Here is a 57,671-nt window from a genome sequence, read left to right on the forward strand (position 1 = left end):
CTTCTTGGCCTGGCGCCGCGAGCTGTAGACCAGCTGCTTCGGCTTGCCGAGCGCGGCCTCGTCGGCGGCGCGCATCTCGTTCCATTGTCCAAGTATTTCCTTGGGGGCGAGCCTCCATCCGCCGATCCGCTCGAAGTGCCTGTCCACCCATGGGGCTGGGAACTCCAGGGGAGCTTCGACGTAGCGCTTCTCCTTGAGCTCTTCGAAGCTGCAGCGCGCATACTTCATCAGCTGCGCGAGCATGAAGTCGTCGGCGCCCGGCTCGCGGTCGTCGTCAGGGACATGGTCGGGAACCGGCAAGCCTGCCCGCTTCATGAACTGCGAAAGCACCCACCAGGCCGAGCGTCGCTCGCCGATCGGCTCGACCAGTGGCGGGCTGTACTGCAGCGACACATTCCAGGCGAGCGTGTCCCACCGGGTGAATTCCGCCCGCTCGAGGACACTCTTGGTCGGCAGGATGTGCGTGGAAAGTGGTGTGAGTTCGTTCTCGACGATCTCGGTGTTCACGTGAAGGTCGAGTTTCAGCAGTGCGGCTCTGAGTGCATTGGCGTCCGGGAAGGAACGCAGCATGCTGCCGCCGAAGTTGAAGAACGCGCGGATGTTGCCGGCCTCGATTTCGAGCGGCAGCACGGCACACGGCCAGTCGCCGACGATACCCTTCACGTCGGGCCGGACATTTGACCCGGGCGTGAAGGCGTTTTCCATCACCGGCAGGTCGAAATTCTCGAGCGGCGTGAGGAAGCTGGGATGAAACCAGGTGCCGCCCTTCTGGTTCATCGCGCCAGTTAGGATCATGATGAGCCAGGCGAACCACTGCGTCAGGTTGCAGCCCGACGACATGGTGATGCCCGTGCCGGTCTCCACCACCGCGCGGCCTTTCCGGCGAATGGCGGCGAGCAGGTCCGCAAGCTCCTGTTCGGTGACACCGGCTATTTCCGCGGCCTTGGCCCGGTCATAGCCTTCAAGCGCCGCCCGCAACTCCTCCAGGCCGTTGACCGGCTGCTTGGGGTCGAACGGGCCGCCGTCAATAATCTCGCGGGTCAGCCAGGCGAGGATTGCGTAGTCCTTACCCGGATAGGACGCGATGTGGCGGGTGGACAACTTCGCCGTCCGGGTTAAGACCGGGTCGATCGTCCAGACCTCGCCGCGTCTGGCAACGGACTTGATCCAGCGGCCGGGGTTGAACATGCCCGTATTGTGCGCGTGGCTGACCATTGGATTCGTGCCGACGTAGACAAGCATCTCGACGTTGTCGTAGTCGGTCTTGGGGTTGAGGCCCATGAAGGCCCCCATCGCGCCCGCCATCATGACCTTGGAGGTGCCGTCGTTGGTCAGCGGCGAGAACTTGGGTGGCGTGCCCAGCGCGTTGTAGAACGCCTCTTCCATGGAGTAGCCCGACGAATCCAGGCCAAGACCGCTGCCGAAATACATGCCGACCGCGTTGGGACCATAGGTATCGATCACGGTTCGGAGCTTCGCGGCAATATCGTCGAGGGCCTCGTCCCAGCTGACCGCGACAAGCTCGCCGTCCTTGCGCATCATCGGACGCGTGATCGCGGGCTCAAGGTGGTGCACCTGACCTGTTGCGCGGCCCTTCGGACAGCTATAGCCCTTGGTAAGCGGATGCTCGCTGTCCGCGCGAACCTTTACGACCTGGTTACCATCAACCTCGACGACAAGTCCACACATGACCATGCACACCTTGCAGTAGGTGCGCTTGGATTCGACAGCCTGACTGACCACGAGATCCTCCTCCACGATAACCGCGTCGTCTTCATCCTCGTACGGGATCACGCACAGCACCGACCCGGAGATCCCCTCCTGGGCGATCCTCAACGCGTCGTCGACGTCGATGAACAGTGTTGGCTGGCTTGAGTACCACCGTGTTACCCGTCGCGAGAGCCTGACCCAGCTTGTTCAGTGCGACCTCGAACGGCACGTTCCACGGCACGATGGCCCCGACCACCCCGACCGGCTCCTTCACGACGCGCCGGGAGGTCGCGACACCCCGGAAGTCGACCACGTCGGGCAGGTCCGTCTCCCACCCGAACGTGTCCATCAGCTCCATCGGGTAACGCAACCCGCGCCCGACCGGGACCGCCGGGTTGATGTTGTCGAGTCTCTTGCCCGGGTCCGCCTCGACAAGTTTGCCGTCGATCAGCGTCCTCGATCCGGCGTGAACCGTCGCCGTCCTCGCCACCGCTCACCCACCTTTTGGGCCCTGGCGCCGCGCCGGCCCGAAGTCGACAGGTGCTCCCGCTCCGTTGGCGCATCCCTCGAGACCGCCGTTGGCCTGGGCCTCGTTCGCCGTCGTCCCTCGCCTGGATGCCTCCTGGTTTGTGGCCGCGGTCACTCGCCCCGCGGATGTGCGGAACTCTACACCCGCCGCGACACCAAGTTCCACCATAGAAACCGTATTGCAGTTGCGACCCTGGGTATAGCCCCGCCGCGACGACTGAGGCGTCTGGCGCGCTCCGCGAGAGGCGTCCGGCGCACCGGCTGACCGGCTGACCGGCTCGAAGAGATACTCCTCGACGCCGGCGGGGCAATCTAGCGCCTCAGTAGCGACCGTCCCGCGGCGCGGGCAGGGCGGCCTGGTAGTACGTGCCGTCGAACGGCCCGTTGTGCCGCGGGTCCCACATCTGCAGGCAGATCCGTAGCGTCTCCTCCAGCCGCCCGAACCGCTCGGCCGTCGGTGGGAACGGGACGCCGAGCCCCCGGTGTTCGCGCTCGTACCAGGCTGCGCCGATGCCGAGGGTGGCCCGCCCGCCGGAGAGGTTGTCGAGCGTGGTAACGATCTTGGCCAGCAGGCCGGGGTGGCGGTAGGTCACCCCGGTGACCAGCGCGTCGAGCTGCACCGTGGACGTATGCGCGGCAAGATCGAAACGACCGCTGCCGCAGGCACGCGGTGTGCTACGTGCCGTGCCCCGAGGTATTCACCCTGACGACGACGGCCGCCGCGGCGCCGGTGCGAGTGCGGCGAAGGCTTCGTCGAGGAGGTCGACGAGGTCGAGCCGGCCGTCGGAAGCCGTCCAGTGGTCGAGGGCGATGTTCAGACAGTCCAAGGCGGCGGCGGCCCGTACTGACAGGGCCAGGGTCGCGGGCCGCGGGGCGTCGCCGCGCTCGGCGAGAGCCTGGGCCAGGGCGGGGCGCCAGCTGTGCTGCTTCTCCAGCTTCCGGGCACAGAGGGCGGGGGTCTCCTGGACAAGACGGGTCGTTGCGAGGGCGTTGGCCGGGTCCTGGCGGTAGGGCTCGATAACGGTGTCCAGCCCGCGCCGTAGTGCCGTCCAGTCGTCCTCGTCTGCGGGTCGGGCGCGCAGGGCATTGGCGACTTGATCGCCTTGTGCGTCGATGGCGCCGAGGACGGCGTCCTCCTTGCTGCCGAAGTAGCGCAGGAAGGTGCTACGGGACACCCCGGCAGCCGTCGCCAGGTCGTTGATGGTGACATTTTCGAAGCCTTCGCGGACGAACAGGTCGAACGCGACCTGGGCCAGCTCGGCCCGGACGGCGGTCCTCGCGATGTCTCTCGTGTTCGTACGCGCGAGCTCGGTCACGCCTTGATCCTACCTCGGACTCGATCCCGACTTGCAGGATCGAGCCCCGGTCGTTAGCGTGAAACCAGGTGTCATAAGGTACATGGGAAGTCTGCTTCGAACCTCCAATCCAGGCGATGGGAACGAGGACAGCGTGCACCATGACTGGCACCAGGGAGGCTGACATGCGACTAGGTGTCCACATCGTCGCGTTCGATCAGGCGAACGGCCACGGCGGCCTGGGACCGCGGCTGGCTTCGGCCGGGGCCGCCGCCGAGGCGGCGGGGGTGGGCTGGCTGTCGGTGATGGACCACTACTTCCAGATGGAGGAGTTGGGCGGTGCCCAAGACGCCATGCTGGAGTGCTACACAACCCTCGGCTATCTTGCCGCGCATACGTCCACGGTGCAGCTCGGCGCGCTGGTCACCGGGGTGACCTACCGCCACCCCGGCCTGCTGGCCAAGATCGTTACCACGCTCGACAACCTCTCCGGCGGGCGGGCCACCCTCGGCATCGGCGCAGCCTGGTACGAGCGCGAACACCGGGGGCTCGGCGTCCCGTTCCCACCGACGGCCGAGCGGTTCGGGCGGCTGGAGGAGACGCTACGGATCTGCCTGCAGATGTGGGACCCGCGACACAACGGGCCGTTCGACGGCACGTACTACCAGCTGACCGAGACCCGGTGCGTGCCGCCGCCCGTGAGCGTGCCACGCCCGGAGATCATGATCGGCGGAGGCGGTGAGAAGAAAACGCTGAGGCTGGTGGCCCAGTACGCGGACGCCTGCAACCTCACGGCCTTCTCAATCGCCGAGGTCGCGCACAAGCTCGATGTGCTACACCGGCACTGCGATGAGGCGGGCCGCGACTACGGCCAGATCCGCAAGACTGCTATCTATGCCGGGGACACGATCCGAAACGGCGACCTCGACGCCTTCGCCAAGGAGATGACCGACTATTCCAAGCTCGGTATCGAGACCATGATCGTGACTCCGGCTGTAGCCTCGCCGGCCCAGTGGATCGAGGACCGCGGCGCGCCCGCGGCGCGGCGGCTGGCCGAGCTTGGTTGACGGGAACCGCGGCCAGCATGAGGCCCGCATGGGCTGAGGCCCGCACGGGCCGGACGGCTCCCCGCGGCTGGTCCAGGCGCTCGCGACAGTTTCTGCAGCCGCTTCACTCGCGCCCGCCCGCCCTTCGAAAATAGCGTTTCCACACCGAAGATCGAGGTGTTGCTGGATGACAAAAGACAATCCCGACAGACCACGCGAGCTGGATGACCGGAAGATGGCCTTGACCCTCTCCCGAAACTGTCTGATAGGCAAAGCTCCCGCGGCGTCGGCGGCGCGCGGTGAAACCGAGACGGCGGGTTCGTTGGTCGACGGTGCGGGCAAGCCCGCGCAGGTCGCCGTCGGTGTCGACTTATTCCAGCATCGGTCGTGGGTGGTTTCGTGACCCTCCATGTCAGCACCGAAGGGCGCGCGGACGCCATACCAAATTACCGCGTGGTCCAGTGGGCCACCGGAAACATCGGAACCTATGCACTACGATCCGTCATCGAGCATCCGAATTTGTCTCTTGCTGGCGTGTACGTCTATGCGCCAGCGAAGGTCGGAAGTGACGCCGGCAAATTGTGCGGGCTCGACACCACCGATGTCTTGGCAACTAATGACATCGACGAGATTCTGGCGCTCGGCGCGGACTGCATCCTGTACATGCCGGCTGCCTGCGATTTCGACGAGGTGTGCCGGCTGCTGGCATCCGGCGCGAACGTCGTCACGACCCGGGGCGAGTTCCATCGCGCAGACAGTCTCGACCCCGCAGTTCGCAAGCAGATCGAGGCCGCCTGCGAGCGCGGTGGTACCTCGATCCACAGCACCGGAAGCAGCCCCGGGTTCATCACAGAGGCCGTCCCGCTGGTTCTGTCATCGATCCAGCGGCGGCTCGACAACCTGACGATCAACGAGTTCGCCGACCTCTCGGAACGCGACTCGCCAGAACTGCTCTTCGACCTGATGGGCTTCGGCAAGCCCCCCGCCGAGTTCGACGAACACCGGCTGTCCTACATGACGGGCAGCTTCGGCCCGTCGCTGCAGCTCGTCGCCGACGCGCTGGCGACGCCGCTTGACTCGGTGGAGGTGAGTGGGGAGATCGCGACAGCGCGTCGCCCGGTCCGCATCGCTGCCGGCATCCTCGCCGCCGGCACCGTGGGAGCGCAGCGGATAACGGTGTCGGGGATGCGAGGCGGCCGCTCGTTGCTGCGCTTCCGCTGCCACTGGTACTGCACCACCGACCTCGATCCCGCTTGGGACCTGCGCGCCACCGGCTGGCACATCTCGGTCGACGGTGACGCGCCTCTCGACATCGACATCCGCTTTCCAGTTCCTACCGAGCGGATGGGGGCAGTATTCCCTGCGTACACGGCGAACCGCGCGGTCAACGCCGTGCCGTTCGTCTGCGCAGCCCGCCCGGGGATCCGTTCGACCGTCGATCTTCCCCAGATCGTCGCCACGCTCAGGTAAGTGGCCGCGGTCGCCTGCGCCAGGAGACTGCTGAAAAAGTAGCTCCGGCGGCACGACTCGCCCCGAGTCCGTCCACATATGTCGATCGGGGCAAACTAGGGCGAGTCCGGCGCAGTGGGCGTACCGCAGTACCAGGCTTGTAGGTGCTGAAGATCAGCATCTGGACCGAGGTGCGGTCAAGACTCACCAAGGCCCGAACGTGCCCGTCCCAGCTACCGATGGAGGCGATCTCATGGATGACATCGAAGTGATCAGGCAACAGGACGTCGACGCTCACCCGGCTCCGCATGGAGATGACCGAGCCCACCGATCGATGACGTTCGTCCGTTTCGAGGTCGGGTTTGTCAGTGCCGACCGTGGCCTCGTGGACTTCCTCACCGCGGTGTTCGAGCTCGACGAACTTCCGGCAGAGGAGCATGGACCGGGGACGTTATACCGGCTGCAGTCACCGGGCGCCTTGCTCAAGGTGCTGGTTCCGTCCAGCCCTCCGAAGCCCGCCGATCGGGCGGAGTCCCTCCTCTCCGTCGCTGGCCTTAGCTACCTGAGCGTGTGGGTCACCGGCCTTGACGGCGTCATCGCTCGCGCCGTCGCCAGAGGAGGCCGCGTCCTCTACGGACCGGTGGAGCACGGTGCTGATACCCACCTGGCCGTGATCGAGGATCCCGACGGGAACTCCATCGAGGTGATCGAGTACCACCCTTGACGCCTTCGCCGCCGCGGCCGCTGTACTCCGCGCCAAACTTGCCTGCTGCGCCGCCACTGCTTTCGCGATAGTGAGCGGAGTGTGGCTCAGGCGGCCGCCCTGACAGAGCCCACCTCGATGGTGGCGATCGGTCGATGGGCCGCGATCAGGGTCACCACGTCGCCCTGGCTCGCGGCGAGCTCGGGATATCCGTCCACCCAGTGGGCCTCGACGGCGCATGTCTCCTTTCCGGGCTCGAGGCCCTCGACCAGGATCGCGCTCTCGGTTTGAAGGTCGGACCCGACGTAGGCGAAAGCGCAAATACGCTTGTACAGGAAGGGCGCCGTCGGCCCGTGGGCCTCCATCGGGATCCAGTGCAACGTGCCAGCGATCGAGGTCATGGCCCGATGGTATCGAGGTCATGCCCGATGGTACAGTCTGACTGAGTCAGCTAATTTGCGGGCGACTGACGATCCCGAGAGGGGCGTTCACTCATGGCCTGGCCCATCATCACGACCGATTCACACGTGGGGTTCCCGTACGAGCTCGCGGACGAGCTTCCCGCAAAGTACCGCCCGTACCTCCCCAAGTTCGAGGAGCGCGCGGACGGCACGTACTTCGTGCGGCCCCGAACCATGGGCAATCGCGAGCGGAACAAGGCCGACTCGGCCGACATGATGTCGATCGGCGGCGAGTTCAAGGTCGACCGGACGGACGAGCGTGCGATGCGTCAGATGGTCACCGGCAACGCGACCCCCACGTCGTTCCCGGGCTTCACGCCGGAGGAGCGGCTGGCCGAAATGGCTCTGGAGAACGTCGTCGGCGAGGTCCTGCTGGGGATGACAGCGGTCGGTGTGAGCCTCGCGGACAACGACGCCCACACCGCATACTGCCGGCTGGTCAACGACTGGCAAGCCGACACGTACAGGGACCACATGCGCCAGTTCGCGCCCAGTATCAACTTCCCCCTTCACGACCTCGAGGTCGGGGCCGAGGAGATCGTTCGGGCCTCCTCCATGGGCCTGCGTCCCATCGCCTTGCCCGACGTCGTCCCCGGCATGCCGTATTCCAACCCGATGTGGGAGCCGGTCTGGGAAGCTGCCGAGGCCTGTGACGTCCCGGTCTTCTTGCACCTCAGCGGCGCGTTCGGGGCGATCATGAAGGGTGTCGGCGCCGAGCGTGGAACCCCCGGTCTCGGGGAGACGGGCTTCGCGATCACGACGGCGGGAGCCATGGTGTCGCTCGGCTGGTTCGTCAACGGCGGCATCCTCGAACGGCATCCGAAGCTCACCGTGGCCATGATCGAGTGCAACGCCGGCTGGCTCCCCTACGCGATGCAGCAGTGGGACCACGTCATGCACAGCCGCTTCATCGACAACTCAAGAGTCCAGTACGGGGGAAGGGGCATGGACCTGGAGGCGCCCCCCAGCTACTACGTCCGGCGCCAGGTGAAGTGCCAGTTCATGTGGGACCCTGCCGCGGTCGATCTCCGCCACGAGATCGGCATGGACGTCCTCATGTGGGGCAACGACTACCCGCACTTCGAGGGGGCGTTTCCGAACTCACAAGCCTGGATCGACAAGCAGTTCGCCGGCGTACCCGAGGACGAGGTCATGCAGATCGTCCACGACAACGCCGCGAAGCTGCTGAAGATAACGGCCTGACGAACTACCCGCCGCTGACCTCGCCGGCGTGAGAATCCCCCGAGGCTGGGTCGGCGGCGGCGACCTCGGGTTCTCTCGCTCCAGGCGGCGGAGTCGAGCTCGCTCGCGCCCGGGGCAGGGTTCAGGATCGTGTCGTGGATGCGACGGCCGGCGTCCATGGCGAATGGTCTTGCCCTCTTGGCACGGACACCTCACCAAATGACCCGCACCCTGCTCGACGAGATCAAGGTCCACCAGCAGGACGGCTGCCTGGTGCCGCGGTCCCGGACCCCGGGGCGGGTCGAGCAGGAAGTCTGAGGCGTCCTGCTGCGGCACCGGGCGTTACGCAAACTCGTCCACGACACCGCGCTGGTCGAAGGAATGGTATTGGGGCCGGCCTCGGTGGCCTAATCTCTCTCCCGCACGTTGACGCAAGGCTTTGACGTCCAGTTCCGGCCTCTCCGCATTCTGCAAGGTGAGGGCTTCACCCGGCCGGTAGCTGGTCATAGTGTGAGGGCCGCGAAGGCTTCGTCCAGGAGGTCGGCGAGGTTGAGCGTGCCGTCGGATTTCGCCCAGTGCGCGATGGCGATGTTGAGGCAGTCCAGGGCGGCGGCGGCTCGTACGGAGAGCGTGACGGCCCCTGGCCGTGGGGACGCGCCGCGTTCGGCAAGTGCCTGGGTCAGGGCAGGGCGCCAGCTGTGTTGCTTCTCCCACTGGCGGGTGTGCAGCGCGGGGGTGGCCAGGACGAGTCGGGTCGTCGCGAGGGCGGCCGCGGGGTCCTGGCGGTAGATCTCGACGACGATGTCCAGCGCGTGGCGCAGCGCGGTCCAGTCGTTCTCGTCGGGCGGGCGGGCGCGCAGGGCGACCGCGACCTGCTCGCCGTGCGCGTCGAGGGCACCCAGGACGACGTCCTCCTTGGTGCCGAAGTAGCGCAGGACGGTGCTGCGGGACACGCCGGCCGCCGCGGCCAGGTGGTTGATAGTGACGTTGTCGAAGCCGTCGCGGCGGAACAGGTCCAGGGCCACTTCTGCCAGCATCGCCCGCACCGCGTCCCGGGCGACCTCCCGCGCGGTCGTCCGCGCCGCACCGTTCACCGAACGAGCCTACCTCTGGCCTGAACCCGGCTTGCACCAGAGCACCCCGGTCGCTACGGTGACACCGAGTATCACCTCCCCAGGCCGGCCGTCAGCCGCCCGTCGAGCGTAGGGACCCCACCATGACGGAAGAACTCCTCGTTTCTGTGGACGGGCACATCGTCGAGCCGCCCGATCTCTTCCTGACCCGACTCCCGAAGCACCTGCGGGATCGCGCCGTCTGGGAGGAGGACCTCACGATCGCGCCGCTCGGTGAGGACGGGCGCACCCACTTCCGGAAGCTGCACACGCCGGGGTTCGAGGGCTGGACGAACTCCGCCTACCCGCATTTCGACGGCTCGCCCAACACCGGCCGCCCCGAACGGATCCTCGACGACATGGACAGCGAGGGCGTCCGCGCGCAGGTGATGCACCCGAACCTGTCGTTCTTCGGCCTGTATTCAGATGATCATGAACTGTCGATGGCGCATGCCCGCGTGTACAACGACTACGTCGCCGAGACGTTCGCCGGCTACCGCGCGCGGATCGCGCCCACCGCCCCCATTCCGATGACCAATGTCGACGACGCGGTCGCCGAGATCGAGCGTGCCGCCGGACTCGGCCTGCGGGCGATTCTCCTGCCGGCGGTGTCCCCGGTGCCATACCACGCGAGAGAGCTCGACCGGGTGTGGGCGGCCGCCCAGGCAAACGGCCTGGTCGTGACGTTCCATGTGGCGACGGGCGGGGTGAAGGTGAGCCGGAAGGCGTCGCCGACGCTCCGGGGTCTCATGCAGACGGTCCAGACACAGAGCCAGCCGCTGGACGACAGCGCCGTCGTCGACCGCATCGTCTTCGCCGCGACCCAGCAGTCGTTGGCACCCCAGCACATCCTCGCCTCACTCGTGGGCGGCGGCGTGACCGACCGGTTCCCCGATCTGCATTTCGTCCTGGTCGAGTTCAACGCGAACTGGCTCGTGTCGTTCATGGCCGCGATGGACAAGGCCTGGACGCTGGGCATCGGCCAGGACCGCGACTTCTGGGTCGGCCTCTGGGACAACGACCGCGCCCAGGACGACCAGCCCGGCATGGCGCAGGTGTTCAAGCTCAACGAGCGGTGGCCCTACCCGCTGCGGCCCAGCGAGTACGTCCGGCGCCAGATCCACGTGTCGTTCCAGGAGGACCCGATCGCCCTCGCCTGCCGCCACATCACCGGCCTGTCCACCCTCGTGTGGGGCGTCGACTACCCCCACCCCGAAGGCACCTTCCGACGCACCCGGGAAGCCATCGCCGAGCAGTTCCGCGACGTCGGTCCCGCGGACCGGGCGGCGATCCTCGGCGGGACCACCGCGAAGCTCTTCGGACTCGAAGTCCCGGTCTCCGTATGAGCTCCTCCGACGACGGTGTCGGGGACGATCGCCGGGCGCTGCGACGGCTGCTCGACAAGGACGCCATCGTCGATCTCGTCCACCGCTATTCCTACTGCGTCGACCACAAGCTGAACGACGAGCTGGCCGCGCTGTTCACCGACGACTGCGTCATCGACTACGGTCCCGGCTCCGCGCCCGTCATCCACGGGCGGGCCGCGTACCGGAAACTGCTCGACAGCGCGATCCGCGACGGCGTCGACTACGGATTCGCCGCCACGAGCCACCACAACGCCAACGTGCTGATCGTGTTCGACACCGACGACCGCGCCACCGTCCGGACCTCGATGTACGCCTGGCACCGCACGCAGGCCGGAAAGACGCCACAGGTCTGGGGCTACTACCACGACGTCGCCGTACGGACAGCCGACGGCTGGCGGCTGCGCGAACGAAAGCTGCACCTGCTCGGGACCGACGGCTGGCACGACGACTACCACCGCGCCGAGCACACCTGCCCGGCGATCGCCGCCCCCAACGGCCAACCGTAGGGCAGCCAGACAGCGGCGCTCCCTACGCAGCTACGACAGTTCGATGCTGACCCCTGAAAGGCCGGGTCGGTCGGCTCGGTGACCTAGCGGAGCGCCTCTGCCGGTCGATCAAGAACGAAGGGGACCACGTAATGGCACGCATCGAGCCGCTTCCGCCCAGGCAGTGGCCCACGGAGATGCGGCAGGTTCTGGCCGCTCTGGAGCCTCCGGGCACGCCCAAAAAGCTTTCGTCGGAAGGCCGTTCGAAGGCCCTGAACACCCTGGGGACGTTCGCTCACCACCCGACGTTGTCGCGGGCGTTCTACACGTTCAACGGCCATCTCATGTCGACCAGCACGCTGTCCGGCCGGCAGCGCGAGTTGATCGTGCTGCGGGTCGCCGCGCTGCGCAACACGGGATATGAATGGTTGCAGCACACGTTCATGGCGCGTGACGAGGGCCTGTCCGACGAGGAGATCCAACGGATCGCCCTCGGCCCCGACGCCCCGCTGTGGGACCCGCTGGAAGCAGCGCTCCTGCGCTCCTGCGACGAACTGATCAGCGACGGCAAGATCAGCGACGACACCTGGAAGGTGCTCGCCGACAAGCTCGAGGTCAAGCAGCTCCTCGACGTGATCTTCACAGTCGGCGCCTACGAGACGCTCGCCTACATGTTCGGTTCCTGCGGCATCGACATCGACGACGACCTGCGCGAAGCCATCGCCCGGCGCTCGCCGACTCCCTAAGCGTGGCGCAGCCACCCAATTCGACCAGATCCGACCCCATCCGACGGGAGTCACCGATGTCCGTCACCGTCAGCCCGATCAGCTCCGAGGTCGGCGTCCAGATCACGGGACTCGCCGGCCATCAACTGGCGGACCCGACGGTCGCCGCCGACACCCGCAAGTACCTCGACGAGCACGGCGTCGTCATCTACCGCGAGACACACATCGGCGACGCCGACCTCGTCGCGCTCAGCCGCATGCTCGGCGAGGTCGTCGTCGCCCCGATGGGCGGCCAGCAGGACTTCCCCGAGATCTCCGCGATCTCCCTCGACCCGGCGCAGAGCACCCTGGCCGCCTACCGGACCGGGACCTTCTACTGGCACATCGACGGCGCCAACGACCCGGTACCCCAGAAGGCGACCCTGCTGACCGCACTGGAGGTCGCGACCGAGGGCGGCGACACCGAGTTCGCCAACCTCTACGCCGCCTACGACGGGCTCTCCGACGAGGACAAGGCCCAGTTCGCCGAACTCCGAGTGGTGCACAGCTTCGCGGCCACGCAGCGGCTCATCAACCCGGACGCGTCGGACAAGGTCCGCGCCAGCTGGGACAAGGTGCCCTCCCGGGAACACCCGCTGGTCTGGACCCGGCGCAACGGCCGCAAGTCGCTGCTCGTCGGCACGACGGCCGACCACATCGCCGGCCTGCCGGACGACGAAAGCCGCGCGCTGCTCGACCGGCTGCTCGACTGGGCCACCCAGCCCCGGTTCTCACTGCGCCACCAGTGGTCACGCGGCGACCTCGTCATCTGGGACAACACCGGCATCCTGCACCGCGCCCAGCCCTACACCGCCACCTCCCGCCGACTGATGCACCGCACCACCCTCATGGGCGAGGAAACCGTCGCCTGAACGCCCCGGCCGGAGCCTGCCAACCTGCGCGAGGCGCCCAGCACTCCCCGCTGGAGCAGGACCGTGTGCGCATCTCCTCACGACGGCGCGGACGGGCTCTGGCCCTCGAGCCGGATCAGGGTCAGCTGGAGCCAGGTGACGTAGGCGCGGACGGATGTGTAACCCCATTCGTGGGCAAGGAGATGGATCTCCCGGACGAATGTGGGATCGATCTCGGGTATTTGGGCGTCGAGGTGGTCCGGGTACTGGTGCATCCGGCCGTCCGGGCTGACGTTCGCGAGGCGGTACTCCAGTTCGGTACGGACCACGTCGATCGCGATCTGGCGGTCGATCTGACCCCCGAACACGAAGCGGAGAATGAAATCGGGGTCCATGGGCCGCGTCGCGGGCTGGTAGGGCGAGCGGGCCCAGGCCACCAGCTCCTGGCGTCCGGACTCGGTCAGCGTGTACACCTTCGCATCGGGCCGGCCGTCGCGCGGGTCGACCTCGAACTCGACGAAACCCTGCTCCGTGAGCCGGCCGAGACGGCGGTAGATCTGCGGTAGCTGAACTCCGTAGCCGATGAAACGCAGCTGCCCCTCCATCCCACGACGCAGGTCATATCCCGAGAGGCGACGGGTCGCCAGCATCCCGAGGATCACGAAATCGAGGTGCACGGCCCTCCTGCCGTCGAGAACCGCTGGTGGCGATCAGTTGTCAGAGGTCTCCTCCGAGGCGGCGGACTGATCGGAGAGGTTGCCGTGGGTCCGCGCCAAGGAGGTTGGTCAACGCTACGGTTTCGTCCCGGAAATGTGGGACGGCGCGGCCGGCGCCGGCCTGCGGGCCTGCGGGCCTGTCCGAGCGCCGCCGCGCGTCTCGGGTGGATCCGCGTCTGGCAGCCGTCCTGGGCCGGCCTCGCTCCTCCAAAGCTCCAGCCATCTGTGTTCCCGGGAACATAACTCTCGGGGTCAGGCGGTGGATCGGTCGAGATCCCGAGCGCAGCGGAACCCCGCGTGGCCGCTGGAGCTGTCGATGCTGTTCGCGGTGCGCGCGGCGACCCGGTAGCGGTTGCAGTAGGAGTCGTGGCACAGGTGCGACCCGCCGCGGATCACCTTGTCCCGCCCCGTCGGCGGCCCCGTCGGGTCGACCGCCACCGACCCCGGGTCGCCGTGGTCGGTCGTCCACCAGTCAGCGCACCATTCCCAGACGTTTCCCGACATGTTGTACAGGCCGAATCCGTTGGGCTGGTACGCGTCGACCGGGGCCGTGCCACGGTAGCCGTCGGCGGCGGTGTTCTTGGTGGGGAACGTCCCGCGCCAGATGTTGCATCGATACTCGCCCGCCGGGTCGAGCTCGTCCCCCCACGGGTAGCGGCGCCGCTCCAGGCCCCCGCGGGCCGCGTACTCCCATTCCGCCTCCGAGGGCAGGCGGGTGCCCGACCAGCGGCAGTACGCCGTGGCATCGTTCCACGACACGTGAACCACAGGATGGTCCTGCCGGTCGACCACCGAGCTGCCCGGTCCCTCCGGACGGTGCCAGCTCGCCCCGGTCACCCCGCACCACCAGAGCGTGCGTGCCGGGCGGGGGGCACCGCGGCGCAGCGCCGCGGGCAGGAAGCCCGCGAACACATACGACCAGCCGATCCGCTCCGCCTCCGTGACATAGCCGGTGGCGTCCACGAAGGCGGCGAACCGCGAGTTCGTGACCGCGTAAGGGTCGACGAGGAAGGACTCGACGCGGACCCGGCGCACCGGCCCCTCGCCGTCCGACGGAAACCCGTCCCTGTCCTCGCTGCCCATGAGGAACTCGCCACCCGCGACCACCACCATCCCTTCGGACGACGCGGGGCGGGCACGGCGCGCGGCGACGACCGCCGGCAGTCCGATGATCGGCGGCGCGACGACGGCACCACGCGACGGTGCGCAGCAGCTCGGCGGCCCCACGGCCGGCTCCGTCAAGGCGGCACCCCCTTGTCCATAACCTGTCGCAACTATATGTTCTCACACACATATCAGGCATAGCAGTACGTCACGGCGACGACGCCGGGAGGGACTCGCATGAAGGCGATCATGGTGATGTTCGACACGCTCAACCGACGGTTCCTGCCGCCGTACGGCGGACCGGACTGGGTCCACGCGCCGAACTTCACCCGGCTCGCGCAGCGGTCGGTCACGTTCGACACCTGCTACGCGGGCAGCATGCCGTGCATGCCGGCCCGTCGAGAGCTGCACACCGGCCGCTACAACTTCCTGCACCGCGGATGGGGTCCGCTGGAGCCCTTCGACGACTCCTGCCCCGAGCTGCTCGGCGACCACGGCGTGTACACCCATCTGGTCACCGATCACCCGTACTACTGGGCGGACGGCGGCGCCACGTACCACAACCGCTTCCGGACCTTCGAGCTGCTGCGCGGCCAGGAGGGCGACCCGTGGAAGGGACACGTCGCCGAGCCCGAGATCCCCGAGAGCCTCCGGACGCGGCGCGGAGAGGCGTGGCGGCAGGACTGGGTCAACCGCGGTTACCTCACCACCGAGGCCGACCAGCCCCAGACCCTCACCTTCGACGCCGGGCTGGAGTTCATCCAGACCAACCACGGCGAGGACAACTGGTTCCTGCAGGTCGAGACGTTCGATCCACACGAGCCGTTCTTCACCCAGGACCACTACAAGCAGCTGTACCCGCACGACTACGACGGGCCCCATTTCGACTGGCCCGACTACCAGACGGTCCGCGAGACCCCCGAACAGGTCGAGCACGTCCGCTACGAGTACGCCGCGCTGCTGTCCATGTGCGACCGCAATCTCGGCCGCGTCCTGGACGCGATGGACGAGCACGGCCTGTGGGACGACACGATGCTCATCGTCTGCACCGACCACGGCTTCCTGCTCGGCGAGCACGGCTGGTGGGGCAAGAACGTGCAGCCGTGGTACGACGAGACCATCCACACCCCGCTGTTCATCTGGGACCCGCGCAGCGGCCGTACCGACGAACACCGGCAGTCCCTCGTCCAGACCATCGACTTCGCCCCAACCCTCCTGGAGTTCTTCGGCGTCCAGGCCCCCACCGACATGATGGGCACCTCGCTACGCCAGACGGCCGCCGACGACACGCCGGTGCGCGAGGCGGCACTCTTCGGGCTGTTCGGTGGCCACGTCAACGTCACCGACGGCCGTTACGTCTACATGCGGGCCGCGGCTACACCGATGAACCAACCGCTCTACGAGCACACCCTCATGCCGACCCACATGCAGGCCCGGTTCTCACCGAAGGAACTCCGCGACGCCGAACTACTGCCATCCGGCACGTTCGCGTTCACCAAAGAGGCCCCCGTCCTCAGGTCACCCGGCCTGGCCCTCCCCAACACGAACACGTTCGGCAGCCTGCTGTTCGACCTGCACACAGACCCGGCCCAGGAACACCCCCTCGACGACGACGCGCTGGAACTGCGCATGACCCGCCTGCTCGTCGAACTCCTGCACGCCGCCGACGCCCCGCCCTCGCAGTTTGTCCGCCTGGGCCTGCCGTCCTCCGGCCCGGTGACCGCCGATCACCTCCTGGTACGGGCCCACAAACAGCGCATCGCCGCCGCGGCCGCCCAGCCGCCGCTACGCGCCGCGGACTTCCCCACCGGGCGCATCAGCGTGCACACCCCCATCGGCCAGCTCGCGGGCGACCCGAAAGCCGACCAGGTCATCCGCAACCACGGCCTCGGAATCCTGTTCGACGGGCCCCTGCTCCGCATGGCCGCCGGCGCCTCGCTGTTCATGCTCGCCACCGCCGCCTCGGGAGCTGTCCCCCGCGACCTGCTGCCCGCGATCGCCGAAGACCTCGCCGCGGTCGACGGGTAGGGGCCACCCACGAGGCTGCCGCGGATCAGGGTCGGCCAGTCGGGGTGGCCCGCGGCGCCCGCGGCGAAGACCTGCGCGATCCCGCGTCCGGTGCCGCTGCCGGCGCCGGCGGCGGCGGCGGCGGCCACTGCCGGCGCCGGTCACGATCGCGCAGCGTCCGGTCAGGTCGGTCAGGTCGGTCAGGGCCGCGGGCCGGGCTGGTCGGTCATGACGACTGTCCGGTGGTGTCGAGGTAGTCCGTCTCGGAGAACTGTCTGGACTCGGCAGCGCTGAATCCCCACAGCGAGTGGATGCTGGCGCCGCCGTCGACGATCAGTGTCTGCCCGGTGATGCGTTCGGCCAGGGTGGAGGACAGGAACAGCACCGCGTTGGCGATGTCGTGCGCTCGGGGTGCGGCGAGCGGGTTGATCCCGTTCACCGCGTACTCCCCCGGCGGCTGGTCCTCGTTGCCGCTGCCCACGTTGCCCGGGGCGACGGCGTTGACCCGGATGCCGTACCGGCCCAGCTCGTCGGCGAAGGTCTTCGCCAGCGAGATCACCCCGGCCTTCGCCGCGCCGTAGGGCGCGTGGTACCCGGCAGCCACGATGCCGTCGACCGAGGTGAGCGCGACGATCGAGCCGCCCGTGCCCTGCTCGATCATCTGCCGGCCGACGGCCTGGAACAGATAGAACACCTGCGACAGGTTCTCCCGGATCGTGGCGTCCCAGACCTGCGCCGTGAACCGCTCCGCGCCGTTCCAGGTGGCCCGGCCGATGATGTCGACGCAGACGTCCACCCCGCCGCCGAGCCCGCGCACGGCCTCCCCCACCGCGCGCTCGACCTCGGCGGGCACCGTCATGTCCGCGACGACCGGAAACGCCTTCCCACCCGCCTTCTCGATCTCCTCGACGATCCCGATCGCCCGGCCCTCGTCGATGTCGACGCAGGCGATGGTCGCCCCGGCCTCGGCTAACCTCAGCGCGGTGAAGCGGCCGTGCCCGGCGCGTTCGGGGATGTAGCCGGCGCCGGACACGATGGCGCGCTTCCCGGCCAGACCCAGATCGATCATTCTTGTGTCCCTCCGCGTGTGTCAGCTCGCCCCGTCGGGTAAGCGTCTCTCGTCCGGTCGCAGGCCGGCCCAGGGATACTGGCACCGCGCGGCGCGCCTCCACGGCGCCCCCTGGTGCCAGTCGGTGTCAGCCGGTGGTCACCGAGGTCGAGACCTGCACGTTGTGACGCTCGAGCTCAGGTATGACATATTTGCCGAGCAGCTCGATGGTGCGCATCACGGACTCGTGGGGCAGCCGCCCGAACTGGACGTAGCAGAGCAGCTGGTCGACGCCCAGATCGGCATAGCGGAGCATCTTGCGCAGGCACTCGTCGGGATCCCCGACGATAATCATGTCAGCCTCGCTGAACGTCCTCGGATCCGGCGGCGAGTTCCGCCGTTGTTCGAGGAGGGGGAACATCTTCTCCCGCGCTTCGGCGGGAGCGTGCGGGAATTCCCACTCCAGCGTGAACTCGGCCAGGTTCTTGTACCACCACCAGGTGGCGTCCCAGATCCCGTTCGCTTCGGCCTGCGCCATCGTGTCGGCGCAGTGGACCAACGTGTACACCGCGACGCGGTTGTTGACCAGGCGGGTGATCGGCTGCGCGTTGGCCGCGGCCTGTCGATAGCGTTGGATGGTCGCCGCCATCTGCTCCAGTGGCCGCATGATGGACAGCGAGAGAACACCCAGGCCCAACGCTCCGGCGGCCTCGGCGCTGCCGTCGCTCGACGCCGCCATCCAGCAGGGCGGATGCGGGTCCTGCACCGGCTTGGGCGTGATCATACGAACCGGAACCTCACCCGTCGCGGGGAACTTCCAGTACTTCCCTTCGAACGAGAAGTACTCCGACTCCCAGGCCGCGACGATGGCCTGGATCGCTTCTCGCACCTGTTCCTTGCTCTGTGGGATGTCCACGCCGAACGCGGTCTGCTCCATGGGCGTGGAGCGGCCGGTTCCCCATTCGACCCGCCCATTGCTCAGCACGTCGGCCGTGGCGACCTTCTCGGCCACCCGGACGGGTGACGTGAAGGCGTGCGGCAGAAGCGTGACGCCGAACCCCAGCCGGATCCGCTCGGTGACCTGGGAGAGCGCTCCGATGAGAACCTCGGGCGCCGGGCAGTGCGACCGTCCTTCGCGAAAGTGATGCTCCACGTGCCAGGTCGTGTGGAAACCCATCTCGTCGGCGAGGCGGATCTGGGCGATGGCCTCGCGGTAGGCGGCCTGCTCCGCCTCGCGTTGGCCGTGGGGATGGGGCCCCGCCCATGGCTTAGGGACGTCCACCTCGTAAAGCAAATCCAGTTTCATCGCGACCTCGTTTGTTATAGCAAACGATCCGGTTGATACTGCAATAACAGTAGACGTCGCTTCGGCGATGTCAACGGCCTCGACGCGGCCGGTCCGGGCCCGTTGACACCGGCGACCAGGCGCCGCTACGTTCCCTGGGCGAGGTCGCCGTTCCATATACGAAACGCCGTTGCCTCGGCGTGCGGTGCGCGCTGAACCGCGGCCAGCGTCCGCGGCCACGCCAAGTGGATCAACGCCACCGTCAGCCGGAAAATAATCAAGCCGAGGACGGGCGCATGGGACGACAGGTACCCGCGGTCAAGCGAGCCATCGACTGGAAGGAGCTGACACATGGCCGACGAGGCCAAGGACCACCGCGGGCAGGACAGGCCCCGACAGTTCTTTTTCGACGTCAACGAGCTGGAGGGCCGCACGAATGTCGAGAAGCTCGGCGAGTCCGCCGAGGCTGAGAGGTTTCTCGAGTTATTAGGCCGGGACCTCGTTACGAGGACCATCCTTCAGTCAGCCAGCCTGTCGGTCTACCACGAGACCGCGAAACCAGGTGAGCGGGTCAAGTCGCATCGCCACGGGACACACCAGTTGAACTACATCCTCCGCGGCGAGCTGATCTTCGGCAGGCGGACAGTAGGCCCCGGCATGGGCTTCTACACCCCGGACATGCTCTATTCGTGGCGGGCCGGGGACGAAGGTGCCGAGTGGATCGAGATCCACTCCGGCGAGCCCGGCATCTTTACTCAGCAACGACCATCCTGACGACCGCGGTTCGCCGTGACATTCGAGCCCTTCGAGATAAGGATCGCCGAAGATCGGCTGAGGCTGCTTGGCGATCGGTTACGCACCGCGGTGTGGGCGGATGAGGCAGCCGGAACGGATGACTGGCACTACGGCGTCTCCGGGCGCTACCTACGGGACCTGATCGAACACTGGAGGAATGAGTACGACTGGCGTGGCCACGAAGCGGCGATGAACCGGTGGCCCCACGTCCGGGGCGAGATCGACGGAGTAGTCGTTCACGCGCTGTACGAGCGCGGCAGCGGGCCGGCGCCGCTCCCCCTGGTGCTCACCCACGGCTGGCCATGGACCTTCTGGGAATTCGCGAAGGTGATCGAGCCACTCGCCCACCCCGAGAACTTCGGCGGTGACCCCGCGGACGCCTTCGATGTCGTCGTGCCGTCGCTTCCCGGTTCGGTCTTCTCAGCTCCGTCGCGGGCTGGCATCGGCTGGCGGCAGACCGCGCGACTATGGGTCACTCTCATGGCCGAACTCGGCTACCACCGGTTCGGCGCGCACGGCGGCGATTCCGGCGCGTTCGTGACCGCCCAGCTCGCCCACGAGTACGCTGACCGCCTCGTCGGTGCACACCTTACGTATCCCGCGCTGCTCGGCGTGGACGTGGGTGGAATTCGCCGCGACGACTTCTCAGCGGACGAGGTCGGCTATTTCGATGCTCGCCGCGACCAGCAGGCGAATCTCACTCACTTCCTCACCCATACCCTGGAGCCGCAGACTCTCGCCTGGGCACTTCAGGACTCGCCCATCGGGCAGGCGGCATGGATGCTGCACAGGCGAAGGGCCTGGAGCGACTGCGACGGGCAGGTGGAGCGCCGTTTCACCCGGGACGAACTCATCACGAGCTTCGCCCTCTACTGGCTCACGGGAACCGTCGGCAGCTCACTGCGGTTCTACGCGGACTCCTTCCGTACTCCATGGAAACCCGTCCACGAGCGCCAGCCGACTCTCCAGGCCCCGACAGGTATCGCCGTCTTCCCCCGCGAGCTCACCCACATCCCACGGGCCATCGCGGAACGGCACGCGAACCTCGTGCGCTGGACGAGAATGAGCACCGGGGGACATTTCGCCCCGGCCGAGGAACCCGAACTCCTCGTCGCGGACCTTCGCGCGTTCTTCCGCCCGCTGCGCGCGTAGGCAGGAGCTGAGACGCGTCCTGCCGCGCTGCCTCAGCTGAGGTGCCCCCTCTGCGCCGCGGTCGCGTCCCCGTCCGTTTCCGTCCGGGCAAGGACCTGAAATCGGGTTCTGGTGTCGGCGTTCAGAACTGATACTCCTCCCGCCACGGGCCCGCCAGATGGCCGCCGTCCACCACGAATGCGGCGCCGGTGCAGTAGGAGCTCTCGGACGATGCGAGAAACAGGGCCATCGCGGCGATCTCCTCGGGCCGTCCCATTCTTGGAATCGGTTGCCTCGCCACCACGCCGTCAAGCTGGTCCTTGACTGGAGAATCCATCACCAACGGGGTGGAGATGACTCCGGGATGAATTGAGTTGACGCGGATCCCCAGAGGGCCGAGCTCGATCGCGGCGGAGCGGGTCATACCGGTCACGGCGTGCTTGGACGCGACGTACGTGGTCAGGTTGCGTATCCCGACGAGGCCGTCGATGGACGAGATGTTGACGATCGATCCTCCGCCGCCCGCCGCCATGGCGCTGGTCGCCGACCGCATCCCGAGAAACGTTCCATGAAGGTTCACGTCGATGACGCGGTAGTGCTCGGAGAGAGGAGCGAGATGTAACGGTCCCCCGGCCCCGATGCCTGCGTTGTTGACCAGTACGTCGATGCGTCCGAAACGCTCGACCACCAGCTCGACGGCCCGCGACCATGATTCGGCCTCGGTCACGTCGAGATGGACGGCGATGGCTGACTCACCGAGCCGTTCGGCGAGGAGCGCCGTGGCCCGGTCGTTGACGTCGGCTAAGAAGACTGTTCCGCCTTCTTCGACGAAGCGGGTGGCCGTGGCTTCCCCTATCCCGCGGCCGGCTCCGCTCACCATGGCGACCATGCCCGCCAGCCGGCCCTCGCTCATCACCACGTTAGCTCCTCTCGCCGAGGTCACGTCTCGGCCATATAGGAAGGGCATGTCCACCATCGCCCTCGGGAACGTCGCCGATCACTCGTAGAGCCGCTCACAGCTACCCGGCGCCGAGGCGCGCGTATCGACTGCGGTAGTACAGGAGCGGCGTGACCTGCTCATCCTCGACCGCGTGTTCGTCGATTCTGCCGATCACGATCGTGTGGTCGCCGGCCTCGTGCAGGGTCTCGATCCGGCAGTCCATCCATGACGCGACCCCGGGCAGGATGGGCGCGCCGGAGCCCGACGGCCGCCAGCCGATGCCTCGGAAGCGGTCATCGCTCCGGCCGGTGAACTGGCGCGACAGCTCCTCCTGGTGCTCCGCGAGGATGTTCACGCAGAACCGGCCGGTGGCGCGGATCGCCGGCCAGGTCGTTGAGGTCCGCGCAGCGCAGAACAGCACAAGCGGCGGAGTCAGCGAGACCGCGCTGAAGGAGTTGGCGGTCAGGCCGACCGGGCCGTCCGTCGGGTGGACCGCGGTGACGATCGCGATGCCCGTGGCGAACGTGCCGAGTGTGTCGCGGTAGGCACGTGTGTGCACCTCGGTCTGGCTCATCGGCGCGCCATGTGGATGAAGGGAGTTGGGTCGAGGGCGGTCATGACGACCTCGCATTCGGCGTTCGCGGGCCGAGTGTTCGCGGCCCCGAGTCCACATTGTTTGCAATAGCAAACGTTTGAATTGTTTTAACAAACGTAATCATCCTCGCGAGCCCGTGTCAACCGAGATCTCACCCGTCCGGGCCGGCATTGACATCGCCGCCCACAGACCTACACTGGTCGCTATAGCAATCGGCATGTTTGGTATAGCGATCGAGAGCCTTGCGAGACCCGACCTCGTTCACAAGACGGACGTCCCGGCCTGCCGGCCGTCCGAGACAGCGGGCCGCGGGGGTAGTCGTGGGCCGGCCGGGTCGGTCCGGCGCCTCGGTCGCCGGCCGCGAGCGATGACAGGAGTGCGTTGATGCCCCGGCCAGCTCCCGGCGTCGAACGGACCGTCGCCCTCATCACCTTCCTGAGCGCGCATCCCGACCAACTGTTCGGCCTGTCCGACCTCGCGCGCCGCCTCGACCTGAACAAGGCGACCGCCCACGCCATGCTGGCCGCACTCACCGACGCCGGCTGGTTGGCGCGGGACGTCGTCGACAAGACCTACCGTCTCGGACCCGCCCTCATCGCGGTCGGCGACGCGGCCGGCGGGCCCGAACGCCGTGCGCTGGAGCTGGCCCGGCCACACATGCGCCGGCTTCGCGACGAACTCGGCGTCCAGGTCGTCGCGAGCACCGCCCACGGCGACGACATCGTGATCCTCGCCGTGGAGAGCCACGCCGACGCACCCGCCGGCCTGGGATCACGGCCCGGCTCCCGGGTGCCACTCTCGCCACCGCTGGGCACGGTCTTCGTCGCCTGGTCCGAAACGGCAACCGTCGAATCGTGGCTGCGACGGCTCAACACTCGTCTCGACGACCACCGCCTCGGCGCCTACCGTGACGTCATCAAGACGATCCGCCGACGCGGATACACCGTCGCGCTCGAGGACGATCGCCGCGACGGCCTCAGCACCGCGCTCCACACCCTCGCTGACAACGATGGCGACGCCGAGGTCCGCGCGGCGGTCGAACGCGTACTCCAGGCCATGAGCACCCGCGACGACTACCTTCTCGCCGACCTCGACGGCATCGAGTCCCATCAGCTCAGCATGATCAGCGCGCCCATTTTCGACACCGCGGGCCGCGTCTGCCTGGCGTTGACCCTCAGTGGCTTCCCTCGAAACCTGAGGTCCCAGGAGGTCGAGCCCTATGGCCAGCGACTTACCGACGTGACTTCGAAGATCACCAAGAGGAGCGGCGGCCGCGCGCCCGACGAGAGCTTCTCCTAACCCGGTCCAGCGGCCGCCAGGCGCGCGCCGACCGAACGCCGCAGCGCCGCCTTTACGATCTTCGCTGTCGACGTCCGGGGGAAGTCATCCACCGCGGCGAGGTACTCCGGTAGCTTCTGCCGGCCCAGGCCGGCGTCGAGGAGCCGCCCGCGCACGTCGTCGAGGCCGGGCGCGGGCGTCCCTGGCGCCATCCGCAGCACGGCGCCCACCTTCTCGCCGAGCCGGGCGTCCGGAATCGAGATCACAGCGACCTCCAGAAGGCCGGGCACGGTCCGCAGCAGCAGCTCCTCGACCTCGGCCGCGCTGACGTTCTCGCCACCCCGGATGATGATGTCCTTCTTGCGGTCCGTGATCGTGAGGCACCCGTCGTCATCGAGCACGCCGACGTCCTCGGTGCGGTACCAGCCGTCGGCATCGAACGCGCGGGCCGTGAGCTCCGGATCGGTGTAGCCGACGCAGCAGTCCGGCCCACGTGACCAGATCTCCCCGGCCGTGCCCAAGGGCACCGGTCGACCGTCGTCGTCGAGCAGTCTGATCTCGACTCCGGGCATCGGTGGGCCGTCGGTGCGCAGCCTCCACCGGGCGTCGTCCTTGTGCCGCGATCCCGTGATCGACGGGTGCTCGGTCGAACCGAAGCTGCGCAGCACCGAGATCCCGGCCGCGGTCGCCCGTTCCGCGACGGTTACTGGCACGGCCGATCCGCCGAGCCCGACGTTGCGCATAAGGCTTAGGTGGTCGTTGGTCAGGTCGGGGTGGTCCAGGAGGCTCGTGAGAAAGAACGTCGACCCGGTCCCGGCCGCCAGTCCCCAGGTCAGGATGGTGGACAGCACCCGAGCGGGGTCCCAGACGTCGATCAGGTGCACCGGCATGGCATTGACAGCGGGCAGGAGAAGCCCGGTGAGCATGCCCATGAAATGACCGACAGGGGCGCCGACCAGCGAGGGCAGCCCACCGCTGGCGTTCATGTAGTCGAGGTGCAGGAGCTCCGCTCCGAGTGTGTTGTGGGAGTGCACGACTCCCTTCGGATCGGCCGTCGTGCCCGAGGTGTAGGCGACGACCACGGCGCTGTCCGGGTCGGCGTCGACCGGCCCGGCCAGGGCGGGGCCGGTCGCCAACGCGTCGAAGGGCACGGCGTTCGCGGGCAGCGGTCCGTCGGCTCCCCCGACGACCGCCACTGTCTTCAGTGAGTGGACGCCGTCCACGACCTTCGGGAGATCCGCCAGAAAGTCGCGTCGCCCGAACCGAGCCGCCGTGACGAACGCGACCACCTCCGTGCGGCGAAGGATGTACGAGACCTCCTTGACGCCGTAGAAATGCACGATCGGTACCACGACGGCGCCTAGGAAAGAGGAGGCGTAGAAGACGACGGCGGCCTCCGCCCAGTTGGGCAGCTGGAAGGCGACCGCGTCGCCTGGGCGCACTCCGCGCGCGGCCAGCCCACCGGCCACCGCGAGCGCCCGCTCTCGCAGCTCGCCGAAGGTCCCCTTCCAGGGCCGCTCCAGTGAATGGACATGGAAGTCCTGCGAGGCGTGGTCGCGAAGAGCCCTGTCGATCTTCGCGCCGAACGTCGTGTCGTCCCACAGGCCGGCTCGCCGCCATTCGGCGGTCAAGCCGACCGGTACTGGTCGGACCGGCCATCGCTGTGCTGACATGGGGTCTCCTTGGGACCGACTGCGCCGTCGGTGAGGGCGCGGCGACGTTCGGTTGACGGAACGGGCCGCCGGCGATGTCGCCCACGCAGCGCGACAACGCGGCTGTTCGCGATGCTGGCGCCGTCCCCGGCAGGGTTGTGGGACCGCCTGGAACCCACCGCGCGATGGGCGCGGCGCTCGGCCGAGAAACAGGCGACTAGTGGGTGGAGCTGGGGCGTTCCTCGACGGACCCGCCGGCGGTGTCCACCCCAGGCTCGAGCGATCTGTCGTGGATCATGGTGTTCGGCTGGGAACGCCCGAACGGCTGATGCCGCCCAGGCAGAAGTCCCAGAGGTAGTCGCCGAGGTCGTCCAGTGGCCGGGGCCCGCGGGCGAACGCGTAGTGGTGGAACACGGACATCGCGAACTGGGCGATCGTCTCCGCGTCCCGTCCGGAGTCGCTCGGTGGCAGCAGGCCCGCGTCCTGAGCCGCTCTCAGGTCTCGTTCGATCAGGTCGACGAAGGGCCGGTCGGCGGCTGCTATCTCGTCCGGGAATCGCTCGCGTAGCCGCCAGTGCTCGGAGGTCACGAACCGGGCCAGGGATGGATTGTCGGTCAGTGGGGCGACGACCGACAGGAGATGGTGTCGCAGCCGTGCCATCGGGTCGGGGAGCTCGCGCGCGGCCTGCTCGTATCCCTCGGTGGACTCAGCCACGATGTCCTCGATGGCGGCGAGGAGCAGCTGGTCCTTTCCGGCGAAGTGCCGGTAGAAGGTCTGCATGGACACGCCCGCCTCCTTCACGAGGTCCTGCGTCGTGAAGGAGGATCCCTTGACGGCGATCAGGCGGCGGGCGGCGTCGACAAGGTCGCGCGTCTGTTGGATGGTTCGCGAGCGAGCGCGAGACATCACCGGCGACCGCTCAGCGGCGCGTTCGGCCCTGCTCATGACAGGAACGTTACCTTTGCTCGGCAGGCGACAGCACCACGACGGGAATGGGCCGCTCCGTGCGCGCCTGGTAGGTGTCATAGTTCGGCCAGATCGCCGTCAGGATCTCCCATAGCCGCGGCTTGTCCGCGGTCGCGGCCGTAGCCGCGCGGACTTTCCGCCGCTCGGCGCGGACCTGGATCTCGACCTCGGGTCTGGCGACCAGGTTCCGGTACCACTCGGGATGCTCGGCAGATCCGCCCTTGGAGGCCACGACCAGGTGGTCGTCCCCGTCGCGGGCGAAGATGAGCGCCGTGGTCCGGGGCAGGCCGCTGTGCCGCCCGGTCGTGGTCAGGAGCAGGATCGGCACGCCGTTCCACTCGTAGCCGACCTCGCCGCCGGTCTCCTGGTAGCGCCGCACATGCTCGGGGCCCACGAGGGCGAGGTCGGGAGGCCGGTAGCCCGGTGAGTTCATGGAGATGCCCTTCTGGTGACCCGTGGCCGGCGTCAGCCGAACAGCACGGGGATCTCGGTCGCGCCGCGCTCGTACATCCCGATCAACGCCGGCGGCGGCGCGTCCGGGTCGAGCCGCAGGTTCGGCAGCCGGTCCAGCAACGCGCCGATGCCGACCGCCATCTCGGCGCGGGCGACGTGCATGCCCAGGCAGATGTGCGGGCCGCCGCCGAAGCCGAGCGAGCGCTTCAGCGGGCGGGTGATGTCGAACTCGTCCGGGCGCTCCCAGCGGGCCGGGTCCCGGTTCGCGGCACCGACACACAGGTGCAGCACCGACCCCTTGGGCAGGTGCACGCCGTGGAAGTCGACATCCCGGGTGACCCAGCGGGAGAACATCGGATCCGTGGGCGTCCAGCGCACCGATTCCTCGATGGCCGCGCGCAGCAGCGCACGGTCCTCGCGGACCGCGGCCAGCACGTCCGGCCGGGTCAGCAGGGCGGTCAGCGTGATGCCCATCTGCTTCCAGGTCGTGCCGGAGCCCGCGAGCAGCAGCAGGATGGCGAACGAGTAGATCTCGGCGTCGGAGAGCCGATGCCTGACTCCGTCCTCGTCGGTGATCTCCGCCTCGACGAGGACACTGATCAGATCGTCCTGGGGCTGTTCGCGGCGCGCGGCGACGATCGGGGCGATGATCTCGACGACCTTCGCCGGCTGATTGAGGACCTCCCGCAACGCCAGGGCCTGGTCGACCGGGACGCCGAAGCTGCTGGTGATCGTCAGTACCGGGATGGCGGCGCAGAAGTCGACGTTGAGCTCGGCGCGGCCCTCGTCGACGAAGCCGTCGATCAGGTCACGGACCGTCTCCTCGATCCATCTGCCGCCCCACCACTTGGCCTTCGCCGGCACGAACGACGGCTGGACGAGGGCGCGGTAGCGGCGGTGCCGGTTCCCGCCCATCGTCAGCATGCTGGACTCGAACCCGATGCCGTCGTCCGGGCCGGCCTCGCCCGTCGACGAGGAGAACAGCTCCTCGTTCCGGTAGACCTCGTCGCACGCCGCGAAGCTGAACGTGGAGAAGTGCGGGCGGTCCGGTTCCGGCAGGCCGTGGAAGAAGGCGTGCCCCTGGTAGCCGGTCAGCTCATGGACCGTGCCCTCGTGGACAACGGCCCGCTCCCGCAGCTCCCGCCAGACGGGATTGGGGTCGGCCGTGAAGTCGCCGCCGACATAGGTGTTGTAGCTGCTGCGCAGGTCGAACAGCCGGCGGACCCGGTCCCGGTCGAGAAGATGGGTGGTCGTCATCGGATCACCTGGCCACGTATCCGCCGTCGATGGGCAGCAGCACGCCGGTGATGTTGGCGGCGCGGTCCGAGGCCAGGAAGACGGCCGCCTCGGCGCAGTCCTCGACGGTGATCGGGCGGCCGAGCGGGTGCATGGCGCCGACCTGCTGGGCGGTCCGTTCCCGCGTCTCGGGACTGTCCGGCATGCCGCCGGCCGCCATGAACCTCGTCGCCGGCATGCCCGCCGGGCAGATGGCGTTGGCGCGGATGCCGAAGGGTGCTCCCTCGATCGCCACGGCGCGGGTCAGCTGGTGGACCGCGGCCTTGGTGGCGCCGTAGACGGAGCCGCCCCAGGAGACGAGCCCGGCGACCGAGCCGGTGTTGACGATCACGCCGCCGTCGCCCTGGTCGCGGAACCTCAGCACGGCCTGGCGCGATCCGAGGAACACCCCGCGCAGGTTGACCCCGACGAGGCGGTCGAAGTCGGCGACAGTGTGATCGGTGAGCCCGGAGCCGAACCGCGGCGTCGGGATTCCCGCGTTGTTGAACATGACGTCGAGCCGGCCGAACTGGTCCACGGCGGCCGCGACCATCGCGGCCACGTCACCTTCCGTGGCCACGTCGCAGGCGACCGCGACGGCGGTGCCGCCGGCCGCCTCGATCAGCCGGACGGTCTCCTTGGCGGAGCCGAGGTCGATGTCGGCGCACACGACGCGGGCGCCCTCCTCGGCGAACCTCAGGGCCGACGCACGACCGACGCCCGACCCGGCGCCGGTCACGACCGTGCTCTTGCCGTCGAGCAGGGTGGTGGTCACGCTTCCTCCTTCCGTGATGTGTGGTCGCCGGCGGCAGTCACCATGGCGATGGCGCCACCGGTCATTCAGATCCCCGCCAGCACGGGTGGGGTGGCGGGGGTGAACCGGTAGAGGCGTTCGGCGTTGCCGCGCAGCAGCTTGTACTGGGTTTCGGCCGGCAGGCGGCTGATGATGTTCTTCACGGTCTGGATGCAGTTGGGCCAGGTGGAGTCGGAGTGCGGGTAGTCGGTTTCGCACATGATGTTGTCCTCGCCGATCTCGGCGAGGCTGGCGATGCCGTGGTGGTCCTCGATGAAGCAACCGAAGATGTGGTCGCGGAAGGTGGCGCGGATGTCGAGGGTGTCGAGGTCGACGCCGGTCACGCCGTCGTGGTCCGCGAACTTCGTGCCTCGCTGGACCCAGTAGCGCTGCTTGTCGAGGACCTGCTCGGCGCGCTCCAGGTAGTACGGCATCCAGCCGATCTCGCCCTCGGACAGGGCGATCTTCAGCTTGGGGAAGCGCTGGAACATGCCGGAGAACAGCCAGGACAGCATGGTTCCGGAGGTCCGCATGGCGCCCCAGGTGAGGTTCGCCATGAACGGAGTGTTGGAGGCGATCTTCGGTACCTGGGACGACGAGCCGACGTGCATCGAGACCACCATCCGCAGGTCGTTGGCGGCGGCCATGACCGGGTCCCAGTAGCCGGACGGATCGTGGATCGTCGGCAGGCCCAGCGGCTCCGGGTTCTCCGAGAACGCGAACGTGGTCGCGCCCTTCGCCGCGCAGCGCTCCATCTCCTTGACGGCCAGGGCGGGGTCCCACAACGGGATCAGGACGAGCGGGATGTAGCGGCCAGGCGCCGCGCCGCACCATTCCTCGAGCATCCAGTCGTTGTAGGCACGCAGGCAGACCAGCCCGAAGTCCCGGTCGGATGCCTCGTAGAACATCTGCCCGCAGAACCGAGGGAGCGTCGGGAAGCACAGCGACGCGAGGACCCCGGCCTGGTCCATGTCCTTGAGGCGCTCGGCGGCGTCGTAGCAGCCCGGGCGCATCTCGCTGTAGGACAGCGGCTCTGGGGAGAACTCCTCCTTCGACTTGCCCGCCACCGCGGACAGGCCCGAGGAGGGGAACCGCTTGCCGTCATAGACCCACACGTCCATGCCGTCGTCGTCGAACTCCATGTGGGGAGCGCGGTCGCGGTCCTTGGCGGCGACCCGGTCGACCCACAGGTGCGGCGGTTCCAGCACGTGGTCGTCGACCGAGATCAGCCAGTCGAGGTTCAGGTCCGAGGTCATTTCTTCTCCTTTGGGTCGGTGGGTCCCCGGGAGCGCCCTAGTGCAGTTCGCCGATGGCGATGTGCTTGACCTCCTGGAAGGCCCGGATGCCGTCGGGCCCGCGCTCGCGGCCGAGGCCGCTCTGCTTGTAGCCGCCGCTCGGCGCGTAGGCGCTGAAGAGGCTCGCGTTGACGTTGACCGCTCCGGTGCGCAGCCGGCGGGCCACCGCCGTCGCCGCCGCCAGGTCCCTGCCGTAGACCTGGCCGGACAGGCCGTAGGGACTGTCGTTGGCGATGCGCACCGCGTCGTCGAGGTCGCGGTAGCCGAGCACGCTCACCACCGGGCCGAAGATCTCCTCCCGCGCCGCGGGGTTGGCGTTGTCGGGCAGGTCGAGGACCGTCGGCTCGACGTAGTAACCACGGTCGAGCCCGGCCGGCCGGCCGCCGCCGAGGGCGATCTTGCCGCCGTGCCGCTCGGCCGCCGCGACGATGGTGGCGCAGCGGGCGCGGGCGGCGTCGTTGATGAGGGGGCCCATCGTGGCCGCCGGGTCGGTCGGCGGGCCGACGACCAGGGCGGCGTACGTCTGGGAGACGGTGTCGACCACCTCGTCCTTGCGGTCCGCGGGGACGAGGATGCGGGTGGCGGCGACGCACGCCTGGCCCGCGGTCATCGCCACGACCGCCGTGGCGCCGGCGGCGACGCGGTCCACCGCGTCCGGCAGGTAGATCTGCGCCGACTTGCCGCCGAGCTCGAGCGCGACCCGCTTCACGGTCGGGGCGGCCTGGGCGAGGATGCGGCGGCCGACCGCGGTCGAGCCGGTGAACGACACCATGTCGACCGCGGGATGGGTGGTGAGCACTTCGGCGCCGGCGGAGCCGTCCTCGACGACGACGCTGAGCACACCGGCCGGCAGGCCCACGGCGTCCGCGGCGGTGCCGAAGACCAGCGACGAGAGCGGCGTGAGCGGGCTCGGCCGCAGCACGACCGAGTTCCCGGCCATCAGCGCCGGGAACAGCTTCTGGAACGCCATGATGATCGCGCCGTTGTAGGGCGTGATCGCCGACACGACACCGATCGGCTCGTGGCGGCGCACGCTCGCCGTGAGCCTGGCGCGTACCAGCTCGTCGAGTGGGACCGGGCTGGCCTGCTCGTGCGCCATCGACAGGTACAGGTCGATGGTGGCGCGGGCGAGCGCGATCCCGGCCTGGTACTGCGCGTGCTCGGCGAAGGCGGTCGGCTGGCCCGCCTCGGCGATCATGGTGGCTACCAGTGGCGCGTGCCAGGTCTCGATCTGGTCGAGGAAGGCGCGCAGGACCGCGGCGCGCTCGGTGACCGGCGCGTCGGCCCAGACTCCCCGGTCGAAACTGTCTCGCGCCGCGAGGACCGCCCGCTCGACGTCGGCGGGCGACGCCGCCACGACGCTCGCCACGGTCGACTCGTCGGCCGGGTTCTCGATGTCGAACGTCGCGTCGCCGTCGGCCCAGCTGCCGGCGATGTACGAGCGGCGTTCGGCGAGGATCTTTGTCACGAGGCCCGCTCCTTCCTGTGTCAGGGGTGCGCCGACGCTGGTCGGCGCCACGCGAGTCGGGCCGGCTCGACCCGTTCGCGGGCGTGGACGCGGCCGCGAAACGCGCGGGTTGTTGAAGGTGACGGTTCTCAGGTCGGTTCGGCGGTGTAGACGACCGCGCCGCCGAAGTGGGGTGAGGACTGGCAGGCGACGCCGACCGTCGCGCGCGCACGCTGGCGCGGTCCGGCCCGGCCGGACAGCTGCAGGTAGCACTCGAGCATCTGGGGAACGCCGTGCATGCGACCGTTGCCGAGGGCGCCGCCGCCGGAGAGCACCGGCAGGCCGCCCGGCAGGTCGCTGTCGATCCGGCCGTCTTGGACGAAGCGGTGCGCCTCGCCGATGGGGCACAGCCCCAGCGCCTCGAGCCAGAAGTAGACGAACGGCGAGAAGCCGTCGTAGAGCTGCGGCAGGTCCACCTCGCCCGGTCGGACCCCGGCCGCCTCCCACAGCCGGCCGACCAGCCCCGTGCCGGCCGCCATGATGTCGTCGAGCGGCCAGTGCAGCGGCAACCTGTGGCGGGGCGGGGCGGCGGAGGCGCACCCGGCGATGTGAACCGGCCGGTGTGGCAGGTCCCGGGCCCGTTCGGCGGACGTCAGGACGAACGCCGCAACCCCGTCGACCGGGAGGTCGCAGTCGTACCTGCAGACCGGATCGCTGATCATCGGAGCGGACAGGTAGTCGTCTGGGCTGAGCGGTTTCCCGTACCAGTAGGACCACGGGATCCGCGCGCCGTTCTTGCGCGCCTCGGCCACCACCGTCGCCATCGCTTCCCGGCGGGCGCCATGGCGCTGGAGGTACTCGTTGTACGGGAGCGCGATCATCGGCAACGGCCCGAAGTACCCCTGCGGCGCGGTCCACTGCTGGGCGCCCCCGGCGGTCCGCATCGGGTTGCCGTGATAGCGGCCCGGCGGGTTGTGCAGGGCCCGGTGAAGCAGCACGTGGTCGGCGGCGCCGCTGACGATGGCGCCGACGGCGAGCGCCACGGCTCCGGGCAGCTGCCCGATGCCCTGGAACCCAGCCGCGTACCTGGCCGCGGCGCCGAGGTGGTCGGCTAGCCACTGTGCCGTGACCGTGCTGACCCCGTCCTCGACGGTGTGCGCCCCGGCTGTCGGGAACAGCGGGGCGGTGACGAACCCGTCGATGTCGCTGGGCTTCAGTCCCGCGTCCTCGATGGCCGCCCGTGCGGTGTCGACGGCGACGGCGCCCAGCGCCCGCGGCGCGTGCCGCCACACCTGGCTGTGCCCGTGGCCGACGATCGCGACCCGGCCGCGCGCGCCGGACCCGGGGCTCATGGTGTCCCCGCGAGCCGGAAGGCCGGGACGGCCACGCCGGGCGCAACGTCCTCGAACGCCACCGCGACCGGGGCACCGAGCCGCGGCCCGGCGGCGGCCCCGTCGAGGAGACGGCCGATCATGCGCAGTTCGGGCTGCTCGACGAGCTCGACGTCGACGAGATAGAACGGCACGTCGGCGGCGAACCCCGCCAGGTTCGACTGCCGGACGACCGTCCAGGAGCGGACCACCCCCCGCCCGCTGACCTCCTCGAAGGCGAAACCGGGGTCGGAGCTTCCGCAGGCCGGGCAGACCTGGTCGGGCGGGACCGCGAAGGCGCGACAGCGCGCGCACCGGGCTGTGGTCAGAACATGTCTGGCCGCGGCGTCCCAGTAGGCGGCCGACACCGCGTCCGGGACCGGAAGCGGCCGGCCCTCCACCGGCGGGACCGCCCCGGACGCAGCCGGACGCGGTTCGGCGGCGTGCCGTTCGGCCGGCTTCGGTTCGGCCGGGCGAGGTCGCGGCGCCGTCACGGGATCGCTCCGGCGTCCTTGAGCTCGGTGATCTGCTCCCAGGTGTAGCCGAGGTCGAGCAGGATCGCCTCGGTGTGTTCGCCGTGCTCCGGGGCGCGCCGCAGCGCGGGGGGCCGGCCGTCGAGCTGCACCGGCACGTTCGGCAGCCGGTAGGCAGGACCGCCGTCCGGGTCCACCTCACCCAGGTAGTCGTTGGCGAGCACCTGCGGGTCGGCGAGCAGCTCCTCGACGGCCTGCACGGGAGCCCACGGCGCGTCGATCCGGCCGAGAAGGTCCTGCCACTCGACGAAGGACCGCTTCGCGAACTCGGCCTCCAGCTCGTCGACGCAGGCGTCCCGGTTCTCGGCCCGGGCGCGCAGGTCCGCGAAGCGCGGGTCGGTGGCCAGGTCCTCGCGGCCGACCAAGCGGCAGAAGCCGTCCCAGTAGCGGTCGGCCTCCAGGAAGACGAGCTGGATGTGCCGCCCGTCGCTCGTCCGGTACGCCCCGACCAGGGGGTTGACGTACCCCCCGCTCCCGGTCGCGGCGCGCGGTCGTCCGCCGGTCAGAGCCGCGAGCACGTCGGAGGACAGCGTCCACATCGCGGTGGCCAGCAGCGAGACGTCCACCACGCCGCCCTCACCGGTCCGCTCACGGCGCAGCAGCGCCGTGGCGATGCCGAAGGCCAGCGCCATCGCGCCGTTGCGGTCGCCCATCGCGCCGCGCTGACCGATCGGCGCATCCCGGTCCGGCGGCGTTAGCACGTGCGCCATCCCGCCCTGCGCCCAGAAGGCGGACGAGTCGTACCCGGGCCGGTCAGCGCCCGGGCCGCGCACGCCGAAGCCATGGCCCCGGGCGTAGACCAGCCGGGGGAAGCGCCCGGTCAGGTCGTCGGCACCGAGGCCGAGACGGTCCAGGGCGCCGGGCCGGAAGTTGGTCAGGAAGACGTCGGCCGTCGCCAGCAGCCGGTCGAGCGCGGCGCGGCCGGCGTCGGTGCGCAGGTCCAGCGCGACCGAACGCTTGCCGCGGTTCGCCAGCGCGACCGAGAGGTTCACCCCGCCGCTGTCGGTGCCGATGCCCTGGGTGGCGAGCGCGCGGTACGGGTCACCTTCGGGCCGCTCGACCCGGATCACGTCGGCCCCCCAGTCCGCCAGCAACGCGCCGGCGACGGGTACGAACACCCACTGGGCGAGCTCGACGACGCGTAAGCCGTCGAAGGCACCCTTCCCCACGAGCCACCTCCTCTTCTTGATCGAGACGAGCACGCCCGGCTCGTTGGGCTGGGGCCGGCTGGCCATGCCGGTCAGATGGGGGCGCCGCCCAGCGACCGCCCGACTGCCGGTGACCGCCGACTGTAGGTCGCCCAGTTCGGTTTGGGAAGTCCTCGTATCGCGTTATGCGGAACGTTGACTTCTCTCGAGGGTGTTGCGATCCTCCTCACAGCCACCAGCCAGCCAACGCCCCAGGTCCCGGCGCCGCGAGCCACGGCGACGGCGACCGTCGTGGCCGACCACGGCTTCCGATCACTGCTGCCTCTCCGGTCTCGACGTCCGGGACGAACTAGCGAAACGAGGTACTCGCCCATGCGGCACAACGGCCCACACCAAGGCGCACCACGGCGCAGACAGGTGGCAACGCGCACGACCGCGGTCCGCTTAACCGCTCTGGCTGGCGGGCTGGCGGCGAGCCTGCTGCTCGTCTCGGCCTGCGGCGGCGGTTCCGACGCGCCCGGCGACGGGGGGACGAACGCCAGCGCCACACCCGCGACCAACGCGCTGGGACCCGTGGCGAAGGCGACCGGCGCTTCGGTGAAGATCGGCCTCATCTCCGACGGGAAGTCGGCCATCGCCGACCAGTCCGTCGAGATCCAGGTGGCCAAGGCCACCGCGAGCTACCTCAACGAGCACCGCTCCGGCATCGGCGGCCGGCCGATCGAGATGGTGACCTGCGAATCGCAGGCCGACCCGTCGAAGACCGCCGACTGCGCCAACCAGATGATCGAGCAGAACGCCGTCGCCGTGGTCGTCGGCGGCGTCGCCGCGCAGGAGGCCGCCTGGACGCCGCTGCACGACGCGGGCGTGCCCGTGGTGCTCTACCTGGCCAGCGCTCCCGCCATAGTCCAGGACACCAAGAGCACCTTCACGCTCTCCGACCCGACCTTCGAGGACATCGGGCTCCCGATCACCATCGCGAAGAAGGCGGGCGTCAAGAAGGTCACCGCGGTGGTGATCGACGTGCCGGCCGCCAAGGGTGTGCTGGCATCCGCCGCCCCGGCCTTCGACCAGGCGGGCCTCGACTTCGAGATGGTCGCCATCGCCCCGGGAACCGCCGACATGACGCCGCAGATGCAGAAGATCGCGGCCGACGGCGGCGCGGTGTTCATCCTGGGTAACGACTCGTTCTGCATCAGCGCCCTCAAGGGCCTGCAGGCCGTCGGGTTCACCGGTCCCATCTCGGCCATCGCGCAGTGCATCACCGACGCGACCCGCACCGCCATTCCCGGCGGCCAGCTCAAGGGCATCAGCCTCGCCGCGGCGGCGCCGCTCGGCACGGACAACCCGTCGACCCAGCTCTTCAACGCTGTCGCCACGACCTACGGCCAGGGCATCGACACGAGCAAGATCGCCGGGATCAACACCTTCATGGCGGTCGCCGGTCTGCAGACGGCTGTGGCGGATCTCAAGGGTGACATCACGCCGCAGACGGTCGCCGCAACGATCAGGACGATGCCCCAGAAGGAACTGCCCGGCTCCGGCGGACGGCGGTTCCAGTGCGGCGGCAAGGCGGTTCCGGCCCTCCCGGCCGCGTGTGTCCGCGGCGGGCTGATCACCACGCTCGACGACAAGGGACGGCCGACGACATACGAGGTCGCCGGAGTCTAGGCCAGGGACGGCCAGGCCCGGCCACCGGTCCGCGCTCGGCGGACCGGTGGCCTCCGGTCGTGTCCGCGGCGGCGCGCTCCGGGCTCTCGGGGCGCGCCGCCGCGTCATCGTGAAGCCGAGAGCTATCGCGGAGCTGACCGCGCATCCCGAACAGCCCAAGGGAGCCTGCTTCTGGATCTGTCGGCAGTCACCATTCCCGTCCGAATTCCCGTCCGAATTCCCGTCCGACCGTGCCTGACCTAGGAGGACGCATCGTGCCCGAGTCCACCGACCGTAGGGTCGCGTTACCCGAGAACCTCGCCGACGTGCTGTCGCCTCGCTGGCTGAGCGAGGCACTGGGAACCCGTTTCCCCGGGATCGAGGTCACCGCGGTCACACCGGGCCCGGTGGTCAGCCGTGTCTCGACCAACGCCCGGTTCCACATCGAGTGCGCCGGAGGGGTTCCGTCCGGGCTGTCTCCGCATCTGTGCGCCAAGGGCTATTTCGGCGAGGTCAACCGGCCCGCCAGCGCCGCGGGTATACCCGAGACCAGCTTCTACCGGGACCTGGCCGGCCGTGCCGGCGTCCGCACCCTGCGTAGCGTCTTCGCGGACGTCGACGCTCAGACAGGCAGGAACATCCTCATCACCGAGGACGTGGTCACCGACGGCGCGATCTTCCTCGACGGGCTGAGCCAGTTCACCCCGGACCAGGCAGCCGCGAGCCTGGAGCAGCTGGCCACCCTGCATGCCAGCACCTGGGCGGATCCGGCCCTCGCCGATGTCGGCTGGCTGCGCAACCGCATGGAGTTGTACCTGCGGCTACGCGGCCTTACCGAGATCGCCGCGAACTTCGCCTGCTGGATCGGAGCCGGCGTCCCCGACGAGGCCCGCGACGCCGAGCGCCTCGTGTCGTGCTACCGAACCCTGGCGGACGAGGTCACCGGCGCCTCGCCCTGGACCGTGATCCACGGCGACCCGCACATCGGGAACCTCTACCTCGACGGCCGTGGGCGGCCCGCGTTCATGGACTGGCAGCTGGTGCAGCGCGGGCCCTGGTACCTCGACGTCGGCTATCACATTGCTTCCGTGCTGAGCGTCGCGGACCGCAGAAGCCACGAACGCGACCTTCTCGCGCACTACCTCGACCGCCTGCGGGCGGCCGGGATTGAGGCGCCCGCCTGGGACGAGGCGTGGAACCTCCTTGGCCGCGGCGTCCTGCACGGCTTCTACCTCTGGGGCGTCACGGTCAAGGTCGACCCGCCCATCACCGCCTCGCTCCTGGAACGGCTCGGAACGGCCGCCGCGGACCACGACGTCTTCGCCGCGGTCGCCGGGTAGGGCGACGTCGCGCGCAGGTAGATGTCGGGCGGGCAGCGCAGGTAGTAGGTGGCGGCGCGGCCCAGGCGGGTGGTCGCCGAGTCGGTGCACTGATCGCGGCTGCCCGCCGTCGGTCCAGGTACCGCGTCTGCGGTAGGCGGAAGTGTCCACATACGGATGACGACGGGAGGGGCCATCCCAGGGAGCGTGGTAGGTACCCAAGCTCATTCTGGAGGCACCTTCCGTGGCTACCGTCCCGCGTCCAGTCGGCCATCCGCCGCCGCCCGTCCGATCGCCGCGGTCCCGCGAGGCGGGCGATCACGAGGCGTGGCGGCAGCAAGATCCGAACTGGGTGGAGACGCCGGGGACAGGCCCATCGCCGCTGAACGTGGAGGAACCGGCTGGCGCGCAGGCAGCCGCCGTCGAGCCCGGCCGCCGCCGCAGGTGGCGCCGGATACTGGCGGCCTCGCTCGTCCTTCTGGTCATCGTGCTCGGGGCGATGGACCGGCTGGCGGCTCACCTCGCGGCGTCCCAGATGGTCAGCCAGATTCAGAAGAGCCAGCAGCTGCCGAACAAGCCGGCGGCCTCGGTCGGTGGATACCCGTTCCTGACCCAGGTGGTCATGGGCGACTACAAGGACATCGGCCTTCGCATTCGCCGGGTCGCCGTGTCCGACGTGTGCGTCGACGACATCAATGTGCATGTCAAAGGGGTGCACCTCCCGCTGAGCAAGCTGATCGGCAATGACGTGAAAACGCTGCCGGTCGATCAGGTGGTCGGTTCGGTGCGGCTCACCTACGCGGATCTCAACGCCTACCTCGCCAACCAGCCCGGAGACGTCCGGCTGAACGCGGCCAGCGACGGGATGCGGATCTCGGCACCGGTGGACGTGCCGCTCGTCGGGCAGGTCAAGGTGTTCGGCGACGTGCGGGCCACCGTCGAGAACAACCAGCTCACCCTCGCGCCCACCGCGCTCGGCGTCGACGGACTGGGTGCCGTGCGAATCCCCACGAGCACCGTGCGGGCCCTCACCGTGGCCATACCGCTTTCCAGCCTGCCGTTGGACCTGGAAGTGACGTCGGCCGCGGTGACGCCGTCCGGCATCGAGGTCACCGCGGAGGCCGACGACCTCAGCCTGGACACGACGCAGACCCCGACGACCCGGCTCCGGGGCTGTTGAGCGCCGGCCACGCGGCGGCGCGGTCGGGTGAGCCGCGACCGCCAGGCTGAGACCGGCGAGCCGACGGACCACCGAGCCGACAGGCCAGCGAGCAGATATCCACCTGGAGGTGAGCCACAAGATGACCATGGAAAACCGCGCGGCCAGGGGCGGGCAGGCGTGGACGGCCCGGTGACCCAGCGGACGCTGGTAACGAGCCGCTCCGGCGCCACGACGGTTCCGGGCGAGGCACTCTCGCCGTACGACCCGGACGCGGTCGGCCCTTATACGCTCGTCAGCAGGCTGGGCGAGGGAGGAATGGGCACCGTCTACCTCGGCCGGGACCCCGGTGGCCGCGCCGTCGCGGTCAAGGTGATCCGGCCGGACCTGGCCAGTGACCAGGAGTTCCGCCGCCGTTTCCGGCGGGAGATCGAGGCAGCGCGCCGGGTCGCGCCGTTCTGCACCGCAGAGGTTCTCGATGCCGACCCCGACGCGTTCGCGCCGTATCTGGTGACCGAGTTCATCGGCGGCCTCCGCCTCGACCAGGCGGTCGCCATCGGCCCGCTCAGCCCCTCCACGCTCACCGGGCTGGCGGTCGGCGTGGCGACGGCGCTGACCGCGATCCACCATGCCGGCCTGGTGCATCGGGACCTCAAGCCCAGCAATGTGATCCTTTCGCTGTCCGGACCGAGGGTGATCGACTTCGGCATTGCCCAGACGCTGGACGGCGGCCTGGCAAAGCCCACCGACTGGGGGTTCGGCTCGGCGGGCTGGATGGCACCCGAGCAGGTCAACGGCCAGCCGATCGGACCGGCGGCCGACGTGTTCACCTGGGGCATGCTCATCGCCTGCGCGGCCACCGGCCGGCACCCGTTCGGCGGTGAGACCGACCTCGAGGTGGCCCGGCGTATCACCAGCGCCGAGCCCGATCTGGCCGGTCTTCCCGAGCAGCTGGATGATCTTGTCTGGAACGCTCTCGCGAAGGACCCGTCGTCCCGGCCCACTGCCCGGGATCTGCTCCTGTGCCTGGTCCAGCGTCGCCCGGACGACCAGTCCACCGACCCGGCGATCCGGCTGCTGGGCCTCACCGGCACCCCACCACGGCTTCCACGGACACAGACGCGGCTACCGCGGACCCGGACGTGGCTGCCGCGGCGGCCACCGGCGCGCAGATCCGTCCTGCTCGTCGGCGGGGTGCTGCTGCTGGCCCTCGCGACGATGTTGACGGTGGCGGTGCGACACCGCGGCCAGTCCTCGGCTCTGTCCGCCGCCGCGGCGCCCGCCGCCGCCCCGGTCTCCTCGGCGCAGCCGACCCCCTCGCCGAGTCCGGACAGCTTCCGCGACGGTGGGCTGCAGTTCACCGTCGAGGGCGTCGAATGCGGCGTCGAACAGCTCGGCCCCGATTTTCTGGCACGCCGCGCGAACGGCCAGTTCTGCCTGGTGACGATGACGATCCGCAATGTCGGCGAATCGTCGCGCCAGCTGCAGAACGCCAACCAGTACGCATACGACTCCACCGGTGGCCGCCACTCAGCCGATTACCTGTCTCGTTTCTATCTGCTCGGCGAGACGGTATGGCAGTCGGCCGGCCCTGGCGCGTCGATACACGGCAGGCTGGTCTTCGACATCCCCAGGGGAGCAAGACTGAACCGGCTGCAACTGCACGGCAGTTCGACCGGCACCGGCGTGTCGATACCAATCTGAACAGCTTTCCAGCCCGACGACTCCCGTACGCCCGCTGAGGCAGGACCTGCGATGGCGTACCGCGGTCGTGGTATGCGCGGATGACGGCAGAGGGTGGACGCCGCGGGGCAGCCTTGGCGGGACCGTGAGGTGTCACATTCGAGCTCGCGAAAGGCAGTTCCGTGTCCGTTCTTGCCCGGTGGTGCGCACGGCATCGCCTCGTCGTTCTCGGGGTGTGGGCCGGCGCCGTCGTCGTCCTGATCAGCCTCGTCGTCGGACTGGGGTCCAACTTCAAGACCGTCGCCGACCTGCCCAGCAGCGAGTCGGCGCATGCTTACACCCTGCTCGGCACCTCCGCCGGCTCGACCGAGACCGGCCGCATCGTCTGGCACGCCACCGGACAGGCCGTCGACTCGGCCCCGGTGCGCGACGACGTCGCCGGCATGCTCGCGAAGGTCGCGTCGCTGCCCGGCGTCGACGCCGTCGCGAGCCCTTACACCGCCGGCGACCCGTCGCGGCTCAACACCAGTCAGAACACGGCCTACGCCGACGTGACCGTCACCGACGACGTCGATGTCGCCCAGGTCCGCCAGGCCGCCCAGTCAATCGAGAACGACCACCTCAAGGTCGAGACCGGTGGGCAGGCGTTCGCGCCCGAGACCAAGGCGGGCGGCATCGCCGAGGTCGTCGGCATCCTGGCGGCGCTGCTGGTGCTGCTGGTGATGTTCCGCTCCGCCTGGGCCGCGGCGCTTCCCATCATTACCGGCGTGGTCGGCGTGGTCGCCTCGCTGCTGTTCGTCATGGTCGGGTCCCACGTCGTCGACCTGTCCAGCGAGTCGATCACTATGGGGTCGCTGATCGGCCTGGGCGTCGGCATCGACTACGCGCTGTTCATCGTCGACCGGCACCGCAAGGCCCTGATGGCTGGAGCCTCGGTGACCGACGCCATCGGGCAGGCCGGCAACACCTCCGGCCGAGCGGTGATCTTCGCCGGTCTGACGGTGATCGCCGCGCTGCTCGCGATGTTCGTTGGCGGCATGGGTGTCCTCACCGGCATGGGCCAGGCGGCCGCGGTGACCGTGCTGTTCACCGTGCTGGCAGCGATCACCCTGCTGCCCGCGCTACTGTCCGTCCTCGGCCCGCGCGTGCTGTCCCGCCGGCAGCGCCGCCTCCTGTCCAACAGCGGCGCGCCCGCGGTGAGCGGGCCGACATCGAGACGTGCGCACGCTCGCCGTGGGCCCGCCAGGCGCTGGGCAGCGCTCGTCACCCGTGTTCCCGCGCCGATGGCGGTGCTCGCGCTGGTCGTACTGGCCGCGCTCGCGCTCCCGGTGCTGTCGATGCGGGTCGGTGAGGCCGACGCCAGCAGCGACCCGGCCGGCTCGACGTCGCGTCAGTACTACGAGCTGATGAGCCCCGCGTTCGGCGGCGGCATCGACGCTACCCTCCTGCTGGTGGCCGAGACTCCCGACGCGGGTTCCGCGCGGGCGCTGGACGTGCTGGTCACGCAGCTGCCGTCGGTGCCCGACGTCGCCTCGGTCGCGGTCGGCGCGACCGCCGGTGACGGCATCCAGGTCGTCCAGGTGACGCCGTCGAGCAGCTCGGGCGCCAAGGCGACCGTCGACCTGGTGGATCACCTGCGGCGGGACGTGATCCCGGCCGCCGAGGCCGGCAGCCACCTCCAGGTGTCCGTCGGTGGCCAGACGGCGACCAACATCGACATCGCGCACGCGCTGATGAGCAAGCTGCCGCTCTACCTGGTGCTGGTGGCCGGCCTCGGATTCCTGCTGTTGGTGCTCGCGTTCCGCAGCCTGCTGGTGCCGCTGGTCGGGGCGGTCAGCAACCTGGCGACGATCCTCGTGGGCCTGGGCGCACTGACCGCGATCTTTCAGTGGGGCTGGGCCAGCAACCTGCTCGGCGTCGGAGACGGCGCGCCGATCTCCTACATCGTCCCCATCATGGTCGTCGGGGTGATGTTCGGCCTGTCGATGGACTACCAGGTGTTCCTGGTGAGCCGCATCCGCGAGGAATGGGCGCACACACGCGACAACACGCGCTCGATCCGCGTGGGTGTCGCCGAGACCGCCAAGGTCATCGCCACCGCCGCCGTCATCATGCTGTGCGTGTTCTCCTCGTTCGGGTTCAGCGGCCAGCGGATCGTCTCCTGCATCGGCATCGGCCTTGCCCTCGCGGTCGTCGTGGACGCCTTCGTCGTGCGCATGATCCTCGTCCCGGCGCTCCTGCGGATGATCGGCGACCGGGTGTGGGCATATCCTCGCTGGGCCGACCGCCTCACACCGCACCTGGCGATCGAAGGCCCCGCCGACAAGATCGACATACCGTCCGACCAGGTGGACGCGCCGCCCACGGACGACCTGGTCGGCGTGGCCGGCCATGCCTCGGCGGTGGCGGACCGGCGGTGACCGAGGAGCCGTGACGATCATCCGATCCGCCGCCGGAAACACCGACGGCGCAGCCGGAACCACCGGCTGGCGACGCCTGCTCAGCGAGAGCAGGCGTCCCACCCGGTGGGACGTCGTCGTCACCGTCGTCGTGCTGGCCGCTATGACAGCCGTGGTCGTCGTCCGCTCCGGTACCGCGACGTTCCCCGGCACGGAGCTTCTGCTCCTCACCGTCGTGTCCTGGCTGCCGCTCCTGGTACGGACCTACTGGCCCGAGCCCGTTCTCGCCGCCGTCGTGGTCGTCGAGGCATGCCACCTCGCGGTCATGCCCAACCTCGACGCCGGCCTGCCCGGAAGCACCGTCGGCGCCTACCAGCCCGTCCCGATCGCCACGATGATCGCCGTGTACACCGTCGCGGCCCGCCGCCGGCAACGGGACGGATGGATCGCCGGCGGCGTCGCCGCATTCGTGCTCCTGGCCGCCGCGCTGCTCTTCCAGCCGCTCTCCCTGGCGGGCACCGACCTCGTCATGGTCCAACTAGTCGTCATCGCCACCGGCGCTGGTGTCGGGGTACGCGCCCGGCACGACGCGCGGACACGGCGAGCCCGCGAGGCCAGCGAACAGTCCCGGCGGGCCGTACTCGACGAGCGGCTGCGCATCGCCCGGGAGCTGCACGACACACTCGCCCACAACCTGGCCCTCGTCGACGCACAGGCCGGCATCGCCGACTACCTGCTCGACACCGACCCCCGAACCGCGCGCCAGGCCCTGCGCGGCATCACCCAGCACACCTCCGCGGCCATCGACGACCTGCGGGCCGCCCTCGTCCTGCTGCGCCGCGACCCCGACGACGCCGAGCCCACCGAGCACGAGCGGCCGGGCGGCCGCGACCTGTCGGCCACCGGCCACCGGCCCGTCGGCTCCCCCTCTCTTGCACCCGTCGCCGGTCTGGCGGAGCTCGACGGCCTGCTGGGCCGGTTCCGCGACGCGGGCGCTCACCTCGCGCTCGACATCCACGGCCAGGCGGCCGCGCTGAGCCACCAGAGCGACCTGGCCGCCTACCGGATCATCCAGGAGGCACTCACCAACGCCACCAAACACGCCCCCGGCGCGCCCGTCACCGTCACCCTGAACTGGACGCCCGGCCACCTGACAATCGAGATCCGCAACGCCCGCTCGCTCCAGCCCGGTCACACCCGCCACGTCGGAACCGGGCACGGACTGATCGGCCTACGCGAACGCGCCCGCGCCGCGGGCGGGACGCTGGAGGCCGGCCCGACCGACGACGGCGGCTACCTTGTCACCGCCAAGCTGCGTACCAGGCCGGATCACCCCACCGAGGACCTGGCGGCCCCCGCCGGGAACGCCGCCACGCCCGAGACCGAGGAGCCCATGCCGTGACAGCCCCGATCAGGATCGTGCTCGCCGACGTCCAGGAGCCGCTGCGCGCCACCTTCAAGCTCCTGCTCGACGCCGCGCTCCCGGCCATGAACGAGCTCACCGCCCGCGAACGCGAGATCACCATCCTGGTCGCCCATCCCGTGCGTGCTGTCCTCTCCCCTGAACCCAGGGCACGGCCGGGCCGGCGACGCACGCTGGCGCTTCCGCGTCAGCGTGCGTCGGTCGGTCTTTGGCCAGTGCTCGGCATGTGCTGCGATCTTTGTCCGGACGGCAGCGTCATGAGGTGCTGCCGTCGGCACAAACACGCTCTCGAGCCGTCGCGAACGCGGTACCGGTGGGGTTCACCTGCACGAAGGCGTAGCAGGACAATGGCTTGCCCGAATAGTCGCGCAGGTCGACGGGCGCGATGAGGCCATCCGCATCGTAGTTGGGCACGCCGCGCAGGGCTTTGATGAAGTCGTCACGGATGGGGCAGGGTCCCGCCAGGTCGAGGCCACGCAGGAACAGGTCGGTGTTGATGTAGGTGAACATCGCGAACTGCTGGTCGGTGTTCGTGGACTCCGGGGCGTAGCGGCTCATCGCGTCCTTGTAGCGTTGAATCGCCAAGCCGCCGGCTTCGAACGGGCGGAAGAACACCGGCATCGACACGCCGGCGAGCGCCGGACCGATGGATGACAGCAGCCCGCGGTCGTAGCCGGTGAGCACCACGCTGACTGCGAGGTGGGCCCCCGCTATGCGAGTCGCCTGCACGATCTTGGCGAAGTCGTCCGGGGCGGTGATTCCCAGCAGGGCGTCGGCACCGAAATCCGCGATCTTGCCGGCCACCTGGTCAGGGTCGCCGATGCCGGCCACGTAGGGGAACGCCTGGACCGTGCTGATCCCGGCGGCTTTCAGGCCCTGGGCGTACTCCCCTGTGAGGCCGGAGCTCACCTCCGACTGGTCCCCGGTGATGATGGCGACCCGGGTGCCGCGAGCGGCTCGGATGTAGCGGCCGACGACGACGGGTGAGGCCGAGTACACGAAGGAGAACATGTTCTCCCGCCCGGCCCAGGACGGTTCGACGGCGACCCCGGTGACCGGCACCCCCTGCTGGGTCAGGCGGTCCATCGAATCGCCGAGGGCGGCGCTGGCCGTCACGAGGCCGAAGACCTTCTCATGGTCGATGAGTTCTTCGGTCGCGGTCGCGGCAACCGATCCGGAGCCCGCGTCGTCTCGCCATTCGTAGGCGATCCGGCGGCCATGGACACCGCCTTCCTCGTTCGCGAGGCCGATCCTGGCGGCAAGGCCGGCTCGCGCCGAGGACAGCGCCGAACTGGATGCCCCCGTGTCGGGATAGACGAACCCGAGCGTCACTTGGCCTTGGGTGACCCCGGGCGAGTCGCAGGCCCCGGCCGCTCCGCTCCCCGTGCTCGCCGAGGAGCAGCCGGTCACGGCGACGACAACGAGGACCGCGCTCGCCACCCCCAGAGGCGCCCGAGGCTTAGGTAAGCGCATGCGAATCCCTCATGTATTCCGGTAGGGGACGAATATGGTGCGTACGCCAGTCCCGGAAGATGCCACAGGGCTCAACGGCTGCTTCCGCCCGCGGGGGCAGCTCCAAAGCTCAGTAACGGAAGAACATCCGCCAGCGGCCGACGGACCGCCAAACGGGGATGCCGCGGCCGATCGCGCTCTGTGGGCCCCTCAACCAGAGGCACTGTGCTCTCCCCCGCCTTCATTGGCGACGCCCTCCCGGCCGGAAGTAGCCGCCCGGTTTGGAGGCGGTCACCGGGTGCTGACCATGACATGGCAACGCCTGCGTGAACCCGCACGATCACAGATTGCTAGTACGCGCTAGCGTTGGTCAGGATGCTATCCACACGAAACTAGGGCGCGCAAGTCAGGCCTCCACGACAGTGCCACGCCCACGCGATCACGCTCGTGCGCGGCTACCCGATCGCTTCGGACGCCTCGACGCGTGGCGGCGCCCTGAACGACCTGACGCCCTCAGAGCGGCAGGTCGCGGCGGCGAACCGACCGCGGACCGTGTTCCAGTTGGGCCGCCGCGCCCGGCGTGGCCGGGGCCTATTCCGCCACGCCGGGCGCGGACGGCGGCTGCCACGACGGGAAGCCCGACCACTTCCGCAGTCGTGCACTACGCGGCCAGGCACGGTCTGGCGAGCTTCGGCCTTCGCGATGCAACTGGCTGTGACGAGCGGGTCGACAGAATAACCAAGCGCTTCTGATCGACCACAGAATCGACAGTCTCGCCAGGAAAGTGGGTTCAACCCGATTGCCGGACCAGGAAGTCCGCGAGCAGGCACATAACCGTCGCGAGAGGGGTGTCCTAAAAATTATCCGCGCTTGCCTCCACGGCGGAGGTTATCGCCCAAAGCTAGCGCGCGCAAGCATACTGCGTAGCGTTTTGTGTGCGGTGACCAGGTCGGTTTCTCGCCTTCGATCAGGGAAGGCGGTTCGCGCGGGCGACCTCGCCGAGCCAGCGGGCGGAAGGCTTGACGGTGCGGGCGAAGGTGGTTCGGTCGACGGCGATCAGCCCGAACGTCATCGCGAAACCGGACGTCCACTCGAAGTTGTCGAGTAGCGACCAGTGGAGGTAGCCGCGGACGTCGACGCCGTCGGCGACGCAGCCGGCCAGTCCCTCGAGGGCGGCGGCGGTGTAGGCGGTGCGGGCGTCGTCGTCGGCGGTGGCCATGCCGTTCTCGGTGACCAGAATCGGCACCCGGGCGTGCTCGGCCGCGAGCCGGACCGTGTGCCCGAGGGCCTGGGGGTAGATCTCCCAGCCGGTCTGCGTGGTCGCGGTTCCGTCCGGCACCGGCAGGAGGCCGTCCGGTCCGATGCGTTCCCGGGTGTAGGTCTGGACGCCGACGAAGTCGTCGTCGCGGGAGACGTCGAGCCAGTCGAGCTCGGCCGCCTGGCGGGTGGCGGCCCAGCGCTGCTCGCCGCCGTCGGCGGGCTGCAGGTCGATGAGGGCCAGGGTCCAGCCGACCGCGGGGTCGCCGGGCCCGGACTTGATCGCCTCGACGGCCTTGCGGTGGGCCGCCGCCATCACCTCGACGGAGGGGACCGGCCAGCTCCCGCCCGATCCCGACTGGCCACCCGACTGACCCGGCTGGGCTGGCTGGTCGTCGGCGGCATCCAGGAGACCGAGGCCGTCCTCGCGGGCGGCGGCGGGGGCCAGGCCGAGGTGGACCATCAACGAGATCACGTTCGGCTCGTTGAAGGTGCACACCCAGGGCGTCAGGTCGCCGATGTGCTCGGTGACCCGGGCCGCGTAGCGGGCGAATCGGTCGATGGCGGCGGTGCCGTTCCACCCACCGGCAGCGGCGAACCAGCGGGGAGTCGTGAAGTGGTTGTAGGTGACGACGGGGGTGACGCCGTGTTCGAGGCAGGTGCCGACCATGCGCCGGTAGTGGTCGAGCGCGGCCCGGGAGAAGAATCCCTCCTCCGGTTCGATCCGCGCCCATTCGATCCCGAACCGGTAGGCGTTCAGCCCGAGTCCGGCGAGCAGGCCGATGTCCTCGGGATAACGGTGGTAGTGGTCGCACGCGTCGCCGGACGGTTCGGCGAACCGCGATCCGGGCGCCCATTCACTGGCCCACAGGTCGGCGTTGACGTTGCCGCCCTCGACCTGGTGGGCGGCGGTCGCGGCACCCCAGAGGAAGCCGTCGGGGAACTGGCTCATGATCGGTGGACCTCCTGATGTCGCGCGGAAGTTGGCATCGGACTGCGCATCAGGCCTGCGCGGCGGTGAGCCAGGCCGTCATCCGGTCCAGGCTGCGTTCGCCGGCCGCCGTGAACGGCTGGTTGAGATGTCCGTGGCGGGAGCCCGGTTCGAACTCGACGCGGACCGGGACGCTTGCCGTCGCGAGCTGCGCGGCGTACGCCTCGCCCGAGGCGCGCAGGGCGTCCGCATCGGAGTTGAGCACGTACACCGGCGGTTGTCCGGCGCCGTCGCCGTTGGCGGGGAACGCGTAGGGGTCCGCCAGGGCCGCCTCGGTGCCGGTGAAGTTCAGGCTGATCTCAGGGGCCATGTCGGCGGTGAGGAATTCGCCGGTCAGTGCTTCGGTCTTGGCACGCAGGTCCGCGCTCGGCTCCGGCAGCCGCGGGTGCAGAACGCTGTAGAGAAGCAGGAGGGAGGCCGGCAACGGTCCGCCGCCGTCGCGGAGGCGCTTGGTCACCCCCGCGGCCAGGTTTCCGCCCGCGCTGGCCCCGCCCAGGTGTATCCCCGCAGGTTCCGCCTGGAGTTCGCCGGCGTTCTTGACCGCCCACAGCCAGGCGTCGAGGAGGTCATCGGACGGCGCCGGGAAGTGAACGCCGCGAAGGCACTTGCGATACTCGACCGACAGCACCGGGATGCCCCGCGACGCGAGGGTCAGGCCGACCCAGTTCGCCTCCGGCATGTCCAGGTCCCCGGTGACGAAGCCGCCGCCATGCGCCCAGACCAGCGCGGAGCCCGTCGCCCGGCCCGGCTCGCGGTAGAGCCGGGCCGGCATCCCTCCGGCACCGTCGACGTTCACGTCCCGTACTTCGACCCGGGCCAGTTCGGGATAGTGGGCCGTGAGGGCGGCGGTGTCCGGGCCCTGGGGCATCCGCGTGGCGATCAGCTCGGGGTCGGCCGTCTCCAGAAATCGGACGAAGTCGGCGAAGGACGCTCGGCGTCGCTCGCCGCCGGTCTCAGTGGTCACGGGGCCTCCAGCGATGTGTCACGAGCCGACGGGTGTGGATGTGAGGGTCGCGAGGACGGCGGACAGGTCGCGTTCCATGGCCGGCGCCTGTTCGGGGAAGTAGCCGAGGAGGGTGCGCAGGTCCGGCAGTGATGGTTCCGTGCCGGTGTCGGCGTCGCCGAACTGCGGCAGGTGCTGGCGGAGCACGGAGTGCAGCGCGGTCCAGGTCTCCGAGTCGTGGAAGAGGACCTTCATCGGGGTGTCGAGGGTGTAGGCGGGCCGGACAGGCGTCGGGAGGTCGTACTCCCAGTGGTGCTCGCCCGCGTCGACGTGGACGGTCAGCTCGTCCGGATGGCGAGGGAGGACCACGTCGGCGGTAGTGCCGGTGGGGACGGCGACGTCCACGGTCATGCGGCCGGTTGGATCGTGCCGCCAGGCGACGCGCACCCGTCCGTGAGGGGTGTCGTGGCTGACGGTCGCGTAGGAGAGCCCGCCGCCGGGTTGTGGCGCGATCCGGATCCGGCGGTAGCCAGGCTCGGCGGGTTGCAGGCCGCCGACGACGCGGTGCAGCCAGTCCGCGATGGCGCCGAGGGCGTAGTGGTTCAGCGAGGTCATGCCGGTGTCGTGCAGCGTGCCGTCCGGCGTGATCGCGTCCCACCGTTCCCAGATCGTCGTCGCGCCCTGGGTGACCGGGTAGAGGAATGAGGGGCACTCGGTCTGGAGTAGCAGCTTGTAAGCGGTGTCGAGGTGGCCGGTGCGGCTCAGGGCGTGGGCGACCAGCGGCGTGCCGGCGAATCCGGTGCTGATCCGGTGCTCGGCCTTGGCGACGAGCTCGGCGAGGCGGCGTCCGGCCCGCTCGAGCTGGGCGGGTCGCAGGATGTCGAAGCAGATGGCCAGGGTGTAGGCGGTGACGGTGTCGTTCGCGACCAGGCCGGCGGGGGTGACCCATTCGTCGCGGAACGCCACGCGGACACGCTGGTGCAGCGTCGAGTACCGGGCGGCGTCCTCCGTGCGGCCCAGGACGTCGGCAGTCTGAGCGAGCTCACTGGTGGTCTTGCACAGGTAGGCGCAGGCAACGAGGTAGGCGTCGGTCTTGCCGCCGGCCGGGTTGGTGGGCGGTGCGTCCGGGTCGAGCCAGTCGCCGAGCTGGATGCCGGAGTTCCACAGGCCGCGCTCGTCGAGCATGCTCTCGACGCTGTCGATGAACGCGGTCATGGATGCGTACTGGCGGGCGAGGATCTCCGGGTCGCCGTACTCCTGGTAGAGCGCCCAGGGCAGGCTGACCGCGGCGTCGCCCCACAGCGCGGTGGGCGTCCTTATCGGCATGGACAGCGCGTCCGGGACGACGATCGGGACGAAGCCCTTCTCCCGCTGCTCGGCCGCGAGATCGGCAAGCCACGAGCCCAGCAGGCCACTGACGTCGTAGAGGAAGACGGCGGTGGAGCCGAAGGCGTTGAGGTCGCCGGTCCAGCCGAGGCGCTCGTCGCGCTGCGGGCAGTCCGTCGGCACTCCGACGAAGTTGCCCCGCATGGACCAGACGACGTTCCAGTGCAGCTGGTTCACCAGCTCGTTCGAGGTCTCGAACCAGCCGGTCCTGGCCAGGTCGCTGTGCACGACCACCGCCCGCAGTGCGTCGGCGTCGAGCGCGCCGGGCCAGCCGTCGACCTCGACGTAGCGGAAACCGTGGAAGGTGAACCGCGGCTCCCACGTCTCCCCGCCGGCGTCGCCGCGCAACGTGTACCGGTCGGTCGCCAGCGCGGTGCGGTTGGTGCGGAAGTCGATCTCGCCGTCGATCAACGTCTCCGCGTGCCGCAGGGTGATCGTGGTACCGGCGTCGCCGCGGACGGTGAGCCGGACCCAGCCAGCGAGGTTCTGGCCGAAGTCGACGACGGTCCGCCCCGCCGGGGTCATGAGGATCTCGACCGGCGCCAGCTCCTCGATCCGACGGATCGGCGGGGCCTCCGGGGCGATCAGGGTGTCGAGGTCGTGCTGAACGAGGTCGACCGGCGACCACGCGGAGTCGTCGAAGCCTGATTCACTCCAGCCGTCCGGGTGGCGCCGGGCGTCGTAGGTCTCGCCGTCGTAGATGCCGTCGGCCAGGATCGCGCCGGTACCGGCCCGCCAGTCGGCACCGCTGCCGACTGCCTCGACATGGTCGCCGTAGTCGAGGTCGAGCTGCAGGAACCCGGCCGGGCGATCGGCCCACAAACCCCGTCGGCCTTCCTCCCAGGTCAGCCGGCCCACCGCCCAGCCCTCACCCAGGATCGCGCCGAGCACGTTCGCGCCCTCGGCCAGCAGGCTGGTGACGTCATGGCTGCTCACGACCAGCCGGTGCTGGTAGGACGTCCAACCCGGCGCGAGCACCTCGTCGCCTACCCGGACTCCGTTCAGATGAGCCTCGATCAGCCCCAACGCCGTGACGTGCAGCGTGGCCGACCGCAGTCCCGCGCCGACCGTGAACTCCCGCCGCAGGTATGGCGCCGGCGCCTGCCCGGCGGGACGAGCCGGCGCGGCAATGAAGCTGCCATTTCCTGAATGGGACACGGGACCTCGATCCTTGGGCAGGGCGGCGAACAAGGTGATCGGTCCGCTTCCGCGGCCTTGTTGGATGTGCGGCGAACGGCCGGCGACGGTCAGGCGACGGACGCGGGGAGGGTGATCGTGCTGGCGCAGCGGATGTCGTCGCTGCTGAACCCGGCCAGCACGGTGACCTCGCCGGCCTCGATGCCCCGGGTGCCGTCGGCCTGGGTGTAGAAGAGCCGTTCGACCGGGGTTTCGAGGGTGACCGTCGTGGCTTCGCCCGCGGGCAGCGCCAGGCGGGCGAAACCGATCAGCTGGCGGACCGGGCGGACGACGGTGGCCGCCTCGTCGCGGGCGTAGAGCTGCACGACCGTCTCACCGTCGACAGTGCTGGTGTTCGTCACGACGAGCCGCGCGCGGATGATCCCGTTGGCCTCCTCGATGGCCGGCCCGGTGGAGTCGTCGAGCGTGACGTCGAAGGTGCTGTAGGACAGGCCGTGGCCGAAGGCGTAGAGCGGGCTGGGATCGGCCAGGTCGTTGTAGCCGTGCCGGGTCCCGGTGGGGTGGTCGTAGCCGCTGCCGTAGTGGTGGCCGTGGTAGATCGGCAGCTGACCCAGGTGGCGCGGGAGCGTGCTCGGCAGCTTGCCGCTCGGGTTGACCACGCCGAAGACCGCGTCCGCGATCGCGTGGCCGGCCTCCTCGCCGAGCAACGGTGCGAGCAGCACCGCGTTCGACGCCCGCGCCACCGCGTCGAGCAGCAGCGGCCGCCCGGAGACGACGACGGTCACCAGCGGCTTCCCGGTGGCGGCCAGCAGGGCGACGAGCGCCTCCTGGTCGCCCGGCAGGGCGGGCTCGGCGGTCGACTGGCCCTCGCCGGCGGTGTTGTTGCCGACCCAGCCCGTCCGCTCGCCGACCACGGCGACGACGACGTCGGCGGCACTCACCGCCTCCTCGACGATGGATCCGTCCAGCGGGTGCTCGGGGTCCGCCTCGAACCCGCCAAGCGGGACGTGTTCGATGGAAGGGTCGATCCGCCTGAGCGCCTCGAGCACCGTGGGCGCGTCCGGATGAGTCCGCCGCGCCTCCGCTTCGAAGGTCTCCCCCATGCCCGGCATCCGGGTCTGGAAGATGTCCGTGAACACGAACGTCGCCGGATCGACACCGGGGATCTGACCGGTCATCACCGCACGCATGCCCAGCGGCATCTCCGCCTGGGAAACCGACGTATAAGCGCCGAAGTGGACGCGCAGCTCGTCGGCCGCGGGACCGACCACGACGACCCGGCCGCCCCGGAACGTGAGCGGTAGCGTTCCATCGTTGTCGAGCAGGACCATCCCGCGCTCAGCGACGGCACGGCGTACCGTCGCCGCCTCGCCGCGATCCGGCGCCACGGGCGCGGCGGCGGAGGCACAGCCGGGCGTCGTCATCCCGGGGATGAGTCCGGCGCGTGCCTTGGCGGCGAGGACGCGGGTGACGGCGGTGTCGATGACCTGTTCGTCGAGGCGGCCGCTCCTGACCTCCTCCACCAGGTGGGAGTAGTTCGTGTCGCCGGGAAGCTCGACGTCGAGGCCGGCGCTGACCGCCTGGACGGCTGCCTGGGCCGGCGAGTCCGCGGTGTGGAAGAACCGGGTCTGCAGGGTCACGGAGTCGTAGTCGCTGACGACGAGGCCGATGAAGCCGAGCTGGTCGCGCAGCAGCTCGGTGAGCAGCCACCGGTCCGCGACGCACGGGACGCCGTCGATCTCGTTGTAGGAGTTCATGATGATCGCGAGGTCGGCTTCGGCGATCGCGCGGCGGAACGGTTCGGCGTACTCATCCACGAGCGCGCGGCGCCCCAGCTGGGTGACGGCCTGGTTAAGCCCCCCCTCGGAGGCGCCATAGCCCACGAAGTGCTTTCCCGTGGCAAGCACGCCCGACTCGCCGTCGGCGCCCTGGACACCGCGGACGAACGCGATCGAGAACCGCGCGACGAGCTCCGGGTCCTCGCCGTAGGTCTCGTGGACCCGGCCCCACCGAGGGTCGCGGGCGAGGTCCATGACCGGGGAGAACAGCAGGTGGCCGCCGGTCGCGCGCATGTGAGCGGCGGTCACGGTGGCCGCCCGGGTCACCAGCGACGGCTCCCATGTGGCCGCCTGCGCCCACGAGGTCGGAAACTGCGAGCCGGACGCGTGCAGGAAGCCGTTGATGCCCTCGAAGTGCACGAGCGCGCCGATGCCGAACGGCGCGATCTCCCGGATGGCGGTCTGAACGCGTTCGAGGTCGGACCGCAGGCTTTCCAGGTCGTGGCCGAGGAACCAGGCCAGGGAGATCTGCCCGACGCCGTGTGGCCGGAGCGCCGGCAGCCGGCTGACGTCGAGCTCGGGGCTCGCCGCGCCCGGCTCAGGCCGTCGCGCGATGAGGTCGGTGACGGCGAACCCGGTGAGCTGGGCGACCTTCTGCTCCACCGTGAGTTGGGAAACGAGGTCCGGAATCTTGTCTGGCGTCAACGTGGTGGTGGTCATCGCCGCGTTCCCTGTTCCTCTTGAAGGTCGCCCGCCGCGGCCGGGGCCTCGCCGGCCGGTCGCGCGGGTGCGAGGTCGACGCCCGGGTAGCGCAGGCCGATCTGGTGGCGCACCGCGTCGAGCGTCCGCATCACCGACACGGACTCGGCCAGCGGCATGACGTCGCTGTCCAGGTGCCCCGCCCGAAGCCGCTCGTGGACGTGCCGGGCCTGGTGGTGCAGTCCGCCGCCGGCCCGGTTCGGCGGATCGCCCGCGCCCCCGTCCGCCGTGCCCGTGTCGGTGGTGTCGAGGGCGGCCGGCAGCTGCAGGCGTTCGGTACCGGCCGGGCCGCGGACGAGGATCTCGTCTGGGCAGTGCATGAAGGCGGGCAGCTCGATGCTGCCGGTGGTGCCGGAAATCCGGCCGGTACAGCTCAGACCAGCGCGCAGGGACGCCTTAGCGAGGGCTACGGCGCCGGTCCGGTAGCCCATCAGGATGGCGACGTGCTCGTCGACGCCGGTCTCGCCGAGCTGGCCGAACGCCCTCACCTGGTCCGGCTCGCCCAGCAGCATGCTGGCCAGCGAGACCGGGTAGACGCCGAGGTCGAGCAGCGCGCCGCCGCCCTGCGCGGGGTCGAACATCCGATCACCCGGCGCCGCCGGCAGCCGGTAGCCGAAGTCGCCGTCGACCGCCAGCACGGTGCCGATTGCGCCCGCCGCGACCAGCTCCCGGATTCTGACGTAGGCGGGCAGGAAACGGCTCCACATCGCCTCCATCAGGAACCGGCCCTCCGCACGGGCCGTCGCCACCATCTCGGCCGCCTGCGCGGCGTCGAGGGCGAACGGCTTCTCGCACAGCACCGCCCGCCCGGCACGCAGGAAAAGGAGCGTGTGGTGATGGTGGTGCGAGGCCGGGGTCGCCACGTAGACGATGTCGACACCGTCATCGGCGGCCAGCTGCTCATAGGAGCCGTAGCGGCGAGCGCGGGGCACGTCGAACCGCTCGCCGAAGTCGTCGGCCGTCTGCTGGCGGCGGGAGCCGACGGCGACGAGCTCGGCGTCGGGCAGCCGGCCGAGCGCCTCGGCGAACCCGCGCGCGATGGCGCCGGTGCCCGCGATTCCCCACCGGAACGACATGAGACATCCTTGGTGCCGGACCAATGGCCCGGGCGGTCTGACGGTCCGACGTGGCCCAGCCGGTCAAGAAAGGCCGGGCCACGTCGGTGTGGGCGGTCAGGTCAGCTGGTCGTGACGAAGAAGCCCTTCTTCGCCGGGTCCCACGCGAAGATGCGGGGTGGGATGTCGCCGTTCGGTGTCTGGCGGCTGTAGGTCGCGGTGTCGACGGTCACCGGGATGTGGAACGTGCCCAGGGAGAAGCCGGCGTCCTGGAAGGACTTGTAGGTCAGGTCCTTGCCCGCCTTCTGGGCGATGGCCTGGAACAGGGTCAGATAGCGGCAGGCGGCCGCCTCGGACGTGCCCCATGAGGGCTGCTTGGGGGGTGCGAGCGCCGGGTCGATGATCTTACCCTTGAGCTCGGGCATCGCGGCCTCGATCGTGGGCAGGCAGGTGTTGACCGCCGGGTCGGTGTAGTTGGTGGCCTGCCCGAGCGCGAGCGCCTTGTCGAGCACGCTGAGGTCGCCGCTCTTGGCGCCGAAGACATAGGCCGAGGCGGTGCTGTTGCTCGCGAACAGCAGGCGGGGGCGGTAGCTGGTCTTCTGCAGCTCGGCGGGGAAGTTGGTCTGGGAGCCGCCGACGAGCAGCACCGTGTCGACGCCCGCGGACTGGAACTTCTGGATGAAGACGTTGAACTGCGAGGACACCGCGGCCGCGTCGGTGATGTCGGCGTCAAGGACACCGGTCTCGGTGATCGGGATGTTCTTCGCCTTCAGCGCGGGCAGGACGACCTTGTCGAGGGTCGGCTGGTCGTCGCGGTAGGCGACCACGGCGAGCTTCTTGCCAGTCAGGTCGCCCTTGTCGATATACAGCTGCAGGCCCTGGCCCAGTTCATCGCCACCACGCAGGTCCGAGAACCACGGCGCCTGGGCCTTGGCATAACGCTCGGCGGTGAGGTCGCCACCGACGACCAGCGTCTTGTGCGTCTGCACATAGCACGTCACATCGTTGGCGTTGAGGCTGCCGATCACCGCGAAGACCTTCTCGTCCTCGGTCAGCTTCACGCAGGTCTCCTGCGCACCCGTGGGCGAGATGACGTCGACCGCACCGAACACCGGAACAATCCTGCGGCCGTTGATGCCGCCATCCTTGTTGACCTTGTCAACCAGGGCGTTGAACACGGCCTGGTAGTCGCCGTGATCGACGTCGACGAACTGCTTGACCTTCTCCAGGTCCGGATAGACAAAACCAATCTTGATGCTGTCGGCCGTGACCCCCCGCGCCGTCGCCGGCGCCGGCGGAACCGGAAACGCCTCCGCGGTGGTCGCACCCGCCGACGGCGTTCCCTTGTCGTCATTCGACTTGACGCTGCACGCGGTCACGGCGAGCGCGACAGCCCCCGCGAGCAGTAACGCGCTGTATCTATGAGCGCGGCGATGTGAGGTCATCTGACAGATCTCCAGTACGTGACACGGTTGAATGGACAGCTGTAGGTACGTCGGCGCCTGGGCGGCGCACCGGGTTACGTGCGTCGCGTTATGCGGGTGCGGTGGTGCTGGTGGCGACGGGGGCGTCTTCCGCTGGGCTGGGGGCGCTGCCGCTGGGGGCGCTGCCGCTTCGGCTGATGGCGCGTTCGTCGGTGCCGAGGTAGCTGGCGATGACCTTCGGGTCGTCGCGAACGGTGCCGGGGGTGCCCTCGGCGATGACGCGACCGGTTTCGAGGCAGTAGACGCGGTCAGAAATACTCATGATCAGCGGCATGTCATGCTCAATGACGAGCATGGCCGCGTCGAGCTCACGGCGGATCTCCTGGATGAGGGGGCCGAATGCCTCCGTTTCTCGTTGGGCGACGCCCGCGGTCGGCTCGTCGAGGCAGAGCAGGCGGGCGTCGAGCGCGAGCAGCCCGGCGAGCTCGACGATGCGGCGGGTGCCAGTGGACAGGTCCGCGATGAACGCGTCGGCATACCGACCAAGACCGAGGAAACCGATGAGATCATCGGCGGCGGATCGCTGGGCGCGTTCCCGGGTGAAGGTGTGCGGCAGGTGCAGGGCGGTGGACAGCAGCCCGGTGCGGCCGCGTGCCTCCAGGGCGATCTGCACGGTCTGGCGGACGGTGAGCTCGGGGAACAGCGTCGCGGCCTGGAAGGTGCGCCCGAGCCCGGCCCGGGCCCGGGCGGTCGGACCGGTGGCGGTGACGTCACGACCCAGGAGCTCGACGGTGCCGGTGGCGGGGGCGAAGCCGCCGATGGCGTTCATCAGGGTGGACTTCCCGGCGCCGTTGGTGCCGATCAGACCCACGATCTCACCGGGCGCGACCTGGATCGATACACCGTCGACCGCGGTCAGGCCGCCGAAACGGACCCGCACGTCGTTCGTCCGCAGCATCGGCCGATCCGCGGGGAGTGGCTCGCGGGGGACGGTCCGGGTAAGTGCCTTGGCCGGGGCGATCTCCGGTTTGCCGGCAGGCTGGGGGCCGAGCCGTTTGTCGGCGAGGCGCAG

46 protein-coding genes and 4 pseudogenes (2 of these 50 cut by a window edge) are annotated in these 57,671 nt (G+C 69.5%); 20 read left to right on the forward strand and 30 right to left on the reverse strand.

The window, feature by feature from the left end; all coding sequences use genetic code 11:
• From BCD48_RS40345 to BCD48_RS40360, 4 genes and pseudogenes are all read right to left on the reverse strand, one after another.
• Window positions 1–1,794: the 5' portion of a molybdopterin-containing oxidoreductase family protein gene (locus BCD48_RS40345; protein ID WP_241842360.1), read on the reverse strand. Its footprint begins 309 nt before the window's first position; 1,794 of the gene's 2,103 nt are visible here — the first part of the coding sequence; the start codon lies at window positions 1,792–1,794; its stop codon lies off the left edge, out of view.
• Between the two features lie 70 nt (window positions 1,795–1,864).
• Window positions 1,865–2,158: pseudogene (locus BCD48_RS54550) on the reverse strand (aldehyde dehydrogenase family protein); the annotation flags it as partial.
• 424 nt (window positions 2,159–2,582) lie between these two features.
• A pseudogene (locus BCD48_RS40355) lies at window positions 2,583–2,879 on the reverse strand (LLM class flavin-dependent oxidoreductase); the annotation flags it as partial.
• Between the two features lie 57 nt (window positions 2,880–2,936).
• The gene (locus tag BCD48_RS40360) at window positions 2,937–3,554 is read right to left on the reverse strand and encodes a TetR/AcrR family transcriptional regulator (protein WP_071053676.1); all 618 of its coding nucleotides are present in this window, start codon (window positions 3,552–3,554) and stop codon (window positions 2,937–2,939) included.
• Window positions 3,555–3,718: 164 nt separating this feature from the next.
• On the opposite strand from BCD48_RS40360, the gene BCD48_RS40365 reads away from it, so the two are divergent.
• The 4 genes from BCD48_RS40365 to BCD48_RS40375 all read left to right on the forward strand — a co-directional run bounded on the left by BCD48_RS40365 (window position 3,719) and on the right by BCD48_RS40375 (window position 6,752).
• On the forward strand, window positions 3,719–4,600 hold the full coding sequence (locus tag BCD48_RS40365; RefSeq protein ID WP_071053677.1) for an LLM class F420-dependent oxidoreductase: 882 nt from the start codon (window positions 3,719–3,721) through the stop codon (window positions 4,598–4,600).
• A 166-nt stretch (window positions 4,601–4,766) separates the two neighbouring features.
• The gene (locus BCD48_RS50935) at window positions 4,767–4,982 is read left to right on the forward strand and encodes a hypothetical protein (RefSeq protein WP_131804212.1); all 216 of its coding nucleotides are present in this window, start codon (window positions 4,767–4,769) and stop codon (window positions 4,980–4,982) included.
• Window positions 4,979–6,049 (forward strand): NAD(P)H-dependent amine dehydrogenase family protein, encoded by a 1,071-nt coding sequence (locus tag BCD48_RS40370; RefSeq protein ID WP_241842361.1) that lies wholly within the window; start codon window positions 4,979–4,981, stop codon window positions 6,047–6,049. Before BCD48_RS50935 ends, BCD48_RS40370 begins: the two co-directional genes overlap by 4 nt.
• 232 nt (window positions 6,050–6,281) lie before the next feature.
• Window positions 6,282–6,752 (forward strand): VOC family protein, encoded by a 471-nt coding sequence (locus BCD48_RS40375; RefSeq protein WP_241842362.1) that lies wholly within the window; start codon window positions 6,282–6,284, stop codon window positions 6,750–6,752.
• 86 nt (window positions 6,753–6,838) lie between these two features.
• On the opposite strand, the gene BCD48_RS40380 is transcribed toward BCD48_RS40375, so the two are convergent.
• Complete coding sequence (locus BCD48_RS40380; RefSeq protein ID WP_071053678.1) at window positions 6,839–7,132, reverse strand: hypothetical protein; 294 nt, start codon at window positions 7,130–7,132, stop codon at window positions 6,839–6,841.
• 126 nt (window positions 7,133–7,258) lie between these two features.
• Between BCD48_RS40380 and BCD48_RS40385 the strand changes: the two genes are divergently transcribed.
• A complete protein-coding gene (locus tag BCD48_RS40385) occupies window positions 7,259–8,395 on the forward strand; it encodes an amidohydrolase family protein (protein WP_157910621.1) in 1,137 nt (378 codons plus the stop codon).
• Window positions 8,396–8,515: 120 nt separating this feature from the next.
• Window positions 8,516–8,758, forward strand: a pseudogene (locus tag BCD48_RS57015) (IS4 family transposase); the annotation flags it as partial.
• Between the two features lie 119 nt (window positions 8,759–8,877).
• On the opposite strand, the gene BCD48_RS40390 reads toward BCD48_RS57015, so the two are convergent.
• Window positions 8,878–9,468: a TetR family transcriptional regulator gene (locus BCD48_RS40390; RefSeq protein ID WP_241842363.1), complete on the reverse strand. Its 591-nt coding sequence runs from the start codon at window positions 9,466–9,468 to the stop codon at window positions 8,878–8,880.
• Window positions 9,469–9,590: 122 nt separating this feature from the next.
• Between BCD48_RS40390 and BCD48_RS40395 the strand changes: the two genes are divergently transcribed.
• The 4 genes from BCD48_RS40395 (at window position 9,591) to BCD48_RS40410 (ending at window position 12,974) form a co-directional block, all read left to right on the forward strand.
• The gene (locus BCD48_RS40395) at window positions 9,591–10,832 is read left to right on the forward strand and encodes an amidohydrolase family protein (protein WP_071053680.1); all 1,242 of its coding nucleotides are present in this window, start codon (window positions 9,591–9,593) and stop codon (window positions 10,830–10,832) included.
• Complete coding sequence (locus BCD48_RS40400; protein ID WP_071053681.1) at window positions 10,829–11,359, forward strand: nuclear transport factor 2 family protein; 531 nt, start codon at window positions 10,829–10,831, stop codon at window positions 11,357–11,359. The genes BCD48_RS40395 and BCD48_RS40400 overlap by 4 nt, the downstream gene beginning before the upstream one ends.
• 131 nt (window positions 11,360–11,490) lie before the next feature.
• Complete coding sequence (locus BCD48_RS40405) at window positions 11,491–12,084, forward strand: carboxymuconolactone decarboxylase family protein (protein WP_071053682.1); 594 nt, start codon at window positions 11,491–11,493, stop codon at window positions 12,082–12,084.
• Between the two features lie 56 nt (window positions 12,085–12,140).
• On the forward strand, window positions 12,141–12,974 hold the full coding sequence (locus BCD48_RS40410) for a TauD/TfdA dioxygenase family protein (protein WP_071053683.1): 834 nt from the start codon (window positions 12,141–12,143) through the stop codon (window positions 12,972–12,974).
• 77 nt (window positions 12,975–13,051) lie between these two features.
• Here the strand turns inward: BCD48_RS40410 and BCD48_RS40415 are convergent, their stop codons facing one another.
• Window positions 13,052–13,630 (reverse strand): PadR family transcriptional regulator, encoded by a 579-nt coding sequence (locus BCD48_RS40415; protein WP_071053684.1) that lies wholly within the window; start codon window positions 13,628–13,630, stop codon window positions 13,052–13,054.
• 291 nt (window positions 13,631–13,921) lie between these two features.
• Window positions 13,922–14,896 carry a formylglycine-generating enzyme family protein gene (locus BCD48_RS40420; RefSeq protein WP_241842364.1) on the reverse strand — a complete coding sequence of 325 codons (975 nt, stop codon included), beginning with the start codon at window positions 14,894–14,896 and terminating at the stop codon, window positions 13,922–13,924.
• Between the two features lie 114 nt (window positions 14,897–15,010).
• On the opposite strand from BCD48_RS40420, the gene BCD48_RS40425 reads away from it, so the two are divergent.
• Complete coding sequence (locus tag BCD48_RS40425; RefSeq protein ID WP_071053685.1) at window positions 15,011–16,801, forward strand: sulfatase; 1,791 nt, start codon at window positions 15,011–15,013, stop codon at window positions 16,799–16,801.
• Between the two features lie 205 nt (window positions 16,802–17,006).
• On the opposite strand, the gene BCD48_RS40430 is transcribed toward BCD48_RS40425, so the two are convergent.
• Window positions 17,007–17,849 carry an SDR family NAD(P)-dependent oxidoreductase gene (locus BCD48_RS40430; RefSeq protein ID WP_083419950.1) on the reverse strand — a complete coding sequence of 281 codons (843 nt, stop codon included), beginning with the start codon at window positions 17,847–17,849 and terminating at the stop codon, window positions 17,007–17,009.
• Window positions 17,850–17,976: 127 nt separating this feature from the next.
• The gene (locus BCD48_RS40435) at window positions 17,977–19,134 is read right to left on the reverse strand and encodes an LLM class flavin-dependent oxidoreductase (RefSeq protein ID WP_071053686.1); all 1,158 of its coding nucleotides are present in this window, start codon (window positions 19,132–19,134) and stop codon (window positions 17,977–17,979) included.
• A gap of 330 nt (window positions 19,135–19,464) precedes the next feature.
• Between BCD48_RS40435 and BCD48_RS40445 the strand changes: the two genes are divergently transcribed.
• Both BCD48_RS40445 and BCD48_RS40450 read left to right on the forward strand, forming a co-directional pair.
• Window positions 19,465–19,887 (forward strand): cupin domain-containing protein, encoded by a 423-nt coding sequence (locus tag BCD48_RS40445; protein ID WP_071053688.1) that lies wholly within the window; start codon window positions 19,465–19,467, stop codon window positions 19,885–19,887.
• Window positions 19,888–19,902: 15 nt separating this feature from the next.
• The gene (locus tag BCD48_RS40450) at window positions 19,903–21,060 is read left to right on the forward strand and encodes an epoxide hydrolase family protein (protein WP_071053689.1); all 1,158 of its coding nucleotides are present in this window, start codon (window positions 19,903–19,905) and stop codon (window positions 21,058–21,060) included.
• 121 nt (window positions 21,061–21,181) lie between these two features.
• Here BCD48_RS40450 and BCD48_RS40455 read toward each other — a convergent pair whose 3' ends face one another.
• Together BCD48_RS40455 and BCD48_RS40460 are read right to left on the reverse strand one after the other, a co-directional pair.
• A complete protein-coding gene (locus BCD48_RS40455) occupies window positions 21,182–21,952 on the reverse strand; it encodes an SDR family NAD(P)-dependent oxidoreductase (protein ID WP_071053721.1) in 771 nt (256 codons plus the stop codon).
• 106 nt (window positions 21,953–22,058) lie between these two features.
• Window positions 22,059–22,553: a flavin reductase family protein gene (locus BCD48_RS40460; RefSeq protein ID WP_071053690.1), complete on the reverse strand. Its 495-nt coding sequence runs from the start codon at window positions 22,551–22,553 to the stop codon at window positions 22,059–22,061.
• A gap of 405 nt (window positions 22,554–22,958) precedes the next feature.
• Between BCD48_RS40460 and BCD48_RS40465 the strand changes: the two genes are divergently transcribed.
• Window positions 22,959–23,873, forward strand: coding sequence for an IclR family transcriptional regulator (locus tag BCD48_RS40465; RefSeq protein ID WP_071053691.1), 915 nt, complete (start codon window positions 22,959–22,961; stop codon window positions 23,871–23,873).
• Here BCD48_RS40465 and BCD48_RS40470 read toward each other — a convergent pair.
• The 10 genes and pseudogenes from BCD48_RS40470 to BCD48_RS40515 form a co-directional block, all read right to left on the reverse strand.
• Entirely contained in the window at window positions 23,870–25,525 is a 1,656-nt protein-coding gene (locus tag BCD48_RS40470) for an AMP-binding protein (RefSeq protein ID WP_071053692.1), read from the reverse strand. The genes BCD48_RS40465 and BCD48_RS40470 overlap by 4 nt on opposite strands.
• 273 nt (window positions 25,526–25,798) lie before the next feature.
• On the reverse strand, window positions 25,799–26,449 hold the full coding sequence (locus tag BCD48_RS40475; protein WP_071053693.1) for a TetR/AcrR family transcriptional regulator: 651 nt from the start codon (window positions 26,447–26,449) through the stop codon (window positions 25,799–25,801).
• Between the two features lie 10 nt (window positions 26,450–26,459).
• On the reverse strand, window positions 26,460–26,903 hold the full coding sequence (locus BCD48_RS40480) for a nitroreductase family deazaflavin-dependent oxidoreductase (RefSeq protein ID WP_071053694.1): 444 nt from the start codon (window positions 26,901–26,903) through the stop codon (window positions 26,460–26,462).
• Window positions 26,904–26,935: 32 nt separating this feature from the next.
• Window positions 26,936–28,180, reverse strand: a complete 1,245-nt coding sequence (locus BCD48_RS40485) for a cytochrome P450 (RefSeq protein ID WP_071053695.1) — start codon at window positions 28,178–28,180, stop codon at window positions 26,936–26,938.
• 4 nt (window positions 28,181–28,184) lie between these two features.
• Window positions 28,185–28,973 (reverse strand): SDR family NAD(P)-dependent oxidoreductase, encoded by a 789-nt coding sequence (locus BCD48_RS40490; protein ID WP_071053696.1) that lies wholly within the window; start codon window positions 28,971–28,973, stop codon window positions 28,185–28,187.
• Window positions 28,974–29,038: 65 nt separating this feature from the next.
• Window positions 29,039–30,247 carry an amidohydrolase family protein gene (locus tag BCD48_RS40495; protein ID WP_071053697.1) on the reverse strand — a complete coding sequence of 403 codons (1,209 nt, stop codon included), beginning with the start codon at window positions 30,245–30,247 and terminating at the stop codon, window positions 29,039–29,041.
• 37 nt (window positions 30,248–30,284) lie between these two features.
• Window positions 30,285–31,754: an aldehyde dehydrogenase family protein gene (locus tag BCD48_RS40500; RefSeq protein ID WP_071053698.1), complete on the reverse strand. Its 1,470-nt coding sequence runs from the start codon at window positions 31,752–31,754 to the stop codon at window positions 30,285–30,287.
• Window positions 31,755–31,882: 128 nt separating this feature from the next.
• Window positions 31,883–33,085: a thiolase family protein gene (locus tag BCD48_RS40505; protein WP_071053699.1), complete on the reverse strand. Its 1,203-nt coding sequence runs from the start codon at window positions 33,083–33,085 to the stop codon at window positions 31,883–31,885.
• A gap of 8 nt (window positions 33,086–33,093) precedes the next feature.
• A pseudogene (locus tag BCD48_RS40510) lies at window positions 33,094–33,504 on the reverse strand (Zn-ribbon domain-containing OB-fold protein); the annotation flags it as partial.
• Between the two features lie 89 nt (window positions 33,505–33,593).
• On the reverse strand, window positions 33,594–34,805 hold the full coding sequence (locus BCD48_RS40515; RefSeq protein ID WP_071053723.1) for a CaiB/BaiF CoA transferase family protein: 1,212 nt from the start codon (window positions 34,803–34,805) through the stop codon (window positions 33,594–33,596).
• A gap of 351 nt (window positions 34,806–35,156) precedes the next feature.
• On the opposite strand from BCD48_RS40515, the gene BCD48_RS40520 reads away from it, so the two are divergent.
• The 6 genes from BCD48_RS40520 to BCD48_RS40545 all read left to right on the forward strand — a co-directional run bounded on the left by BCD48_RS40520 (window position 35,157) and on the right by BCD48_RS40545 (window position 44,396).
• On the forward strand, window positions 35,157–36,455 hold the full coding sequence (locus tag BCD48_RS40520; protein ID WP_071053700.1) for an ABC transporter substrate-binding protein: 1,299 nt from the start codon (window positions 35,157–35,159) through the stop codon (window positions 36,453–36,455).
• Between the two features lie 254 nt (window positions 36,456–36,709).
• On the forward strand, window positions 36,710–37,774 hold the full coding sequence (locus BCD48_RS40525) for a phosphotransferase family protein (protein ID WP_241842366.1): 1,065 nt from the start codon (window positions 36,710–36,712) through the stop codon (window positions 37,772–37,774).
• Between the two features lie 331 nt (window positions 37,775–38,105).
• On the forward strand, window positions 38,106–38,933 hold the full coding sequence (locus tag BCD48_RS40530) for an LmeA family phospholipid-binding protein (protein WP_241842367.1): 828 nt from the start codon (window positions 38,106–38,108) through the stop codon (window positions 38,931–38,933).
• Between the two features lie 171 nt (window positions 38,934–39,104).
• The gene (locus BCD48_RS40535; protein WP_198543592.1) at window positions 39,105–40,616 is read left to right on the forward strand and encodes a protein kinase domain-containing protein; all 1,512 of its coding nucleotides are present in this window, start codon (window positions 39,105–39,107) and stop codon (window positions 40,614–40,616) included.
• Between the two features lie 161 nt (window positions 40,617–40,777).
• A complete protein-coding gene (locus tag BCD48_RS40540) occupies window positions 40,778–43,015 on the forward strand; it encodes an MMPL family transporter (protein ID WP_083419953.1) in 2,238 nt (745 codons plus the stop codon).
• Between the two features lie 10 nt (window positions 43,016–43,025).
• Window positions 43,026–44,396: a sensor histidine kinase gene (locus BCD48_RS40545; RefSeq protein WP_083419961.1), complete on the forward strand. Its 1,371-nt coding sequence runs from the start codon at window positions 43,026–43,028 to the stop codon at window positions 44,394–44,396.
• A gap of 276 nt (window positions 44,397–44,672) precedes the next feature.
• Here the strand turns inward: BCD48_RS40545 and BCD48_RS40555 are convergent, their stop codons facing one another.
• The 8 genes from BCD48_RS40555 to BCD48_RS40590 form a co-directional block, all read right to left on the reverse strand.
• The gene (locus tag BCD48_RS40555; protein WP_071053703.1) at window positions 44,673–45,890 is read right to left on the reverse strand and encodes an ABC transporter substrate-binding protein; all 1,218 of its coding nucleotides are present in this window, start codon (window positions 45,888–45,890) and stop codon (window positions 44,673–44,675) included.
• A 946-nt stretch (window positions 45,891–46,836) separates the two neighbouring features.
• On the reverse strand, window positions 46,837–48,078 hold the full coding sequence (locus BCD48_RS40560) for a glycoside hydrolase family 1 protein (RefSeq protein WP_071053704.1): 1,242 nt from the start codon (window positions 48,076–48,078) through the stop codon (window positions 46,837–46,839).
• 49 nt (window positions 48,079–48,127) lie between these two features.
• On the reverse strand, window positions 48,128–49,081 hold the full coding sequence (locus BCD48_RS40565) for an alpha/beta hydrolase (protein ID WP_071053705.1): 954 nt from the start codon (window positions 49,079–49,081) through the stop codon (window positions 48,128–48,130).
• 18 nt (window positions 49,082–49,099) lie between these two features.
• Window positions 49,100–51,604 (reverse strand): glycoside hydrolase family 78 protein, encoded by a 2,505-nt coding sequence (locus BCD48_RS40570; protein ID WP_071053706.1) that lies wholly within the window; start codon window positions 51,602–51,604, stop codon window positions 49,100–49,102.
• Between the two features lie 89 nt (window positions 51,605–51,693).
• Window positions 51,694–54,081: a glycoside hydrolase family 3 N-terminal domain-containing protein gene (locus BCD48_RS40575; RefSeq protein ID WP_071053707.1), complete on the reverse strand. Its 2,388-nt coding sequence runs from the start codon at window positions 54,079–54,081 to the stop codon at window positions 51,694–51,696.
• Window positions 54,078–55,196, reverse strand: a complete 1,119-nt coding sequence (locus tag BCD48_RS40580; RefSeq protein ID WP_071053708.1) for a Gfo/Idh/MocA family protein — start codon at window positions 55,194–55,196, stop codon at window positions 54,078–54,080. Before BCD48_RS40580 ends, BCD48_RS40575 begins: the two co-directional genes overlap by 4 nt.
• 101 nt (window positions 55,197–55,297) lie before the next feature.
• Window positions 55,298–56,620, reverse strand: coding sequence for an ABC transporter substrate-binding protein (locus tag BCD48_RS40585; protein ID WP_071053709.1), 1,323 nt, complete (start codon window positions 56,618–56,620; stop codon window positions 55,298–55,300).
• Between the two features lie 88 nt (window positions 56,621–56,708).
• Window positions 56,709–57,671 carry the 3' end of a branched-chain amino acid ABC transporter permease/ATP-binding protein gene (locus BCD48_RS40590; protein WP_071053710.1) on the reverse strand. The gene runs 1,920 nt beyond the window's last position, so only the last 963 of its 2,883 coding nucleotides appear in the window; its start codon lies off the right edge, out of view — the gene reads right to left on this strand; the stop codon is at window positions 56,709–56,711.

This window comes from Pseudofrankia coriaricola, from assembly GCF_001854805.1.
Lineage (GTDB): Bacteria > Actinomycetota > Actinomycetes > Frankiales > Frankiaceae > Pseudofrankia.

Excerpts from the sequence above, each read along its gene's own strand:
- BCD48_RS40365 (WP_071053677.1), top strand. The coding sequence starts at position 3,719 with ATGCGACTAGGTGTCCACATCGTCGCGTTCGATCAGGCGAACGGCCAC.
- BCD48_RS50935 (WP_131804212.1), top strand. The coding sequence starts at position 4,767 with ATGACAAAAGACAATCCCGACAGACCACGCGAGCTGGATGACCGGAAG.
- BCD48_RS40375 (WP_241842362.1), top strand. The coding sequence starts at position 6,282 with ATGGATGACATCGAAGTGATCAGGCAACAGGACGTCGACGCTCACCCG.
- BCD48_RS40380 (WP_071053678.1), bottom strand. The coding sequence starts at position 7,132 with ATGACCTCGATCGCTGGCACGTTGCACTGGATCCCGATGGAGGCCCAC.
- BCD48_RS40395 (WP_071053680.1), top strand. The coding sequence starts at position 9,591 with ATGACGGAAGAACTCCTCGTTTCTGTGGACGGGCACATCGTCGAGCCG.
- BCD48_RS40400 (WP_071053681.1), top strand. The coding sequence starts at position 10,829 with ATGAGCTCCTCCGACGACGGTGTCGGGGACGATCGCCGGGCGCTGCGA.
- BCD48_RS40405 (WP_071053682.1), top strand. The coding sequence starts at position 11,491 with ATGGCACGCATCGAGCCGCTTCCGCCCAGGCAGTGGCCCACGGAGATG.
- BCD48_RS40410 (WP_071053683.1), top strand. The coding sequence starts at position 12,141 with ATGTCCGTCACCGTCAGCCCGATCAGCTCCGAGGTCGGCGTCCAGATC.
- BCD48_RS40425 (WP_071053685.1), top strand. The coding sequence starts at position 15,011 with ATGAAGGCGATCATGGTGATGTTCGACACGCTCAACCGACGGTTCCTG.
- BCD48_RS40430 (WP_083419950.1), bottom strand. The coding sequence starts at position 17,849 with ATGATCGATCTGGGTCTGGCCGGGAAGCGCGCCATCGTGTCCGGCGCC.
- BCD48_RS40435 (WP_071053686.1), bottom strand. The coding sequence starts at position 19,134 with ATGAAACTGGATTTGCTTTACGAGGTGGACGTCCCTAAGCCATGGGCG.
- BCD48_RS40445 (WP_071053688.1), top strand. The coding sequence starts at position 19,465 with ATGGCCGACGAGGCCAAGGACCACCGCGGGCAGGACAGGCCCCGACAG.
- BCD48_RS40455 (WP_071053721.1), bottom strand. The coding sequence starts at position 21,952 with ATGAGCGAGGGCCGGCTGGCGGGCATGGTCGCCATGGTGAGCGGAGCC.
- BCD48_RS40460 (WP_071053690.1), bottom strand. The coding sequence starts at position 22,553 with ATGAGCCAGACCGAGGTGCACACACGTGCCTACCGCGACACACTCGGC.
- BCD48_RS40465 (WP_071053691.1), top strand. The coding sequence starts at position 22,959 with ATGCCCCGGCCAGCTCCCGGCGTCGAACGGACCGTCGCCCTCATCACC.
- BCD48_RS40470 (WP_071053692.1), bottom strand. The coding sequence starts at position 25,525 with ATGTCAGCACAGCGATGGCCGGTCCGACCAGTACCGGTCGGCTTGACC.
- BCD48_RS40475 (WP_071053693.1), bottom strand. The coding sequence starts at position 26,449 with ATGAGCAGGGCCGAACGCGCCGCTGAGCGGTCGCCGGTGATGTCTCGC.
- BCD48_RS40480 (WP_071053694.1), bottom strand. The coding sequence starts at position 26,903 with ATGAACTCACCGGGCTACCGGCCTCCCGACCTCGCCCTCGTGGGCCCC.
- BCD48_RS40485 (WP_071053695.1), bottom strand. The coding sequence starts at position 28,180 with ATGACGACCACCCATCTTCTCGACCGGGACCGGGTCCGCCGGCTGTTC.
- BCD48_RS40495 (WP_071053697.1), bottom strand. The coding sequence starts at position 30,247 with ATGACCTCGGACCTGAACCTCGACTGGCTGATCTCGGTCGACGACCAC.
- BCD48_RS40505 (WP_071053699.1), bottom strand. The coding sequence starts at position 33,085 with ATGAGCCCCGGGTCCGGCGCGCGCGGCCGGGTCGCGATCGTCGGCCAC.
- BCD48_RS40520 (WP_071053700.1), top strand. The coding sequence starts at position 35,157 with ATGCGGCACAACGGCCCACACCAAGGCGCACCACGGCGCAGACAGGTG.
- BCD48_RS40555 (WP_071053703.1), bottom strand. The coding sequence starts at position 45,890 with ATGCGCTTACCTAAGCCTCGGGCGCCTCTGGGGGTGGCGAGCGCGGTC.
- BCD48_RS40560 (WP_071053704.1), bottom strand. The coding sequence starts at position 48,078 with ATGAGCCAGTTCCCCGACGGCTTCCTCTGGGGTGCCGCGACCGCCGCC.
- BCD48_RS40575 (WP_071053707.1), bottom strand. The coding sequence starts at position 54,081 with ATGACCACCACCACGTTGACGCCAGACAAGATTCCGGACCTCGTTTCC.
- BCD48_RS40580 (WP_071053708.1), bottom strand. The coding sequence starts at position 55,196 with ATGTCGTTCCGGTGGGGAATCGCGGGCACCGGCGCCATCGCGCGCGGG.
- BCD48_RS40585 (WP_071053709.1), bottom strand. The coding sequence starts at position 56,620 with ATGACCTCACATCGCCGCGCTCATAGATACAGCGCGTTACTGCTCGCG.